This window comes from Pseudomonas sp. GQ91 (assembly GCF_059758795.1).
In genome coordinates this window covers 228,045-285,715 of record NZ_JCAXED010000008.1, presented here as the reverse complement: position 1 = coordinate 285,715, position 57,671 = coordinate 228,045, and the positions used below count along the sequence as shown (strand labels likewise).

General features: G+C 59.5%; 52 protein-coding genes (2 of these 52 cut by a window edge). 29 read left to right on the top strand and 23 right to left on the bottom strand.

Annotated elements, in window-relative coordinates:
* The 3 genes in view from AC6CIA_RS14710 to AC6CIA_RS14700 are tightly spaced (at most 39 nt apart) and all read right to left on the bottom strand, a layout consistent with a single transcriptional unit that may run on beyond the window.
* Window positions 1-1,005, bottom strand: partial view of a glycosyltransferase gene (locus AC6CIA_RS14710; protein WP_498312959.1) — the 5' portion only. Its footprint begins 78 nt before the window's first position; 1,005 of the gene's 1,083 nt are visible here — the first part of the coding sequence; it begins with the start codon at window positions 1,003-1,005; the stop codon falls past the left edge of the window.
* Between the two features lie 39 nt (window positions 1,006-1,044).
* Window positions 1,045-3,255, bottom strand: a complete 2,211-nt coding sequence (locus AC6CIA_RS14705) for a polysaccharide biosynthesis tyrosine autokinase (RefSeq protein WP_498312957.1) — start codon at window positions 3,253-3,255, stop codon at window positions 1,045-1,047.
* Window positions 3,256-3,294: 39 nt separating this feature from the next.
* Window positions 3,295-3,735 (bottom strand): low molecular weight protein-tyrosine-phosphatase, encoded by a 441-nt coding sequence (locus AC6CIA_RS14700; RefSeq protein WP_339530457.1) that lies wholly within the window; start codon window positions 3,733-3,735, stop codon window positions 3,295-3,297.
* 299 nt (window positions 3,736-4,034) lie between these two features.
* Between AC6CIA_RS14700 and AC6CIA_RS14695 the strand changes: the two genes are divergently transcribed.
* A complete protein-coding gene (locus AC6CIA_RS14695; protein WP_498312955.1) occupies window positions 4,035-5,000 on the top strand; it encodes a glycosyl hydrolase family 5 in 966 nt (321 codons plus the stop codon).
* 211 nt (window positions 5,001-5,211) lie between these two features.
* Window positions 5,212-6,138, top strand: a complete 927-nt coding sequence (gene tal, locus AC6CIA_RS14690) for a transaldolase (protein WP_498312953.1) — start codon at window positions 5,212-5,214, stop codon at window positions 6,136-6,138.
* Between the two features lie 117 nt (window positions 6,139-6,255).
* Here tal and rssC read toward each other — a convergent pair whose 3' ends face one another.
* Both rssC and rssB read right to left on the bottom strand, forming a co-directional pair.
* Entirely contained in the window at window positions 6,256-6,738 is a 483-nt protein-coding gene (rssC, locus tag AC6CIA_RS14685; RefSeq protein ID WP_339530461.1) for an anti-sigma factor antagonist RssC, read from the bottom strand.
* Window positions 6,738-7,919 (bottom strand): two-component system response regulator RssB, encoded by a 1,182-nt coding sequence (gene rssB / locus AC6CIA_RS14680; protein ID WP_498312951.1) that lies wholly within the window; start codon window positions 7,917-7,919, stop codon window positions 6,738-6,740. The genes rssC and rssB overlap by 1 nt, the downstream gene beginning before the upstream one ends.
* A gap of 277 nt (window positions 7,920-8,196) precedes the next feature.
* Here rssB and AC6CIA_RS14675 point away from each other — a divergent pair, with 277 nt between their 5' ends.
* Window positions 8,197-8,493: a PilZ domain-containing protein gene (locus AC6CIA_RS14675; RefSeq protein WP_498312949.1), complete on the top strand. Its 297-nt coding sequence runs from the start codon at window positions 8,197-8,199 to the stop codon at window positions 8,491-8,493.
* 60 nt (window positions 8,494-8,553) lie between these two features.
* Here the strand turns inward: AC6CIA_RS14675 and AC6CIA_RS14670 are convergent, their stop codons facing one another.
* The gene (locus AC6CIA_RS14670; RefSeq protein ID WP_498312947.1) at window positions 8,554-9,240 is read right to left on the bottom strand and encodes an MlaA family lipoprotein; all 687 of its coding nucleotides are present in this window, start codon (window positions 9,238-9,240) and stop codon (window positions 8,554-8,556) included.
* Between the two features lie 197 nt (window positions 9,241-9,437).
* Here AC6CIA_RS14670 and pcrP point away from each other — a divergent pair, with 197 nt between their 5' ends.
* Complete coding sequence (gene pcrP, locus AC6CIA_RS14665; protein WP_498312945.1) at window positions 9,438-10,049, top strand: HAD superfamily inactivated hydrolase PcrP; 612 nt, start codon at window positions 9,438-9,440, stop codon at window positions 10,047-10,049.
* A gap of 110 nt (window positions 10,050-10,159) precedes the next feature.
* The gene (locus tag AC6CIA_RS14660) at window positions 10,160-10,426 is read left to right on the top strand and encodes a DUF4404 family protein (protein WP_084381497.1); all 267 of its coding nucleotides are present in this window, start codon (window positions 10,160-10,162) and stop codon (window positions 10,424-10,426) included.
* 136 nt (window positions 10,427-10,562) lie between these two features.
* On the opposite strand, the gene queF is transcribed toward AC6CIA_RS14660, so the two are convergent.
* Both queF and copI read right to left on the bottom strand, forming a co-directional pair.
* Complete coding sequence (gene queF / locus AC6CIA_RS14655; protein WP_498312943.1) at window positions 10,563-11,393, bottom strand: NADPH-dependent 7-cyano-7-deazaguanine reductase QueF; 831 nt, start codon at window positions 11,391-11,393, stop codon at window positions 10,563-10,565.
* A 69-nt stretch (window positions 11,394-11,462) separates the two neighbouring features.
* Window positions 11,463-11,987: a copper-resistant cuproprotein CopI gene (gene copI, locus AC6CIA_RS14650; RefSeq protein ID WP_498312941.1), complete on the bottom strand. Its 525-nt coding sequence runs from the start codon at window positions 11,985-11,987 to the stop codon at window positions 11,463-11,465.
* 155 nt (window positions 11,988-12,142) lie between these two features.
* On the opposite strand from copI, the gene AC6CIA_RS14645 reads away from it, so the two are divergent.
* Both AC6CIA_RS14645 and AC6CIA_RS14640 read left to right on the top strand, forming a co-directional pair.
* Window positions 12,143-12,823 carry a heavy metal response regulator transcription factor gene (locus AC6CIA_RS14645; protein WP_498312939.1) on the top strand — a complete coding sequence of 227 codons (681 nt, stop codon included), beginning with the start codon at window positions 12,143-12,145 and terminating at the stop codon, window positions 12,821-12,823.
* Complete coding sequence (locus AC6CIA_RS14640) at window positions 12,820-14,178, top strand: heavy metal sensor histidine kinase (protein WP_498312937.1); 1,359 nt, start codon at window positions 12,820-12,822, stop codon at window positions 14,176-14,178. The genes AC6CIA_RS14645 and AC6CIA_RS14640 overlap by 4 nt, the downstream gene beginning before the upstream one ends.
* 115 nt (window positions 14,179-14,293) lie before the next feature.
* Here the strand turns inward: AC6CIA_RS14640 and AC6CIA_RS14635 are convergent, their stop codons facing one another.
* Genes AC6CIA_RS14635 through AC6CIA_RS14625 form a run of 3 tightly spaced genes read right to left on the bottom strand, consistent with a single transcriptional unit; the run spans window position 14,294 to window position 17,538 of the window.
* Window positions 14,294-15,538 carry a lipoprotein-releasing ABC transporter permease subunit gene (locus AC6CIA_RS14635; protein ID WP_498312936.1) on the bottom strand — a complete coding sequence of 415 codons (1,245 nt, stop codon included), beginning with the start codon at window positions 15,536-15,538 and terminating at the stop codon, window positions 14,294-14,296.
* 58 nt (window positions 15,539-15,596) lie between these two features.
* The gene (gene lolD, locus AC6CIA_RS14630) at window positions 15,597-16,280 is read right to left on the bottom strand and encodes a lipoprotein-releasing ABC transporter ATP-binding protein LolD (RefSeq protein WP_165447422.1); all 684 of its coding nucleotides are present in this window, start codon (window positions 16,278-16,280) and stop codon (window positions 15,597-15,599) included.
* Between the two features lie 7 nt (window positions 16,281-16,287).
* Window positions 16,288-17,538, bottom strand: coding sequence for a lipoprotein-releasing ABC transporter permease subunit (locus AC6CIA_RS14625; protein WP_498312933.1), 1,251 nt, complete (start codon window positions 17,536-17,538; stop codon window positions 16,288-16,290).
* A 94-nt stretch (window positions 17,539-17,632) separates the two neighbouring features.
* Between AC6CIA_RS14625 and AC6CIA_RS14620 the strand changes: the two genes are divergently transcribed.
* Window positions 17,633-18,217: a PilZ domain-containing protein gene (locus AC6CIA_RS14620; protein ID WP_498312931.1), complete on the top strand. Its 585-nt coding sequence runs from the start codon at window positions 17,633-17,635 to the stop codon at window positions 18,215-18,217.
* A gap of 43 nt (window positions 18,218-18,260) precedes the next feature.
* A complete protein-coding gene (locus tag AC6CIA_RS14615) occupies window positions 18,261-18,983 on the top strand; it encodes a glycerophosphodiester phosphodiesterase (RefSeq protein ID WP_498312929.1) in 723 nt (240 codons plus the stop codon).
* Between the two features lie 42 nt (window positions 18,984-19,025).
* Here the strand turns inward: AC6CIA_RS14615 and sthA are convergent, their stop codons facing one another.
* The 3 genes from sthA to AC6CIA_RS14600 all read right to left on the bottom strand — a co-directional run bounded on the left by sthA (window position 19,026) and on the right by AC6CIA_RS14600 (window position 23,493).
* A complete protein-coding gene (gene sthA / locus AC6CIA_RS14610) occupies window positions 19,026-20,420 on the bottom strand; it encodes a Si-specific NAD(P)(+) transhydrogenase (RefSeq protein WP_339530484.1) in 1,395 nt (464 codons plus the stop codon).
* A 190-nt stretch (window positions 20,421-20,610) separates the two neighbouring features.
* The gene (locus AC6CIA_RS14605) at window positions 20,611-21,624 is read right to left on the bottom strand and encodes an FAD:protein FMN transferase (RefSeq protein WP_498312927.1); all 1,014 of its coding nucleotides are present in this window, start codon (window positions 21,622-21,624) and stop codon (window positions 20,611-20,613) included.
* A gap of 405 nt (window positions 21,625-22,029) precedes the next feature.
* Window positions 22,030-23,493, bottom strand: a complete 1,464-nt coding sequence (locus AC6CIA_RS14600) for a glyceraldehyde-3-phosphate dehydrogenase (protein WP_339530487.1) — start codon at window positions 23,491-23,493, stop codon at window positions 22,030-22,032.
* Window positions 23,494-23,831: 338 nt separating this feature from the next.
* Between AC6CIA_RS14600 and mfd the strand changes: the two genes are divergently transcribed.
* The 5 genes from mfd to AC6CIA_RS14575 all read left to right on the top strand — a co-directional run bounded on the left by mfd (window position 23,832) and on the right by AC6CIA_RS14575 (window position 33,119).
* Window positions 23,832-27,281, top strand: a complete 3,450-nt coding sequence (mfd, locus tag AC6CIA_RS14595; RefSeq protein WP_498312925.1) for a transcription-repair coupling factor — start codon at window positions 23,832-23,834, stop codon at window positions 27,279-27,281.
* 10 nt (window positions 27,282-27,291) lie between these two features.
* Window positions 27,292-27,861, top strand: a complete 570-nt coding sequence (locus AC6CIA_RS14590) for a CsiV family protein (RefSeq protein ID WP_339530491.1) — start codon at window positions 27,292-27,294, stop codon at window positions 27,859-27,861.
* A 9-nt stretch (window positions 27,862-27,870) separates the two neighbouring features.
* Window positions 27,871-30,564, top strand: coding sequence for a DEAD/DEAH box helicase (locus AC6CIA_RS14585; RefSeq protein WP_498312923.1), 2,694 nt, complete (start codon window positions 27,871-27,873; stop codon window positions 30,562-30,564).
* Window positions 30,565-30,691: 127 nt separating this feature from the next.
* The gene (locus AC6CIA_RS14580; protein WP_165447424.1) at window positions 30,692-30,868 is read left to right on the top strand and encodes a hypothetical protein; all 177 of its coding nucleotides are present in this window, start codon (window positions 30,692-30,694) and stop codon (window positions 30,866-30,868) included.
* Between the two features lie 73 nt (window positions 30,869-30,941).
* Entirely contained in the window at window positions 30,942-33,119 is a 2,178-nt protein-coding gene (locus AC6CIA_RS14575) for a mechanosensitive ion channel family protein (RefSeq protein WP_498312921.1), read from the top strand.
* Here the strand turns inward: AC6CIA_RS14575 and AC6CIA_RS14570 are convergent.
* Window positions 33,095-33,808, bottom strand: a complete 714-nt coding sequence (locus AC6CIA_RS14570; RefSeq protein WP_498312920.1) for a UTRA domain-containing protein — start codon at window positions 33,806-33,808, stop codon at window positions 33,095-33,097. The two genes, AC6CIA_RS14575 and AC6CIA_RS14570, sit on opposite strands and share 25 nt — an antisense overlap.
* A gap of 107 nt (window positions 33,809-33,915) precedes the next feature.
* On the opposite strand from AC6CIA_RS14570, the gene AC6CIA_RS14565 reads away from it, so the two are divergent.
* From AC6CIA_RS14565 to AC6CIA_RS14535, 7 genes are all read left to right on the top strand, one after another.
* Window positions 33,916-34,098, top strand: coding sequence for a hypothetical protein (locus AC6CIA_RS14565; protein ID WP_498312918.1), 183 nt, complete (start codon window positions 33,916-33,918; stop codon window positions 34,096-34,098).
* Between the two features lie 60 nt (window positions 34,099-34,158).
* Complete coding sequence (locus AC6CIA_RS14560) at window positions 34,159-35,226, top strand: ABC transporter substrate-binding protein (RefSeq protein ID WP_498312916.1); 1,068 nt, start codon at window positions 34,159-34,161, stop codon at window positions 35,224-35,226.
* A gap of 185 nt (window positions 35,227-35,411) precedes the next feature.
* Window positions 35,412-36,218: an alkaline phosphatase family protein gene (locus tag AC6CIA_RS14555; protein ID WP_498312914.1), complete on the top strand. Its 807-nt coding sequence runs from the start codon at window positions 35,412-35,414 to the stop codon at window positions 36,216-36,218.
* Between the two features lie 5 nt (window positions 36,219-36,223).
* On the top strand, window positions 36,224-37,060 hold the full coding sequence (locus AC6CIA_RS14550; RefSeq protein WP_339530503.1) for an ABC transporter permease: 837 nt from the start codon (window positions 36,224-36,226) through the stop codon (window positions 37,058-37,060).
* Window positions 37,047-37,847 (top strand): ABC transporter permease, encoded by an 801-nt coding sequence (locus AC6CIA_RS14545; RefSeq protein ID WP_339530504.1) that lies wholly within the window; start codon window positions 37,047-37,049, stop codon window positions 37,845-37,847. The genes AC6CIA_RS14550 and AC6CIA_RS14545 overlap by 14 nt, the downstream gene beginning before the upstream one ends.
* On the top strand, window positions 37,844-38,833 hold the full coding sequence (locus AC6CIA_RS14540) for an ABC transporter ATP-binding protein (protein WP_339530506.1): 990 nt from the start codon (window positions 37,844-37,846) through the stop codon (window positions 38,831-38,833). Before AC6CIA_RS14545 ends, AC6CIA_RS14540 begins: the two co-directional genes overlap by 4 nt.
* 31 nt (window positions 38,834-38,864) lie before the next feature.
* Window positions 38,865-39,518 (top strand): HAD family hydrolase, encoded by a 654-nt coding sequence (locus AC6CIA_RS14535; protein WP_498312912.1) that lies wholly within the window; start codon window positions 38,865-38,867, stop codon window positions 39,516-39,518.
* 148 nt (window positions 39,519-39,666) lie between these two features.
* Here the strand turns inward: AC6CIA_RS14535 and AC6CIA_RS14530 are convergent, their stop codons facing one another.
* Window positions 39,667-40,629, bottom strand: coding sequence for a zinc-binding dehydrogenase (locus AC6CIA_RS14530; RefSeq protein WP_498312910.1), 963 nt, complete (start codon window positions 40,627-40,629; stop codon window positions 39,667-39,669).
* Between the two features lie 138 nt (window positions 40,630-40,767).
* Here AC6CIA_RS14530 and AC6CIA_RS14525 point away from each other — a divergent pair, with 138 nt between their 5' ends.
* Both AC6CIA_RS14525 and AC6CIA_RS14520 read left to right on the top strand, forming a co-directional pair.
* Window positions 40,768-42,849 (top strand): carboxy terminal-processing peptidase, encoded by a 2,082-nt coding sequence (locus AC6CIA_RS14525; RefSeq protein WP_498312908.1) that lies wholly within the window; start codon window positions 40,768-40,770, stop codon window positions 42,847-42,849.
* Between the two features lie 117 nt (window positions 42,850-42,966).
* Window positions 42,967-44,742 (top strand): bifunctional diguanylate cyclase/phosphodiesterase, encoded by a 1,776-nt coding sequence (locus AC6CIA_RS14520; protein ID WP_498312906.1) that lies wholly within the window; start codon window positions 42,967-42,969, stop codon window positions 44,740-44,742.
* Between the two features lie 3 nt (window positions 44,743-44,745).
* Here AC6CIA_RS14520 and AC6CIA_RS14515 read toward each other — a convergent pair whose 3' ends face one another.
* The 5 genes from AC6CIA_RS14515 to bamJ form a co-directional block, all read right to left on the bottom strand.
* Window positions 44,746-45,132 carry a tetratricopeptide repeat protein gene (locus AC6CIA_RS14515; RefSeq protein WP_498312999.1) on the bottom strand — a complete coding sequence of 129 codons (387 nt, stop codon included), beginning with the start codon at window positions 45,130-45,132 and terminating at the stop codon, window positions 44,746-44,748.
* 1 nt (window position 45,133) lies between these two features.
* Window positions 45,134-45,505: a hypothetical protein gene (locus AC6CIA_RS14510; protein WP_339530516.1), complete on the bottom strand. Its 372-nt coding sequence runs from the start codon at window positions 45,503-45,505 to the stop codon at window positions 45,134-45,136.
* Complete coding sequence (locus tag AC6CIA_RS14505; RefSeq protein ID WP_498312904.1) at window positions 45,502-45,834, bottom strand: helix-turn-helix domain-containing protein; 333 nt, start codon at window positions 45,832-45,834, stop codon at window positions 45,502-45,504. The genes AC6CIA_RS14510 and AC6CIA_RS14505 overlap by 4 nt, the downstream gene beginning before the upstream one ends.
* Before the next feature lie 97 nt (window positions 45,835-45,931).
* Window positions 45,932-46,387 carry a YkvA family protein gene (locus AC6CIA_RS14500; protein ID WP_339530596.1) on the bottom strand — a complete coding sequence of 152 codons (456 nt, stop codon included), beginning with the start codon at window positions 46,385-46,387 and terminating at the stop codon, window positions 45,932-45,934.
* Window positions 46,388-46,757: 370 nt separating this feature from the next.
* Window positions 46,758-47,495: a BamJ family beta-barrel-assembly machinery protein gene (gene bamJ, locus AC6CIA_RS14495; protein WP_498312902.1), complete on the bottom strand. Its 738-nt coding sequence runs from the start codon at window positions 47,493-47,495 to the stop codon at window positions 46,758-46,760.
* A 258-nt stretch (window positions 47,496-47,753) separates the two neighbouring features.
* Between bamJ and AC6CIA_RS14490 the strand changes: the two genes are divergently transcribed.
* A complete protein-coding gene (locus AC6CIA_RS14490; protein ID WP_498312900.1) occupies window positions 47,754-49,562 on the top strand; it encodes a di-heme-cytochrome C peroxidase in 1,809 nt (602 codons plus the stop codon).
* Between the two features lie 29 nt (window positions 49,563-49,591).
* Window positions 49,592-50,752, top strand: coding sequence for a catalase family protein (locus tag AC6CIA_RS14485; RefSeq protein ID WP_498312997.1), 1,161 nt, complete (start codon window positions 49,592-49,594; stop codon window positions 50,750-50,752).
* A 126-nt stretch (window positions 50,753-50,878) separates the two neighbouring features.
* On the opposite strand, the gene AC6CIA_RS14480 is transcribed toward AC6CIA_RS14485, so the two are convergent.
* Entirely contained in the window at window positions 50,879-51,769 is an 891-nt protein-coding gene (locus AC6CIA_RS14480; protein ID WP_339530600.1) for a LysR family transcriptional regulator, read from the bottom strand.
* A gap of 164 nt (window positions 51,770-51,933) precedes the next feature.
* On the opposite strand from AC6CIA_RS14480, the gene AC6CIA_RS14475 reads away from it, so the two are divergent.
* From AC6CIA_RS14475 to AC6CIA_RS14460, 4 genes are all read left to right on the top strand, one after another.
* Window positions 51,934-53,016, top strand: a complete 1,083-nt coding sequence (locus AC6CIA_RS14475; RefSeq protein WP_498312898.1) for a 4-oxalomesaconate tautomerase — start codon at window positions 51,934-51,936, stop codon at window positions 53,014-53,016.
* A 43-nt stretch (window positions 53,017-53,059) separates the two neighbouring features.
* Window positions 53,060-54,376, top strand: coding sequence for a C4-dicarboxylate transporter DctA (gene dctA, locus AC6CIA_RS14470; protein ID WP_498312896.1), 1,317 nt, complete (start codon window positions 53,060-53,062; stop codon window positions 54,374-54,376).
* A gap of 146 nt (window positions 54,377-54,522) precedes the next feature.
* Window positions 54,523-55,827: a CitMHS family transporter gene (locus AC6CIA_RS14465; RefSeq protein WP_339530526.1), complete on the top strand. Its 1,305-nt coding sequence runs from the start codon at window positions 54,523-54,525 to the stop codon at window positions 55,825-55,827.
* Window positions 55,828-55,918: 91 nt separating this feature from the next.
* Entirely contained in the window at window positions 55,919-57,172 is a 1,254-nt protein-coding gene (locus AC6CIA_RS14460) for an OprD family porin (protein WP_498312894.1), read from the top strand.
* 173 nt (window positions 57,173-57,345) lie between these two features.
* Here AC6CIA_RS14460 and AC6CIA_RS14455 read toward each other — a convergent pair whose 3' ends face one another.
* Window positions 57,346-57,671, bottom strand: the 3' end of a protein-coding gene (locus AC6CIA_RS14455; RefSeq protein ID WP_498312892.1) for a glutamine synthetase family protein. 1,042 nt of this gene lie beyond the right edge of the window; the window shows 326 of its 1,368 coding nt (coding positions 1,043-1,368); its start codon lies off the right edge, out of view; the stop codon is at window positions 57,346-57,348.

Sequence of the window (57,671 nt, the reverse complement as noted above, 5' to 3'; positions counted from 1 at the left end):
GCGACCTTCAGTTCCGAGTTCCAGCAACCCAGGCTTCTCGATCTCGCCTAGCAAGTCGGTCAGGGCCTGGTGATTACCGGTGGGGAAGATGTAGCCGGTCACCCCGTGGGTGACCAACTCGGGCAAGGACGTGCAGTCGCTGGCAATCACCGGAAGCCCCATGGCCATACCCTCCAGGGGCACCATGGCAAAGCCTTCCCAGCGGCTTGGAACAATCAGCGCATCCGCCGCCTGATACAGCGCATTCACTTCAGCCGGGGTCACCCACGGCACATACTCGACCGCGTCCATCGCCGGGCGGTCGACGCAATCCTCATTGACCGCGCTGCCTACCACCGTCAGTTTCAGATCAGTGCGCCGGACCCCGGCAAACGCCTTGAGCAACACATCAAAGCCTTTCTGATAGTCCAGGCGCCCCACAAAGAGCAGATGGACAGGCCCGTGGTCATCGCGCTTCGGCTGCTCATCCCGGTAATGAATACCGTTGTAGATCAACGTCATACGATGGCGGTCGATGCCAAACGTCGCGGCGGTGTCCAGCTCGTACTGGCTGACGCAAATGATCACGTCCGTGACTTTCTGCAATAGCCGCTCAATCAGCGAATAGACTTTCTGTTTGGCCGGCGAACTCTCCATCAGAAACGAAAAGGCATGGGGACAGTAAATAATCCTCGGCGCGCGCCACGGCCGCAGGAGCAGGCACACACAACGGCCTATCACCCCGGAAAAGGTGCTGTGCAAGTGCACCACCTGCGGTTTTTCCTTGAGGATCACACGGGTCAGGCTCCAGGCGAAGCGCAACAGCGACAGCACATCCCGCTTGGTCCTGACGAAGGTCCTGATCTGTTGCTCATCCACCCCGTGCAACTCTTTTTTCTGATCGAGCGGGATCAAATACACCAATTCATAGGCCGATGCCTCGCCCTCGGGTGGAACCGATATCGTCCGAATAACGGTAGCGACACCCCCTTTAATCGTTTCGGCCACGTGCAGTACTTTTTTCACAATCCACCCATTTCCATGCAGGTAATGACCCTCTTCGAATCAAGATTTGTCGGAGGCATACTCGTAGTTGTAACCGCCATTGCCGTAGTAGCTCGCTGCACGTTTCTCGACACCATTGAACACCGCACCCTTCAACTGAATACCGTTCTGGGCGAATCGACGAATCGTCAACTCGATCTCTTTGGCGGGGTTCACGCCGAAGCGCGTAACGATCAGGCTGATCGCCGCCTCACGGCCGACGATAGCCGCGTCGGTCACGGCCAGGAGCGGTGGTGTATCGATGATCACCACGTCATACAGGTCGCTGAGTTGCGCGAGCAACTCACGGAAGTTCGCATGCATCAACAGCTCTGACGGGTTAGGCGGGACCTGTCCGCGACTGATGAAATGCAGGTTATCAATCTCGGTTTCATGGATGCCCTGCTCGAGGCTGCAGCGCTTGACCAGCAGGTCCGACAAGCCATTGGTGATGGGCGTATTGAGCGTCTTGTGCAAATGTCCCTTGCGCATATCGGCATCGATCAGTACCACCCGCTGCCCACTTTGCGCCATGACTGCGGCGAGGTTGGACGAGACGAAGGTTTTACCTACCTGGGGGCTAGGGCCGGAAATCATGATCCGGTTGTTGGTCGAATCCAGCCCCGCGAAGTGCAGGCAGGTACGCAAACTACGGATGGATTCGATAGACAGGTCTGTCGGGTTCCGTAGAGCCAACAGAAAAGCCTGCCTGCCCGACTCGTCACTCAAGCGCAGTTTTTTACTGTCCTCTTCCTGTTGCAGCGCGCTGTAGGGAATCGACGCATACACCGGCAACCCGAGTTGCTCGATGGCCTCCGGTCCCTCCAGGCCTCGACTCAAGGATTTACGCAGGAGTACCAGGGCGACGCCGACAAACGCGCCGAGGAAAGTCGCAATCAGCACGATCAGGGCTTTGCGCGGTTTGACCGGCGTGGTCTTGTCGACATCCGCCGTGTCGATCAGACGCACATTGCCCACCGCCCCGGCCCTGACGATGTCCAGCTCCTGGGACTTGTTCAGCAGTTGCGTGTAGATCTGCGACGCCACTTCCACGTCGCGGGTCAAGTTGAGCAACTCCTGCTGCGTGGCGGGCAGATCTTGAACCTTGTTCTCCAGGCTCTGCTGCTGGCGAGTCAATTCCCCGATCTGCGTCATCAGGGCGCGATAGGCCGGATGCTGTTTGGTGAACTTGCGATCAAGCTCCGCTTGTTGCAGCTTCAAGTCGGAAATACGCGTGTCCAGGCCGACAATCTGCTCCAGCACCGATTGGGTTTCGAGGGAAATATTGACGGTCTTGCCGCGGGTCTGATAACCGTTGAGCGCATCGCTGGCCTTGATCAGATCGTTCTTGACTTGCGGCAGTTGGGCTTGCAGGAAGTCCAGGCTTTGCGCCGCTTCGGCCGACGTGCGCTCCACGTTTTGCTGTACATATAACGTGGAAACCTTATTCAGAATCTTCACCGCCTGGACGTAGTCAGGGCTGGCCAGCGCCAGACGGATGATGCCCGACTCCTTGCCTTGCTCGGAAACATCCAGCGCTTCTTGATAATCAAGGATGGTGACAATGCGCGGATTGCGCACCACTTCAAAACGCGTACCGGGATTGGCCGCCAGCGTGGCGATCAGTCCTTCGATGCCATTTTGCTGAAACCTTTCACCGACGACGCCGTCCACCAACAGGTTGTCGTTGTCATCAAAAAGCTGGAATCGATGCTGTTCGGCGGCCACCAGCGTGAGTTTCCTGCCCAGCAACTCTTCAGGCAGATTGAGCTGTGCGATGTCCACGTGCTCACCGCCCCAGGCGTAGCTGTTCAGGCCAAAAAGCGCGGTGGCGACAGAATTGCCCTTATAGCGTCGGGCGAGAAAACCGCCAATCAGCGGGAAGGTGTTGGGCGTGACGTCGATATCAAGGTGCAGATCATCGACGGTTTTGCCAATCACTGCGCGAGACTTGATGATGCCGATCTCGGTGACCGACGGAGATTGCCCATTGAGCATGCTGTTGAGGTCGGAGAAACCGAGCATATCGTTCTTTTTCGGTTCGACCTGGACCAATGCGTTCGCCAGGTACACCGGCGTCGACAAAACCGCATAGGCCACGCCGCTCACCATAAATACGCCGGTGCATGCGCCTATCAACCATTTTCGATCAATTAAACTGCCTAATATACCGAGAAGATCAATATCATCTCGATCGTTATCCCGAGTGCCGACTAGTGACGGTAACTGCATAAGTGGGTTCTTACCCTTTACTGATCTGAAAAGTATTCATCAATGCCCGAGGCGCTGCGCCCATGAGCAAACAGCCGCTTCAATCAATGCATGAGCATGAATAAAAGCTGCTTTTCCTTGACGATAGGGATCCTGTATTTCTCGATCACTTTGCCACTTGCCGAGAAGAAACACTTTACCCCTGGCGTGCGATGCAATCTTCAGCACTTGGTTTACATGCTCTTTTTCCATGACCAGAATCAGGTCCGACTGATTGACAATATCCGGGGTGATTTGCCGCGCTGTAAAGGCTTGCGCGCTGTGCCCATGTTCTTCCAGGACCTGGCGCGCCGCCGGTTCCATGGACTCGCCAACGCGAGCGCCGAGACCTGCGGAGGTGACGGCAATGGTTGAGGATGCCAGCGCATTACGCAGCAGTATTTCTGCTGTCGGACTTCGGCAAATGTTGCCTACGCAGACGACAAGGATATTTCTGAACAAGGCAACGCTTCCCGTGTCATGTCGAATCGACCAATACGTAGCGGGGATTTGAGTGAACCCGCGGGTTCATTTCGCACTCAGAAACGAATCAGCCTTGTAAATATAAGCGTATTTAGTACCACGACACCTAAAAACCACCCAACTAGAATAACCGGACCAAAAATAACGCCGGGTTTATAACATTGACGACCTGACAAAAAATAACATTCGCGCACTTCTAAACTTAACAACGCATCGAACTAATAACATCACGCCCGCCTGTTCATCGTTATAGATAGATCGATTTGAGGAAGCCCGACATGCACTCATCACCGTTCAAACATCTTGCCGTTTCAACCCTGCTCATGCTCGGTGCAGGCAGTCAGGCTCATGCCAGCGAGCTGTTCCCCGCGCTGACCAGCAACAAGACCGTTGGTGTCCAGGTCAAGATCCAGAACTTCAGCTCTAGCGACGCCAGACAGATCAAAGCGACAGGGTTTGGATTCGTGCGTTTTGGCGTATGGACCAACAACCTGGCGGGCCCGGCGTATCAGAAGCAGATCAGTGATGCATTTGCCGCCGCCAAGTCCGCCGAATTGCCGGTACTGATGACCGTTCGCTCAACCAAGGCGCTGACGACTACACCCAACGCCGCCGGCGAACTGGCGACCGCGGGCGAACAGTTCGCCGACGCTGTGTTCGCCCTGGAACAGTCCTACGCTACGCAACTGGTTGCCATTGAAATATGGAACGAACCGGACCTGGAAAAATACTGGCCAACCCGCGACTTCGAAACCACCTTCGTTCCGTTCATGAGCGCCGTGTGCCATGCGCTGGAGCAAAAAGCGCCCTCCACGCCGCTGATCGGCTTCGGCTTCGCCAGGGCGCCAAGCGCGGGGAGCGCATCCACGGTAGCGCTGAACAAGCTGGTCAGCGATTACCCCAACTGCCTGAGCGCGATCTCCTATCACCCTTATGGCATGTCCGCCGCCAAGATCGAGAATGCCCAAGCATTCATTCAGCGAAACTTCCATCTGCCGGGAGTTATCAGCGAATGGGGTGTGCCATCGCTCGAGTCCAACGGCGGGATCCACGGACAAGCCGGTAAAATCGGCACGTTCATCTCCGATGTAAAAAAACTCAAGATCCCGCTGACGTCCCTGTATGAATGGAAGAACAGTGATTCGGGCGGGAATGATCGAGAGCGCAATTTTGGCCTGTTGACCTCCGACGGTCAGCCGAAGCCGGCGGAAACGGCCGCCAGGACACTGCTCACCCAACCGTAGGAGCGACGCGATACCGAGGCACCGAAGCATCTACGCTCAGTTGCTTTGAACCTGTGCCTCGATTTGGCATCGTATTTAGCGATACCGGGGCCCGCCATTCAAACATCCGTTTTGCAGATGTTGCCGTTGGGCCCGTTGATACGCGCATGCACCCTTGAGCGTCTATCAGCCCTCGGGTAATGTCATCAGACCCATAGGACAGAGCACGCCCATGACTTCCAAGCTGGAACAACTCAAGCAATTCACCACTGTGGTTGCCGATACCGGTGACTTTTCAACCCTCGCCAAGCTCAAACCGCAGGACGCCACCACTAACCCTTCCCTGCTGCTCAAGGCCGCATCGATTCCGGGTTATGCAAAGCTACTGGATGAGTGCGTCACCGACTGCAACGGCGATGTAGGCCTGGCCAGCGACCGTTTTTCGGTGGCTGTCGGCCAAGAGATCCTCAAAGTGGTTCCCGGGCGCATCTCCACCGAAGTGGATGCGCGCTTGTCGTTCGATACCGAGGCCATGCTCAAGCGTGCTCATCGACTGATTGACCTGTACGAAAAAGCGGGTATCGGCCGCGACCGCGTACTGATCAAGATTGCTTCCACCTGGGAAGGCATCCGTGCCGCCGAACAGCTGGAAAAAGAAGGTATCCAGACCAATCTGACACTGCTGTTCTCCTTCGCCCAGGCGGTGGCGTGCGCTGAAGCAGGTGTGTTCCTGATTTCGCCGTTCGTAGGCCGTATCTATGACTGGTACAAGAAATCCAGCGGCAACGACTACACCGGCACCGATGATCCGGGCGTACAGTCGGTAACGCGCATCTACAACTACTACAAGGCCAACGGCTACAAAACCGTGGTAATGGGCGCGAGCTTCCGCAACCTGAGCCAGATCGAAGAACTGGCTGGCTGTGATCGCCTGACCATCAGCCCGGACTTGCTGGAGAAACTCGCCGCGGATGAAGGCAAGCTGGAACGCAAGCTGTCGCCAGGCCACACCGGTGAAGCGCGTGTGCATATGACTGAAGCGCAGTTCCGTTGGGCATCCAACGAGGACGCGATGGCGACCGAGAAGCTGGCTGAAGGCATCCGTCAGTTCGCTCGCGACCAGGAAAAGCTTGAGGCGCTGTTGACCGCCAAGCTGTAACGCAGGCGACGACAAATAAGGGCGGTACCTGTGAGGGTACCGCCCTTATTTGTGCTGGTGTGGTGAATGGCCTGGCGCTATCGCGAGCAAGCCCGCGCCCAGATTAACCGCGTGGTATCAGTGGCGTTCGAGGGCGTTGACCAGATCGTGGAAGGCTTCGCGATTGGACTCGTTCAAGCTCATCAGGATCTTGTGCGCTTCGAGCACCTTGATCCGCACCACTTCCTCGGATTGATCCTGGGATGGCAGGTCGGTCAGGCATTCCGGGCAGGGGATCGGGCGATCCACGATGTTGAACACCTGATCAAAGCCCATCGACTGCAGCAGACGCGTGATGTCGTCATGGGTAGTCACAACGGTTGGCAGCAGCCCGACCTTCTGTCGAGACAGAATAGACAACTTGGCCAGGAGCCCAAGGGTGGTGCTGTCGATGCTGCGGGTTTCGGTCAGATCGATCACGATCGCCGAGAAGTTCAGGGCCGTGAAAATCCGCTCAATCGTTGCATCCAGCGCCGAACACAAGGTCAGGCGCACTTCACCGACAAACTTCAGGACAAAAGTCCCGTCTTGCTCGGCGAACTGGATTCTTCCGGTACTCATCAAAGATTCCTGCTCAACACCAATAGGGCGATATCATCCGGCATCTCCCCTAGCGTGGCCAATCCAAAAACCTGGCGCAAGCCATCCAGGCTGCCGCCCGCCGACCTGACCCGTTGGGGCAAGGCGGCTTCTTTCTCTTTGAGTGTAGGCTCTGTTAAAAGGTCCAGGATGCCATCGGACATCAGCGTCAAGCTGAAGGTCGGTGGCAGTTTCAGGATGTGGTCTTCGTAGGTGGCCTCATTGAACAGGCCCACCGGCAAACCACGCCCTTCCAGATAACGCACACTGTCGGGAGTGTATAAAACCGGCAATGGCAGGTGACCGCCAATACTGTAGGTCAAGAGCCCGGTTTCTTCATCGATCACGCCCCCCACCATCGTCACATGCTTGCCCAGCTTGCAACTGATCAGGCCACGGTTGATGTGACCCAGCACTTGCGAGGGCGTGAACTCCGGCAAGGTACCGTTGCGCTTGGATTCGAACAGCAGTCGCGTGGTCATGAACTTCAATAACACCGTCACAAATGCCGAAGAGGCACCGTGACCGGAGACGTCAGCCAGGTAGAACGCAACCCGCCGTTCGTCCACGCGAAAATAGTCGACAAAATCCCCGGACAAGTACAGCGACGGAATGATTTGGTGGGCGAACTGGAACTCGTCGGTGGTCCAGGGACTGACCGGCAGCATGTTCATCTGCACCTGGCGACCGGCGTTCTGGTCTTCCTGGAGCAGGTTCAGGCTGGCTTCGAGTTCACGGTTGGCGGTTTCCAGCTTCTCGCGGTAACGCTGGTTTTCCACCAGCAGGCGCGCCCGGTCCAGGGCCCGGCGCACCGAATGTTCCAGCACGGCCAGGTCTTCCAGCGGTTTGATCAGATAATCCGCAGCGCCCAGGCGCAGGGCTTCCACGGCGTCGTTCATCACGCCCGCGCCGGACACGACAATCACCGGGGTCTGCGGGGCGAGATCCGTCACATGGCGGATCAGCTCGAGGCCGCCCATCTGAGGCATGCGCAGATCGCAGATCACCAGGTCGGGCTGGTCGTGCTCGAACACCTGAAGACCCTGAAGGCCATTGCTGGCCTGCAGGACGCTGAAGCCACTGTCTTCCAAATAGGCCGCGAGGCTCGCGCGCACTACTTCGTCGTCATCGATTAACAGCAGCGTGGCACTGGTTTTTTGCATGTGGGCAAACGGCGCCAGAATTAGGTTGGCGTAGGCAGCTCGACAAAGGCCGGACTCACACTACTGGATTCGCTTTCTAGCCTCTCTGTCCTACAAAACATGAGCTTTTAACCCACGCACAACGGTAAAACAGAGGTGCCCTTCTAAGGCGCAGACGGTACTCCCATCCGTCAGGGGTTTCAAGCTCATGCCGATGGTCGCCGGGCGTCTTTACATCGCAAATCACCGGGAGTTATAAGAACGGACAGAACCACAACTCAATGGAAGGATGAAACCTATGAGCGGAAATGAGCGTGACTATGCGGAAAAGCGCGATTTCATCCGCATGCGCGTGGATGCTGACGTCTCATTGATCCATGCCGGGCAGGAAGTCGCAGGCGTGTGCCTGGACCTTTCCAGCTCCGGCATGCAGGTTCAGGCTCACCATCCGTTCAAGGTAGGCGACACCTTGAAGGTGCGCATCGAGTCGGAGCATCCCGCCCTCAAGGGCCTGGAAGCCGACACTCAGGTGGTATGGGTCCGGGATGAGGACGACGGCAAACACCTGGGACTGAAAATCCTCAAGATGCACTGAAATCAATGCATACAAAAAAGGCGACCCCGAAGGTCGCCTTTTTCGTTCAAGGCATGCGCCTTAAAAGTCATCCACAACCTGGCCGTCTTTTACCTTGAACTCGCGGTTCTGCAGGTAGGCATTGCGGATAAACGTGTATTTGTCGCCGCTGATCATCTTCTCCGCCGACAGCAAGCTGGCGCGGGTATCGACGATGTCCAGCCCCATGGCGCTGTTGCGCGATGGGATATCGCTCATGTAGCGATACGGTTCGGTGAAGCTGTCGACGTACCTGGACGGCGCGTCACGCAGGGTGCTTGGCCCCAGCAACGGCAGCATCACGTAAGGACCACTGCCCACGCCCCAGTAGCCGAGGGTCTGGCCGAAGTCTTCGTCACTGCGCTGCAGTCCCATTTTGGTGCCGACATCAACCAAGCCCAACACCCCGAACGTGGTGTTGACCAGCAAACGAGCGGTATCAACGCCCGCCGCATGGGGCTTGAGTTGCAGCACATTGTTCGCCAGGTTGCCGACGTCACCGATATTGCGGAAGAAGTTGTGGATACCGTCTTCGACAAATTGCGGGGTCACGAATTGGTAGCCCTGCGCCAATGGCTTGAGCGCATACGTATCAATGGTGTCGTTGAAGGTAAAGATCGGACGGTTGATGCTTTCCCATGGATCATCTTCCGCCGCCTGAGCTGCGAAAGGCACCAGCAGGAAGCTGGCACACACCGATAGCTGAGCAAGACACTGGCTCCAGCGCATAGCTTGAACTCCTTGAATAGTTTGTCACGGGCGCTATGCCCTGAATTAGGCCATCAGTATATGACGGAAGTGTCGGATTAGGCAGCCCGAAGGAAACTTCCCTCGGAAAATGTACAAATTCCCTACAACTACAATAGCGTGTCATCTACTTGTCATCGGGCTTCGATAGCGTCACAGCTATTTTCAGGGACGTCGAAATGCCCCACGCCGAAACCCTTGCCGACATTCCCCCGCCGCTGACTGCCGTACTGTTTGGCCTGAGTGGCTGCCTGGTGGATTTCGGTTCCCTGGCTCGCTCCGACACCGTTCCCGACAGCGAGGCACAGGCGACTCCCGGCGCGCTGAAGATCTTGCAATACCTGGAAGCACAAGGCATTCCCTGTGCCTGGCTCGACGAACTGCCTCCCAACGTGACCCGCGCGCTGGCTGGCGAACTGCCGAGTTGGATCAAGGCCGCTACCCCCGCCAGCATTCGCTGGCCAGCCCCCCACGCCTGCTGGCAAGCCCTGATGGAGCTCAATATCGAGCAGTTGGAAGGCTGTGTGCTGGTCAGCGGTGAACCGCGATTGTTGCAATCAGGATTGAATGCCGGGCTCTGGACGATCGGCCTGGCGTCATGCGGTTCTTTATGCGGACTCTCGCCTAACCAATGGCAGGCGCTGAGCGAACAGCAGCGCGAATACAAAAGAGGCAAGGCAACCGTCGCGCTGTACGGACTGGGTGTGCATTCGGTGATCGATCATCTGGGCGAACTGGGCACCTGCCTGGACGATATCAACCTGCGTCGGCTCAAGGGCGAAAAACCCTGATCAAGATCATGCACAGTGCGGGCGACTGGATTAATCTACAGGTCAGTCCATAGACCTTTATCGTCACGCTGCGGTCTATGCCAATGCCTATCGATAAAAGGAACAACGCCATGCCTGCCCGCGAAAAACTGCAAGAACAGGTCAATATTCTGCGCGAGCAACTGGAACAGGACCCACCGCTGCCGCTTGAAAAACGTCAAGCACTTGAAGCTTTGCTCGCCAAGTTTGAATTGCAGCTCGAGCTGGAACCTGCCACTCAGCCACCGAGCATCAGCGACGATGTGAACCGGGCGGTGGAAGGCTTCGAACTGGACCACCCGGGCATTGCCGCCACCTTGCGCAATATTGTCGTGACCCTGGGCAATATCGGGATCTAACGCAAACCCAAGCCCAACACAAAGTCAAAATGTGGGAGCGGGCTTGCTCGCGAATGCGCAGTGTCAGTCAAAGATATTGTGACTGATCCACCGCATTCGCGAGCAAGCCCGCTCCCACTTTTGATTTGGATGAAGGCTACTGACGAACCAGACGCTGGTTCTGGAAGACCCTATCCTCAGTGCTACGATACGGATTGATATCCAACCCGCCCCGGCGCACATACCGCGCATACACCGTCAGCCTCGAAGGTTTCAGCAAGCGCTGCAAATCGAGAAAGATCCGCTCCACACACTGTTCATGAAAGTCCGAGTGCTGGCGAAAGCTCACCAGGTACTCCAGCAAACTCGCATGATCCAGGGCTGCCCCCCGATACTCCACCACCACGCTGCCCCAGTCCGGCTGGCTGGTTACCGGGCAGTTGGATTTGAGCAGATGGCTGTGCACGCTCTCCTCCACCACACGTGAATCATCGCAACGCAGCAGCTCCGGACGCGGCTGCTCATAGTTGCTGACGCTGATATCCAAGTCGTCGATGCACACGCCCGGCAGGGCAACCACGCCCTCGCCTTCCACATCGCCCAGACTGCGGATGCGCACGCCCACCGGCTTGCCGGCCGCCGCGCTCAGGTCGGTACGCAAGGTCGTCTCAAGGCTTTGCACATCGGCAAAGGGCGTCTGGTTCAGCGAGTTGAGGTACAGCTTGAAGGACTTCGACTCAATGATGTTCGGCGAATCAGCCGCAATGCTGAACTCGCCGATAGCCACCACCGGTTTGCCAGACGGCAGCAGCCAGGACAATTCGAAGCAATTCCAGAAGTCCACGCCTTTATACGGCAGTGTCTCGGCAGTCAGGCCAAGTTCGGCCCATTTGGCCGCGCGCGGTATCGGGAACAGCAAGGATGGGGTGTAAGTAGAGATGTATTCACTGGACTTGCCCAGCGGCGAATGTTCGGCTGCGGGATGCATGGCGGAAACCTGACTAGATAAACCCCGCCAGTCTACCAGCCTTTGCCCCCGCCTTTGCGTGCCAACTGCTCACTGGCTGACGTTCAGCTTGCCAACCATGCCGGCTTGATAGTGCCCCGGGATATTGCAGGCAAACTCCAAAGCGCCGGCCTTACTGAATGTCCAGGTCAATTCCGCGGTTTTGCCCGGTTCCACCAGCACACTGTTGGGATCGTCATGCTGCATGCCCGGCATGTCGGTGTGCCCCATCGCACTGTGGTCCATCTGGCCCATGCCGGTCGCGGTCAACATGCCACTGGCCTGCATCTTGAGCATTTCTTTCTGGTGATCCGCATGCATCGTTGCGTCGCCCAGATTGAATTCATGGAGTAACCGGCCTTTATTGACCAACACAAAGCGCACGGTTTCACCGGCCTTGACGTCAAGGGACTTGGGAGAAAAGGCAATATCCTCAAGCAGCACTTGCACCGTACGCGTGGCCTGGGCCGCCGGCGCCGCCTCACCAAAAGCGAAAGCATGCCCGCCCGCAGCCAGCGCCGGGGCGCTCAACACCAGCAGACAACCCGCCAACCACCAAGACTTGCGCAAAAACATGTTGATCCTCCAAAGGTATGGGACTCGCCTGTGGGAAACTCTAATGATGCGCCGCTGCCAGTCAGCTGACTGCTAGATTACAACTTTGTCAGGTTGCGCCTGCGCCACGGCGCGCAAGGTATAAAGCCGCAGTTACCCGTTACCACGAGCCACCCATGAAACTATTGATCGTCGAAGACCAACCGAAAACCGGCCAATACCTGCGCCAGGGACTGGCCGAAGCCGGGTTCAACACCGAACTGGTGGCCGATGGCACGACCGGTCAACATAGGGCGCTGACCGGTGACTATGACCTGTTGATCCTTGATGTGATGCTGCCGGGCCGCGACGGCTGGCAAATCCTCCAGGCGGTGCGGAATGCAGGCCTGGAGATCCCGGTACTGTTCCTCACCGCGCGGGACGCGGTGGAAGATCGCGTTCATGGCCTGGAGCTGGGAGCCGACGATTATCTGGTCAAGCCGTTTGCGTTTTCCGAACTGCTGGCCCGCGTCCGCAGCCTGTTGCGTCGTGGCAGCAGCGGGCCACAAGACACCAGCCTGCAACTGGCTGACCTGCGCCTGGACTTGATCCGTCGCCGGGTCGAGCGCGGCAACCAGCGCATCGATCTCACGGCCAAGGAGTTTGCCCTGCTGGAACTGCTCCTGCGCCGCCAGGGTGAAGTACTGCCCAAGTCGTTGATCGCCTCCCAAGTCTGGGACATGAACTTCGACAGCGACACCAACATCATCGAAGTCGCGATCCGCCGCCTGCGTCTGAAAGTCGATGATGGCTACCCCAACAAATTGATCCACACCGTACGCGGCATGGGCTACGTACTGGAGGAGCGGTTCAGTTGATCACGCGATTGTCTTTGGCCAGCCGCCTGGCCTTGTTGTTTGCCGCCTGCACCGCCGTGGTCTCGCTACTCGCGGGCGTGTTGTTCAACCAAGCCAGTGAGAAGCACTTCATCGAGCTGGACCAGCAACTGCTCGACAGCAAACTGATGGCCCTGCGCAGTGCCTTGCAAGGTGCCGATACGCCGGCGTTATTTGCCCAACGCGAACCGCAACTGCGCGAAGAGCTGCAGCGCCAGCCCGACCTGACCCTGCGGGTCACCGCCAGGGATGGCCTGCGCTGGCTCGACGGCGCGCCGGACCTTACATTGCCCCAGGCGCCCGGCCTGCACAGCCTGCAAAACGCCGGGACCGATTACCGACTGTATAACGTGCCGCTCACGGCCGGTGACGTTAACTCGCCACACCTGACGCTGATGCTCGACATCACCCACCACCAACACTTCCTGCAGCGTATGCAGCACCTGATCTGGCTGACCGTCGGCCTCTCGGCCCTGGCCACCGCGCTGCTGGGTGCCTGGGCCGCGCGCAGTGGCCTGCGCCCTTTGCGCCGGATGAGCGAAGTGGCCGCCGGCGTGTCCGCACACTCCCTGACCCAACGCCTGCCCCAAGAGCAAATGCCCGCGGAACTCGCGGAATTGGCCCACGCCTTCAACGCCATGTTTGGCCGCCTGGATGACGCCTTCCAGCGCCTCTCGGCGTTTTCCGCCGACATCGCCCATGAACTGCGCACACCGTTGTCGAACCTGTTGACCCACACCCAGGTCATCCTCACCCAGCCGCGGCCGCTGGAGGATTACCGCGAGGCGTTGCACAGTAATCTGGAAGAACTGCAATGGATGGCGCAGTTGGTGAATGACATGCTGTACCTGGCCAAGGCCGATCATGGGTTGTTGACCCCCAAGCGTGACCCACTGGCGCTGGCGGATGAAGCCGACGCACTGCTTGAATTTTTTGCGCCCTTGGCGGAAGACAGCCAGGTCAGCCTGCTGCGCGAAGGCACGGGACACGCTACGGGTGACCGCAGCATGTTGCGCCGCGCCCTGTCCAACCTGCTGGATAACGCACTGCGGTTCACGCCACAGGGTGGCAAGGTCAGTATGCGGATCGCCGAGGGAGCCCAGGGTGTGCAACTGACGGTGGAAAACACCGGGGACGGTATTCCCGAAGCGTCGCTGCCGAGGTTGTTTGATCGCTTTTACCGCGCGGACCCGGCGCGCCGTGAAGGCAGCAGTGAACATGCCGGGCTGGGGTTGGCAATCACTCAGTCGATTGTGCGGGCGCACGGTGGACGGATCTGGTGCGAGTCGGGGATGGGCTGGACCCGGTTTGTGATTGAGTTGCCGCTGGCGGAGTGAGGCTGGCGGTGCGGGCCCCTTCGCGAGCAAGCCCGCTCCCACATTCGACCGTATTCCAAAGGGTGTACGCGGACAACTGTGGGAGCGGGCTTGCTCGCGATAGCGGTCTTAAAGACTACGAATACCTGAGCGCATGCGCCGGTTCAATCTTCGCCGCCCGGTACGCCGGATAAATCGTCGCCAAGAAGCTCAACACAAACCCGGCACTGCAAATCAGCAGCACATCCCCGCCCTGCAACTCGGAAGGCAGGTTGCTGACGAAATACACGTCCGAGCTGAAGATATGCTGCCCGGTGACACGCTCCATCCAGCCCACCAGCTCACTGACATTCAGCGCGGCGATCACCCCCAGAACGCCACCAATCAAAGTGCCGACAATCCCGATCACCGTGCCCTGGACCATGAAGATCGCCATGATCTGGCGCGGCGTGGCACCGATCGTGCGCAGGATCGCGATGTCCGCGCCCTTGTCGTTCACCACCATGATCAGTGTGGCGATGATATTGAACGCGGCAACGGCGACGATCATCAGCAGCAGCAAGCCGATCATGGTCTTTTCCATTTTCATCGCACTGAACAGGCTGCCCTGGGTGTGCGTCCAGTCGTCCGCCTTGTAGGCGGCGCCCAGGCTGCTGGCGATGTCCGTCGAGACCTTGGGGGCCGCGTACAGATCCTTCACCGCCAGGCGCACGCTTTGCACCTGATTCGGCTGCCAGTGCTGCATCTGCGCGGCGTCGGCCACGTGGATCAGCGCCATCGAACCATCCAGCTCGGCACCGACCTTGAACACACCCACTACATTCAAGCGCTGCATGCGCGGCGTGATGCCGCCCGGCGCGCTGCTGATTTCCGGAACGATCAACGTCAGTTTGTCCCCGACATCCAAGCGGAAGCGACGGGCCGTGATCTCCCCGATCACCACGCCGAACTCGCCGGGTTTCAAATCGTCCAGTTTGCCCTGGACGATATGCTGCGCCACGATCGACACCTTGCCTTCCTGGGCCGGGTCGACGCCACTGATCTCGATCGGCTGCATCGCGCCCTTGTAGGAGAACATGCCGTCCATTTGAGTGAACGGTACGGCGGCGGTCACTTCGGGATTTTTCAGCGCGGCGGCGGCGACTGGCTGCCAATCATCGATCGGCTTGACGCCGACGATGGTGGCGTGAGGCACCATGCCGAGAATGCGTGAACTCATTTCACGCTGGAAGCCGTTCATCACCGACAACACCACGATCATCGCCAGCACGCCCAGGGCGAGGCCGATCATCGAGGTCATCGAGATAAACGAGACAAAACGGTTACGGCGCTTGGCGCGGGTATAGCGCGTGCCGATGAAAATCGATAACGGTCTGAACATTCGCGGGCACCGTTGGAAAAATGGAAAACCCGGCGTCAGGCGCCGGGCTTGAAACAGCTCAGATGGCGACCAGATGACCTTCCTGCAGGTGCAGCACGCGGTCCATCTGCCGGGCCATGCTCATATCATGGGTCACCACCAGGAACGCGGTGCGCATCTGGGTGCTCAGTTCCAGCATCAAGTCCTTGATGCCCTGGGCGGTATGGGAGTCGAGGTTGCCGGTGGGCTCGTCGAGCATCACCAGGCCTGGATTGTTGACCAGGGCGCGGGCAATCGCGACACGCTGGCGTTCGCCGCCGGACAGCTCGGCCGGCTTGTGCTCCAGACGATGGCCGAGACCGACCCGCTCCAGCAACGCCGTGGCACGTTGACGAGCCTCGGGAATCGCGGTCTTGCCGATCAACAGCGGCATGCAGACGTTTTCCAGCGCCGTGAACTCCGGCAACAGGTGGTGGAACTGGTAGACGAAGCCCAGGGAACGATTGCGCAACTGGCCGCGCGCGCGCTCGTTCAAGGCCGACAGCTCTTCACCGGCCAGCCAGACACTGCCCTGGGACGGCGTATCGAGGCCACCCAACAGGTTCAGCAAGGTGCTTTTGCCGGAACCGGAGCTGCCGACGATGGCGACGCGCTCGCCCGGATGCAGTTCCAGTTGCAGGTTGGAAAGCACCACCACGGATTCCGGGCCTTCCTCGTAGGATTTGCCCAGGTTGCGGCAGCTCAGGATTGCTTTTTCACTCATGCCCGATTCACTCATAACGTAAAGCCTGCGCTGGCTGGGTACGTGCCGCGCGCCAGGCTGGATACAGGGTGGCAAGGAAACTCAGGAGCAACGCGGCGCCGCCGACCATCAACACATCCTGGCTCTGGACCTGGGACGGCAAGTAGTCGATGAAATAGACATCTGCGTTGAGAAACTTGTGGCCGATCAGGGTTTCGAGGCCGGCGATCGCCGCACTGACGTTCAGCGCCGCCAAAATCCCCACGGCGGTGCCGATCAGGGTACCGACCACACCAATCACCGTGCCCTGCACCATGAAGATCGCCATGATCTGTCCCGGAGTGGCACCCAGGGTCCGCAGGATCGCGATATCGCCCTTCTTGTCATTCACCACCATCACCAGCGTGGAGATGATGTTGAACGCGGCAACAGCCACGATCAGCAGCAATAACAGGCCGATCATGGCTTTTTCCATGCGGATCGCCTGGTACAGGTTGCCGTGGGTGCGGGTCCAGTCGCGGGCGTAATACTCGTTTTCACCCAGATGCCGGGCGATTTCCCACGAAGTACGCGGTGCATCGAACAGGTCATTGAATTTAAGGCGCAGGCCTTGCACCTGATCCGGCTTCCAGCGGTGCAGACGGGCCAGGTCGGTGAGGTTGGTCAGGCCGAGGAAGCCGTCAATCTCGCCCGCCCCGACATGAAAAATACCCACCACCGTGAAGCGCTTCATGCGCGGAAACATGCCGGCCGGGGTCACGGTGACTTCCGGGGCGACAAAGGTCAGCTTGTCGCCGATGCCCACGCCCAGCTTGGCCGCGGCCCGGTCGCCAATGACGATGCCGAAGCTGCCGGGCGACAACTCGTCCAGCTTGCCCTGCTGCATGAACTGGTCAATGATCGAAACCTTGCGCTCCTGCACCGGATCGATGGCGTTGAGCAGGACTTTCTGCACCTTGCCGTCGTGGGTCAACAGTCCCTGCATCTGGGTGAACGGCGCGACCGCCAGGACCTTGGGGTTCTGCTTGACCTTGTCGGCCAGGCCTTGCCAGTCGCTGAGCGGTTCGCCGGACTCGATGGTCGCGTGGGGCACCATGCCCAGCACGCGGGTGCGCATCTCATGATCGAAGCCGTTCATCACCGAAAGCACCACGATCATCACGACTACGCCCAGGGCGAGTCCGATCATCGAAGTCAAGGAAATGAACGACACAAAATGATTGCGACGCTTTGCACGGGTATAACGCGTGCCGATAAATACGAAGAGAGGTCTGAACATGTCGGGGCTTGTTCGGAGGAAAAGAAGACGTCCCTGTGGCGGGGTCTGGTAAGCAGCTTTACACTCAGACCATTACCGCTACCCGGGGTTCGCCATGACGACATTAGATGAAGAAGATCGCCGCGAATACTACCGTATCGAGGACATGATCGCACTCCAAATCAGCAGCCTGTCTGCGGCGCAAGCCAGGGGCAAGGAAGTGTTGCTGGATGAGTCTCCACTATTCAACCTGCTCAGTGAATTGCACCTGAGTGAATTTGAGTCCCAGCACCTGTTGCGCCAGCTCGGCGAGCGCGACCGTACCCTCGCCGCCCTCCTCAAAGTGCAGAACAAGCGCATGGACCTGCTCGGCCAGGTCATGGCGCACAGCCTCGTGGGCGAGATCGGCGCGCCGCAGCCGGTGATCATTTCCGAAGGCGGTATCGACTTCCAGTACCCCACGAGGCTGCTGCCCGACAGTCACCTGGCGGTCAAACTGGTGCTGATGCCCCAGGCGCTGGGCCTGTTGTTGCGGGCCCGGGTCACGCATTGCGAGCCGAAGGGCGACGGTTTTGACGTCGGCACTGAATTTGAATCCATGACTGATGCCCAACGCCAACTGCTGGCGCGCTACATTTTGCAGAAACAGGCCCAGGAACGACGCCTGGCCCTGGAACAAAGCGACGGCCAGGACACCTGAATCCGTATTTATCCAGCCAGAACACCTGGCGCAAGGAGCAACTGTGACACTGATTTATGGCCACCGCGGCGCCAAAGGCGAAGCACCGGAAAACACCCTGACCAGCTTCCAGCAGTGTCTCAAGCATGGCGTACGCCGCTGCGAGCTGGACTTGCACCTGTCGATGGACGGCGAACTGATGGTCATCCACGACCCGACCCTCAAGCGCACCGCCGATCGGCGCGGCAAGGTGGTGGAATATTCCGCCGCCGACCTGGTGAAGATGGACGCCCGCGCCGGCGGCCCTGGCTGGGTCACGCGCTGCCCGATCCCGCGCCTGGAAGAACTGTTCGAACAGTGCGACTTCGATCACTGGCAGCTGGAAGTCAAAAGCGCTTCACGCACCCGCGCGGCGACCACCGTGTTGGCGATTCGCGAAATGGCCGTGCGGTTCGGCATCATGGACAAGGTGACAGTCACCTCCAGCTCGCGGGAAGTACTGAAAGCCGCGCTGGAATTGACGCCGGACCTGTCACGGGGATTGGTGGCGGAATACGCCTGGCTCGACCCGCTGAAGGTCGCGCAAAACTATGGCTGTGAGATTCTGGCGCTGAACTGGACGCTATGCACCCCTGAGCGCTTGGCCAAGGCCCAGCGCCAGGGTCTGCACGTGTCCGTGTGGACAGTCAACGAACCTGCGCTGATGCGCAGGCTCGCCGACTTCGGCGTAGATAGCCTGATTACAGACTTTCCCGGTTTGGCCACTGCCACCCTCGGGAATTACTGAAATCGGTCTCCCCGGCCGGCTCAGGCCACCGGCCGGAGCCGCTCAAAAAAGCCGGTTGAGGCCGTCGTAGGCCGCTACCCGATAGGCTTCAGCCATGGTCGGGTAGTTGAACGTGGTGTTGACGAAATACTTGAGGGTATTTTGTTCACCCGGCTGGTTCATGATGGCCTGGCCGATGTGTACGATCTCCGACGCCTGGTAGCCGAAGCAATGCACGCCGAGGACTTCCAGGGTCTCGCGGTGAAACAGGATCTTCAGCATGCCTTGCGGCTCGCCGGCGATCTGTGCACGCGCCATGCTCTTGAAGAACGCCTTGCCCACCTCGTAAGGCACCTTGGCCTTGGTCAGCTCGTTCTCGTTCTTGCCGATGGAGCTGATCTCGGGAATCGTGTAGATCCCGGTCGGCACATCATTCACATAACGCCAGCTGCCATTGTCGACGATGCTGCCAGCGGCCGAACGCCCTTGGTCATGCGCGGCACTGGCCAGGCTCGGCCAGCCGATCACGTCACCGGCGCCATAGATATTGGTGACACAGGTGCGGTAGTTCTCATCGACTTCGATCTGGCCACGGCTATTGACCTTGACCCCGATGTTTTCCATGCCCAGCTTGTCGGTGTTGCCGGTACGCCCGTTACACCAGAGCAAGGCATCGGCCTTGATTTTCTTGCCGGACTTGAGGTGCAGGATCACGCCGTTGTCCAGGCCTTCAACGCGGTCGTATTCCTCGTTGTGGCGCACGGTGATGTTGTTGTTGCTGAAGTGGTAGCTCAACGCCTGGGAGATTTCCGAGTCGAGGAAGCTCAACAGTTGATCGCGGTTGTCCACCAACTCAACCAATACCCCCAGGCCGCTGAAGATCGAGGCGTATTCACAGCCAATCACGCCGGCGCCGTAGATGATCAGTTTGCGCGGGGTGTGGCCCAGGCTGAGGATGGTGTCGCTATCGTAGATACGCGGGTGGTGGAAATCGATATCCGCCGGGCGATACGGGCGCGAGCCGGTGGCGATGATGATGTGCTTGGCTACCAGCTTCTCGACCACGCCATTGGCGCAGACCACTTCGACGGTTTGCTCGTCGGCAAAGCTGCCGGTACCGAAAAACAGGTCGACACGGTTACGGGCGTAATAGCCGGTACGCGAAGCGACTTGCTTGGAAATGACTTTCTCGGCGCTTTTCAACACATCCGGAAAGGAAAACCAGCGCGGCTCACCGATCGCCCGGAACATCGGGTTGGTGTTGAACTGCATGATCTGGCGCACCGAGTGACGCAAGGCCTTGGACGGGATGGTGCCCAGGTGGGTGCAGTTACCGCCGACCTGACGACGGCTATCGACCATCGCCACCTTGCGCCCAGCTTTGGCGGCGTTCATCGCCGCACCTTCTCCAGCCGGGCCGGAACCCAGTACCACTACGTCGTAGTTGTAGACAGCCATGCGTACTCCTCAGAACAGGCCAGTGCGCACGGTTGGGCGCCTGGCTAAATCATGCCGCGGCCAGCGGTCATGAAGGATCAAATAGGCTCATGTGTGTGAGCCGGGGCACAGTCTATAGAACGCTTAACGCCGCGCACATTAACCCTTGGTCGCGTCGTAGGCCAGTTTTGCCTTTACTACATGGCAATTGTTACGGGCTGGACATTGTCAGTTGCTCGAATGCCTTGTTACTGCGTGTGACGAAACCAGTCCCCTCGCGCATCACAAAAAATGCCGCGATCCGCTGTTTTTCCGCGTATTCCCAGCCTTGCCGTGGCCCGAGGATCAGCAGCAACGAGGACAAGCCATCGGCCATCAGCGCCGACGGCGCCAGCACGGTAACCGACGCCAGCGCGTGGGTAATCGGCGCCCCGGTCCGCGCATCCAGCGTGTGGGAGTAGCGACGACCATCCTGCTGGAAATAGTTGCGATAGTCACCCGAGGTAGATACAGCGAAGCCGTCCACCGCAATGATGCGCTCGGCGACTTGCTGGTCGTCACGGGGCTCCTCCAGCGCCACGCGCCACGGCGAGCCGTCAAGCTTGCGGCCAGCCGCCTTCAACTCGCCGGTGGCTTCCACCAGGTAACGTCTTATGCCCAACTGATGGAACCGTTCAGCAATCCGATCCACCGCATACCCGGCAGCGATGCTGTTGAAGTCGACTTGAACCGCCGCCTCCTTGCACAGCCGGTCACCTTCGATACGCACATGCTGGTGACCAACGCGCTGGCGTGCCGCAGCCAGCATCGCCGGATCCGGGACGTTTACTGCGCGCGCCTGGGGACCGAAGCCCCACAGGTTGAGCAAGGGCTCGACCGTCAGATCAAAAGCGCCGCCACTGGCCTGGGATAACTGCTCGCCAGCGCGTACCAGTCGCAGGACCGCCTCGGGCATCGGCTGGCAGCTATTGGCTGGCAGGTCGTTGAAACGTTCGATGTCGGAGTCGCTGCGATAGGTCGACAACTGCCTGTCGACCTCATCGAGAATCGCCTCTACCTGCGGCTGGACATCGCCAGGCGCGGGCCCTCCAGGTGTGCGAATGTACTTGATCGAGTATGTGCTCCCCATCGTCGGACCGGCAAAGCTCTCCAGACTCTCGCCACTCCCGCACCCCGCCAGCATCACCAGCGCCCAGCAAAGCGCTACATATCGCAGGTCAACCATAGGAAACGCAACCTTATCGCCGTGGGAAATTGACTGAAGCCGTACTCAAACACGTTTCCAGGCCCCACCATTATGTGGCATGTCGTCGCGATTGCTCAGGGCAAGCGAACCGATCAACCCGCAGACACGAAAAAGCCCCGAACCAGTCGGTAATACTGTTCAATCAAGAAAGTCGCGTGCCGAACACCATCCTGTGGCGAGGGGGCTAGTCCCCCGCTGGGCTGCGCAGCAGCCCCAAAAAGGCCTCCCCGTTCGTTCATTCAAATCGGGATGGCAGCTTTGAGGGCTGCTGCGCAGCCCAACGGGGGACTAGCCCCCTCGCCACAAAGGCGGTATCAGGCGCATCACATGCTTAACTGAACAGCATTGCCGAACTGTCAGGGCTTTTTCTTTGACGGCTGACGCTTAGCGCGGGAATGCTGGCGGGTTGACCCCAGCCATATCTTCCATCACGCGCACAACCTGGCAGCTGTAGCCGAACTCGTTGTCGTACCAGACGTACAGGACAACGCGGTTGTCCTGGCAGATGGTCGCTTCCGCGTCCACCACACCGGCGTGGCGCGAGCCAACGAAGTCGGTGGACACCACTTCCTGCGAGTTGACGTAGTCGATTTGCTTGTGCAGATCGGAGTGCAGCGCCATGTAGCGCAGGTACTCGTTCATCTCTTCACGGGTGGCGGCTTTCTCAAGGTTGAGGTTGAGAATCGCCATCGACACGTTAGGCGTCGGCACGCGGATCGCGTTACCGGTCAGTTTGCCGGCCAGTTCCGGCAAGGCCTTGGCGGCAGCGGTGGCCGCACCGGTCTCGGTGATGACCATGTTCAACGCGGCGCTACGACCACGACGATCGCCCTTGTGGAAGTTGTCGATCAGGTTCTGGTCGTTGGTGTACGAGTGAACGGTTTCGACGTGACCGTTGACGATGCCGAACTTGTCATTCACAGCCTTGAGCACCGGCACGATGGCGTTGGTGGTGCAGGAAGCGGCAGACACGATCTTGTCGTCAGCGGTGATTTCAGCGTGGTTGATGCCGTGAACGATGTTCTTCAGCTTGCCCTTGCCGGGCGCGGTCAACACGACGCGATCGACACCCGGGCAGGCCAGGTGCTGGCCCAGGCCGTCGGCGTCACGCCATACGCCGGTGTTGTCCACCAACAGCGCGTTCTGGATGCCGTACTGGGTGTAGTCCACCTCGGTCGGGTTCTTCGCGTAGATCACCTGGATCAGGTTACCGTTGGCGGTGATGGTGCTGTTTGCTTCGTCGATGGTGATGGTGCCATTGAACGAACCGTGCACCGAGTCACGACGCAGCAGGCTGGCGCGCTTGGTCAGGTCATTCTCGGCGCCTTTGCGCACGACAATGGCACGCAGGCGCAGGCCATCGCCGCCACCGGTTTTCTCGATCAGGATGCGCGCCAGCAAACGGCCGATACGCCCGAAGCCGTACAACACGACGTCGGTGCCTTTGCGAGCGACCGCACTTTGCTGACCGACGATATCGGCCATTTCCTCACGGACGAACTGCTCGGCGGTACGGCCGTTGCCCTGAGCCTTGAATTTGACGGCCAACTTGCCCAGATCCACCGACGCCGCGCCGAGCTTGAGCTCGCTCATGGCTTTCAGCAGAGGGAATGTTTCGTGGACGGAGAGTTCGACATCGTCGGACTGACGGTGGCGAGCAAAGCGATGAGCCTTGAGAATCGCGATGACTGACTGGTTGATCAGGCTGCGGCCATAGATCGAGCTAACCACATTGTTATTGCGGTATAGCTGACCGATAAGCGGAATCATCGCTTCTGCGAGTGCTTCACGGTCGATCCATTCACCAAGACACTGGTCGGGCTTCTGAGTCACGGGAACCTTCCACATGTAGGGGCTGAAAAAAGGGGCTACATTATGCCGTCCGAGTCTGCGCGGGGCAATGCGCGCCCAGCAACAAAACCACTTGCAAAAAATTTTCACCGCGCCAGAGCCCAGTAAATACGCGGCTTGCAGAACAGCCTTCAGGAAAAGCCCGGGGCGCGTTGTCCGTAACCCTCCGAAATATACGTGCATTTCGGCACTACATATTGAGTCAAAACCCGGCATTGTTTGTCATAGCCACTACATTTCCCACAAACCGCATTAGACACAGTCAGCAACTGACAGGCGGCACTCCGGGCCGTTACAATTACCGACTTTGTCGCAACGCTGGAGCTCAACCGTCCGTGCCCGTCCTGCGTCTACCGCTACTCCCTGCCGAGGCAGGTAAACAGCATTGGGGCAACTTGCCCGGTGCCGCCTTGAGCCTGGCTATTGCCGAGGCTGCCAGCGCAGCCAAGCGCTTTACCCTGCTGCTGACCGCCGACAGCCAAAGCGCTGAACGGCTGGAGCAGGAGCTGAGCTTCTTCGCCCCCGATTTGCCGGTGCTGCATTTCCCGGACTGGGAAACCCTGCCCTACGATCTGTTCTCGCCGCATCAGGACATCATTTCCCAGCGTATCGCCAGCCTGTACCGCTTGCCGGAACTGGCCCACGGCGTGCTGGTGGTGCCAATCACCACCGCCCTGCACCGCCTGGCGCCGACCAAGTTCCTGCTGGGCAGCAGCCTGGTGCTGGACATCGGCCAGAAGCTCGACGTCGAACAGATGCGCACGCGCCTCGAGGCCAGCGGCTACCGCTGTGTCGACACGGTGTACGAACACGGTGAGTTTGCGGTGCGCGGGGCGCTGATCGACCTGTTTCCGATGGGCAGCAAACTGCCCTACCGGATCGACCTGTTCGATGACGAAATCGAGACCCTGCGTACGTTCGACCCGGAAAACCAACGCTCCATCGACAAGGTCGAATCGGTCAAGCTGCTGCCAGCCCGGGAATTCCCGCTGCAAAAAGACGCGGTCACCCGCTTCAAGGCACGCTTTCGCGAGCGCTTCGACGTGGATTTCCGGCGCTGCCCGATCTTTCAAGACCTGAGCAGCGGGATTACTCCGGCGGGTATCGAGTATTACCTGCCGTTGTTCTTCGATGAAACCTCGACCCTGTTCGATTACCTGCCACAGGACACACAAGTGTTCTCCCTGCCGGGTATCGAACAGGCAGCGGAGAACTTCTGGAACGATGTACGTAATCGCTATGAAGAGCGGCGCGTCGATCCATCCCGTCCTTTATTGCCACCGGCCGAGTTGTTCCTGCCGGTGGAAGACTGTTTCGCCCGCCTGAAAAGCTGGCCGCGTGTAGTCGCCAGCCAGCAGGACGTGGAAACCGGCGTCGGCCGCGAGCGCTTCCCCGCGCAAGCGCTGCCAGACCTGGCAATCCAGGCCAAGGCCAACCAGCCCCTGGAAGCGCTCTCCAACTTCCTCGGCGACTTTCCCGGCCGTGTGCTGTTCACTGCCGAATCCGCCGGTCGCCGCGAAGTGCTGCTGGAGCTGTTGGAGCGCCTGAAACTGCGGCCGAAAACCGTCGACAGCTGGCCGGACTTTGTCGCCGGCAAGGACCGCCTGGCGATCACCATCGCACCGCTCGACGAAGGCCTGCAACTGGATGACCCAGCCCTGGCGCTGATTGCCGAAAGCCCGCTGTTCGGGCAACGCGTGATGCAGCGCAGGCGTCGGGAAAAACGCGCCGACGTCAATAACGACGCCGTGATCAAGAACCTCACCGAGCTGCGCGAAGGCGCGCCGGTGGTGCATATCGACCACGGTGTCGGGCGCTACCTGGGCCTGGCGACGCTGGAAATCGATAACCAGGCCGCCGAATTCCTCACCATGGAATACGCCGAGGGGGCCAAGCTCTACGTGCCGGTGGCCAACCTGCACCTGATCGCCCGCTACACCGGCAGCGATGACGCCCTGGCGCCGCTGCACCGCCTCGGTTCCGAAACCTGGCAGAAAGCCAAGCGCAAGGCCGCCGAGCAAGTGCGCGACGTCGCCGCCGAACTGCTGGACATCTATGCTCGCCGCGCGGCACGCGAGGGTTACGCCTTCGCCGACCCCAAGGCCGACTACGCGACCTTCAGTGCCGGCTTCGCTTTCGAAGAAACGCCGGATCAGCAAACCACCATCGACGCCGTGCGCGCCGACATGCTGGCGCCCAAGCCGATGGACCGCCTGGTCTGCGGCGACGTCGGCTTCGGCAAAACCGAAGTGGCGATGCGCGCCGCCTTTATCGCGGTACACGGCGGTCGCCAGGTGGCGATTCTGGTCCCCACCACCCTGCTCGCCCAGCAGCACTACAACAGTTTCCGTGATCGCTTCGCCGACTGGCCGGTAACCGTCGAAGTGATGAGCCGCTTCAAGTCGACCAAGGAAGTCAACGCCGCCGTGGCCGACCTGGCGGAGGGCAAGATCGACATCGTCATCGGCACGCACAAGCTGTTGCAGGACGATGTGAAGATCAAAAACCTCGGCCTGGTGATCATCGACGAAGAACACCGCTTTGGCGTGCGCCAGAAAGAACAGCTCAAGGCCCTGCGCAGTGAGGTCGACATCCTGACCCTCACGGCCACGCCGATCCCGCGTACGCTGAACATGGCGGTGTCGGGCATGCGTGATCTGTCGATCATCGCCACGCCGCCGGCGCGGCGCCTGTCGGTGCGCACCTTCGTCATGGAGCAGAACAAAAGCACGGTCAAGGAAGCGCTGCTGCGCGAGCTGCTGCGCGGTGGCCAGGTCTATTACCTGCACAACGACGTGAAAACCATCGAGAAATGCGCCGCCGAACTGGCCGAACTGGTGCCGGAAGCGCGAATCGGCATCGGTCACGGACAGATGCGCGAGCGCGAACTCGAACAGGTGATGAGCGACTTCTACCACAAGCGCTTCAACGTACTGATTGCCTCGACCATCATCGAGACCGGTATCGACGTGCCGAGCGCCAACACCATCATCATCGAACGGGCCGACAAGTTCGGCCTGGCACAGTTGCACCAGCTACGCGGCCGGGTCGGGCGCAGCCACCACCAGGCGTATGCGTATTTGCTCACGCCGCCACGCCAGCAGATCACCTCCGACGCCGAAAAGCGCCTGGAGGCCATCGCCAACACCCAGGACCTGGGCGCGGGTTTTGTGCTGGCCACCAACGATCTGGAAATCCGTGGCGCCGGCGAACTGCTGGGAGATGGCCAGAGCGGGCAGATTCAGGCGGTCGGTTTCACGCTGTACATGGAAATGCTCGAGCGCGCGGTGAAAGCCATCCGCAAGGGTGAGCAACCCAACCTTGATCAGCCGCTGGGCGGCGGTCCGGAAATCAACCTGCGCTTGCCGGCGTTGATTCCCGAAGACTACTTGCCGGACGTTCACGCGCGACTGATCTTGTATAAACGCATCGCCTCGGCCACCGACGAAGAAGGCCTCAAGGACCTGCAGGTCGAGATGATCGACCGCTTCGGCCTGTTACCTGAGCCGACCAAGAACCTGGTGCGCCTGACGCTGCTCAAATTGCAGGCCGAACAACTGGGCATCAAGAAGGTCGACGCCGGCCCTCAAGGGGGGCGCCTCGAGTTCGAAGCACAGACGCCGGTGGACCCGCTGGTGCTGATCAAGCTGATTCAAGGCCAGCCCAATCGCTACAAGTTCGAGGGCGCTACGCTATTCAAATTCATGGTGCCGATGGAACGTGCCGAAGAACGCTTTAATACGCTGGAGGCGCTGTTTGAACGCCTCCTCCCGAAATCTGCTTGAAGGACGCCTCATGCGCCTGCTTCGTATCCTGAGTCTGTTGTTGGTGGTCATTGCACCTTCGGCGTTTGCCGACAGCCTCTATCAGGTGGAAATGATCCTGATCCGCCAGAATGCGGAACCGCTGATCAAGAGCCGCGCGGCCCCGGAAGACTGGGATGCCGGTGCACCCCGCCAGGGCAGCGAAAAGCTCAGCCCGCCACGCCTGGGCACCATCGTCGAGAAGCTTCAGGCCAGCGGCGACTACAGCGTGCTGCTGCACAAAGCCTGGGAACAGAACCTGGGGGAGCAGCCGGTCAAGGTCAGGATCACCGACGGCCAGGAGCAGTTCAGCCAGTTTCCTATCGAAGGCATACTGAGCCTGCAACTGGGGCGTTTCACCCATATTGACGCCGATTTCTGGATCAACCGGTTCGACGCCAACGGCAGCGTCATTGCCAGTGAACACCTGAGCCAGAAAGACGTACTGACCAAGAACAATCAACTCAATTACCTGGACGGCGGCCATCTGGCGCTGCTGATCAAGATCACCTCATTGACCGCAAAACCGCCCAGCGCGCCACCGCCCGACCTTCAGGACTGACACAGCGCCATGCCCGTGACATCGTCGCTGACCAAGCCCCTGGCCCCTTCGTGGGCCAATCGCTTCAAAGAGCAAAGCCTTGAGCGTGGCCGACGCTACGCCCTGGAAAACCGCGTGCGGATTGTCGAGGCCGGCGACAGCACCATCATTGCCAGTTGCGAAGGCTCGGGCGCCAATGTCTACCGCCAGACGATCGCCCTGCGCGAGTCGGCCAAAGGCACGCTGATCCTGGTAGACAGCCGCTGCACCTGCCCCGTGCATACCAATTGCAAACACATCGCGGCGGTCCTGCTCAAAGTCCAGGAAACCCTGGCCTATCCCGCCGCCGTCAAGGATGCGCAACTGCTGGAAAAGCTGCAGGCGGTACTGGATAACCGCGTGGTGCTGCCGCAAGTGCTGCTCGACGATATTCAACCAGTCCCGCGCTTATGGCTGGCGAGCATCGAGTTCAGCGCCTTCGAGCCACGCAACGGCAAAATGCAGCGTTATATCCAGCACCGGGCGGCGCTGTCTTTCAACTATCAAGGCAACTACGTCAGCGGGCATAAAAACGCCGACATCATTGTCCGCGAGGAAACCCAGAGCCTGCGGATCAAGCGTCATCCAGAAGCGGAGCAACAGTTTCGCGAGCAACTGCGACGGCTCGGCTTCAAGATCGCCACCCGCCAGAGCAAAGCCCTGCCGGAAAGTGCCGGCGAACTGTTTGAGATGGTCAACGACAGCGCCTGGCTGAACTTCACCCTCAACGCGTCACCGACGCTGCGGACCGAAGGCTGGGAGTTACAGATCGAAGAGGATTTCGGCTTCGACTTGAGCCCCGTCGAGGACTGGTACGCCAGCGTCGAAGAGGCGCCGGAGCGCGACTGGTTCGACCTTGAGCTTGGCATCATCGTCAACGGCGAACGGTTGAGCCTGCTGCCGATCCTGTTGAACCTGATGCGCTCGCACACCGAAATCCTCAACCCGGAAAAACTCGCCCGCCGCCGCGATGACGAACTGATCCTGGTGCACATTCCCGGCCTGCCCACTGGCGGCCACGGTCCGCTGCAAGTCGCATTGCCCTACGGACGCCTGAAACCGGTGCTGGCCACGCTCGGCGAGTTCTACTTGCAGGAGCCCGGCAGCACCGCCCTGCGCCTGGCCAAGGCCGACGCGATTCGCCTCAACCCGCTGGAAGACCTGCCGCTGCAATGGCAAGGTGGCGAACAGATCCGCAACTTTGCCCTGCGCCTGCGCGACATCAAGGATTTCAGCGCCGTCGCCCCCGAAGGCTTGAATGCGACCTTGCGTCCCTATCAACTGGAAGGCCTGAGCTGGATGCAGTCCTTGCGCCAGCTGGAAGTCGGCGGAATTCTTGCGGACGACATGGGCCTGGGCAAAACCCTGCAGACCCTGGCGCATATTCTCAGTGAGAAAATCGCCGGGCGCCTGGACCGACCTTGCATGGTGGTAATGCCCACCAGCCTGATCCCCAACTGGCTCGACGAAGCAGCGCACTTCACCCCACAGCTCAAGGTATTGGCGCTGTATGGCGCCGGGCGCAAGAAGCACTTCGCCGAACTGCAGAATTACGACCTGCTGCTGACCACCTACGCCTTGCTGCCCAAAGATATCGAGCCACTGGCCGCATTGCCCTTGCACGTGCTGATCCTCGACGAAGCCCAGTACATCAAGAACCCCACCAGCAAGGCCGCGCAGGCTGCCCGCGAGCTGAATGCCCGCCAGCGCCTGTGCCTGAGTGGCACGCCGCTGGAAAATCACCTGGGCGAACTCTGGTCGCTGTTCCACTTTCTGCTGCCGGGCTGGCTGGGCGACGTCAAAAGCTTCAACCGCGACTATCGCGTGCCCATCGAAAAACGCGCCAGCGAAGTGCGACTGCAACACCTTAATGGTCGGATCAAGCCATTCCTGTTGCGTCGCACCAAGGAAGAGGTGGCAACCGAACTGCCGCCCAAAACCGAAATCATCCACTGGGTCGACCTCAACGAGGCCCAGCGCGACGTGTACGAAACCATGCGTTTGGCGATGGACAAAAAAGTCCGCGACGAAATCACGCGCAAGGGCGTGGCCCGCAGCCAGATCATCATCCTGGAAGCGCTGCTCAAACTGCGACAGGTCTGTTGCGATCTGCGACTGGTCAACGACGCCACCCTGCCCCCGCGTGGCAGCAGCTCCGGCAAGCTCGACAGCTTGATGGAGATGCTCGATGAATTGTTTGCCGAAGGGCGCAGGATTCTGCTGTTTTCCCAGTTCACGTCCATGCTCGGCCTGATCGAAATCGAGCTGCAAAAACGCGCCGTGGCCTACGCGCTATTGACCGGCCAGACCCGGGATCGGCGCACGCCAGTGAAGGACTTCCAGAGCGGCAAGCTGCAGATTTTCCTGATCAGCCTGAAGGCCGGCGGCGTCGGCCTGAACCTGACGGAAGCGGACACCGTGATCCACTACGATCCCTGGTGGAACCCGGCCACGGAAAACCAGGCCACCGACCGCGCGTACCGCATTGGCCAGGAAAAGCCGGTATTCGTCTACAAGATGATTGCCCGGGGCACCGTGGAAGAAAAAATCCAGGCCCTTCAACAAGAAAAGTCAGACCTTGCGGCGGGCGTACTGGATGGTCGGACCACCGGGGATTGGAAATTGGGGAATGAGGACATCGAGGCGTTGTTTGCCCCGTTGCCGAACAAACAAGAAAAACGCTGAGGGGTCGAGCTGTATCCCGGCAATCATCCCGCAGCGCGCTCACTGGCGAGTGACTGATACACATCAACTCCACTTTGCGCAAAACGGCCTAAACTGATACTTGTCCCTCCTGACAAGGCCGTCACCCATGATCCCGATGTCCGCGTTCCACTCCATGCTCATCCCCATCCTCACGGGCATGATCCTGCTGGCCGTGGGTTTCAATTTCCGCGACAAGAACCTCGGTGTGTTCGGCATGTGGGTCGGTATGCTGCTGATCCTCGGCACAGTGATCTACAAAATCCTTGCCAAACTGGCCGATTAGACAAATGCACTCGCATTGGGCATAACGGCCTCGTACACTCGGTCAATTCGTCGTTTACAAGGTTGACCGCCGCGTGTTTTCCCGCCTGCTTGTCCTGCCGTACTACCTGTTCGCCTGCCTGCTGATGTTATTGCCGGTCGCGCCTGCGCAAGCAGTCGGCCTCCCCGGCATGCTGGGCAGTTCCAGCAAGGCCCAGCCACAAGCCGACGTTCCGTTGGGCCAATCACTGGATGAAGTGATCAAAACCCTGGAGAACGACCAGCAGCGCACGCAACTGCTGAGCGACCTGAAAAAACTCCGCGAAGCCACTCAAAAAGCCCAGCCCGCCGTTGAGCAAGGCGTACTGGGCCTTATCGGCGGCACCCTGACCAGCCTGGAACAGCAGTTCTCCGGCGCCGACAGCCCATTGGGCCGCTGGTCCGAGGAGTTCGAGCAGGCCCAGGATGAATTCGCCGCGCTGATGCTTCCCGCGGCCGAATGGCTGCCGATCATTTTTGGCTTTGCGGTGATCCTGGCCCTCTGGAGCCTGCTGGCCGCCGCGCTGATCTGGCTCAGCCATCGCGTGCGCGAGCGCTTCGGACTTCCCGAGGAGCTGCCGCAACACCCCCGGACCTGGGACATGGTGCGTTTCGCCCTGCGCAAACTGGGGCCGTGGTTGATCGCCCTGGTGATCACCGTCTACTTAAGCTATGCGCTGCCCTCGTCTTTGGGCAAATCCCTGGCCATGGTGCTGGCCTACGCGCTGGTGGTCGGCACCTGCTTCTCGGCCATCTGCGTGATCGCATTCTCGCTGCTCGACGGTCCACACCGGCATCGAGCGTTGTATATTCTGCGCCGCCAGGCCTTTCGCCCACTCTGGCTGATCGGCAGCTTCGCCGCCTTCGGCGAGGCCCTGAGCGACCCGCGCCTGGTGCAGGGCCTTGGGCCACACCTGGCGCACACAGCCGCTACCGTCGCCAACATCATGGCGGCCTTGTCCACCGGCGTTTTCATCCTGCGTTTCCGGCGGCCCATTGCGCACCTGATTCGTAACCAACCGCTGTCCCGTCGCCTGACGCGCCGGGCGTTGAGCGACACCCTCTCCGTCGTGGGTACTTTCTGGTACTTGCCGGCCCTGCTGCTGGTGGGTATTTCGCTGTTCGCCACTTTTCTTTCCGCCGGCGATACCAGCACCGCCCTGCGCCAGTCGTTGCTCTGCACGGTATTGCTGGTGTTGTGCATGGTGATCAACGGCCTGGTGCGTCGCCACTCGCTCAAGCCACAGCGAGGACTCAGACGCCATACGCTGTATTCCGAGCGCCTGAAGAGCTTTTTCTACACCCTCGCCCATTTGCTGGTCTGGACCGTCTTTATCGAGCTGGGCCTGCGTGTCTGGGGCTTGTCGCTGATTCGTTTTATCGAGGGCGACGGCCATGAAGTCGGGGTCAAGCTGCTCGGCCTCGGCGGTACGCTGCTGTTTTCCTGGCTGATCTGGATCCTTGCCGACACGGCGATCCACCACGCCCTCACCCGTTCCCGCAAGGGCGTGGCCAACGCTCGCGCGCAGACCATGATGCCGTTGATTCGCAACGTGCTGTTTGTGACGATCTTCATCATTGCGGCGATCGTCGCCCTGGCAAACATGGGCATGAACGTCACGCCACTGCTGGCCGGTGCCGGTGTGATCGGCCTGGCCATCGGTTTCGGTGCGCAATCGCTGGTGGCGGATTTGATCACGGGGCTGTTCATCATTATCGAGGATTCCCTGGCCATCGATGACTATGTCGACGTCGGCGGCCACCTCGGCACCGTGGAAGGACTGACGATCCGCACCGTGCGCCTGCGGGACATCGACGGGATCGTGCACACGATTCCGTTCAGCGAGATCAAGAGCATCAAGAACTACTCCCGAGAGTTCGGCTACGCGATTTTCCGCGTCGCGGTGCCCACCAACATGGACATCGACGACGCGATCAAGCTAATGCGCGAAGTCGGGCAGAAAATGCGCGCCGACCCGTTGCTGCGTCGCAATATCTGGTCGCCGCTGGAATTTCAGGGCGTGGAAAGCTTCGAGTCCGGCAACGCTATCCTGCGCGCCCGCTTCAAGACCGCACCGATCAAGCAGTGGGAAGTGTCGCGGGAGTTCAATCTATCCCTCAAACGGCATCTGGACGAAGCCGGGATGGATTTGGCGACGCCGCGCCTGAGCGTGCAGGTGGTGACGGCGGCGAGCGGTCCGCAGGCCGTTCAGAGCACATCCACGCCCACGTGAATGGCGTCATGCCGCCAGAACTCCAGATCACAATCGATCAGCCGTTCGTGTTGATCGTAATTGACCCGGGCAATCCGCAGCCCGGGACTGCCCACTGAGACTTTCAACGCCGCGGCCGCTTCCACTTGCAGTGAGGTCGGCACAATTTCGAAACGCACCCGCCCGTAATGCAGGTCGTACTTGCGGGCATACAGTTCGGTCATTGACTGGTTCAGATCACAGCCCAGAATCCCCGGAAAATACTGCGGGTTGAGGTAGTGCTCGACGTACAACACCAAGCGCCCGTCAATCCGCCGGCTCCTGCAAATCTGGATCACGCTGGACAGCGCCGGCAGTTGCAGCCAGGCACACACCGCTGCCGAGGCCGGTTGCAAGCGTGCCGAAATCACTTCAGTCGAGGGCACCCGGCCCTGGGCGCTGACCATCGCGTGAAAGTGACTGCGCTGCATCAAGTTGTAGGCCAGCCGGGGTGGCGAGACAAACCAGCCACGGCGCTCCTCACGGTAGATCTGGCCCTGGGCCTCCAGTTGCAACAAGGCTTCGCGCACGGTAATCCGGGTGGTACCGAACAACTCGCTGAGCTTGCGCTCGGCGGGCAGTTTGCTGGCGGCGGTCAATAAACCGTGATTGATCTGCTCTTGCAACGCCAGGCCAATGGTTGTCACCGCTTTGGTTGCCTCATCACGCATCAACGTTACCTATCTGGACTAGACCAGCACTGTTTGGGTGCGCAAGGCGCCCCTGAAATGAGCGATTGCTGGCGCATGCAAGCCTAGGCATTGCACATGACCGACAGATGACAACGCCTCCCGGCGCGCCGCCACACAACTTGCAAGACATCGGCCAAGACCATGGATTCCGGGGACGCGGCCATGGTCTACGCTTATTCGGCAATCGCCTGCCGCAAGGTGCAAAAAACGCCATCGACATGAAACTGTCATCCAGCGCGCCTAAATTGGCTCGTGTATTGCTGACCTAGACCAATACCCACCGCGCCATCAAAAAAACGCAGCGTTGAAAACGCCCAAAGGAGCTTCGGATGAAACAGCTTTTCCTGGCATCACTGTTAGGCTCGACCATTGCCATGTGCACCGCCGCCATGGCTGCTGATACCGATCTAAAAACCCTCGAAGCGGCCGCCAAGGCGGAAGGCACCGTCAACAGCGTCGGCATGCCCGATGACTGGGCCAACTGGCGGGGCACCTGGGCAGACCTGGCGTCCAAGTACGGCCTCAAGCACATCGACACCGACATGAGTTCGGCCCAGGAAATCGCCAAGTTCGCCGCGGAGAAAGACGACGCCAGCGCCGATATCGGTGACGTGGGCGCGGCCTTCGGTCCGATTGCGGTGAAACAGGGCGTGGTCCAGCCTTACAAGCCGAGCACCTGGGAGCAGATTCCGGACTGGGCGAAGGATAAAGACGGCAACTGGGCGCTGGCCTACACCGGCACCATCGCCTTCATCGTCAACAAAAAGCTGCTGCACGGCTCCGAGGTTCCAAAAACCTGGAAAGACCTGCAGACCGGTAAATACAAGGTTTCCATCGGCGACGTCAGCACCGCGGCCCAGGCCGCCAACGGTGTACTGGCCGCGGCCCTGGCCAACGGAGGCAACGAGAACAACATTCAGCCGGCACTGCTGATGTTCGCCGACATCGCCCAGCAAGGTCGCCTGTCGCTGGCCAACCCCACCATCGCCACCATGGAAAAAGGCGAAGTGGAAGTCGGCGTGGTCTGGGACTTCAATGGCCTGAGCTACAAGGCCAAGATGGCCAACCCGGATGACTACGTAGTGCTGATCCCCGCGGACGGTTCGGTGATCTCCGGCTACACCACCATCATCAACAAATACGCCAAGCACCCGAATGCGGCCAAGCTGACCCGTGAATACATCTTCAGCGACGCCGGACAGATCAACCTGGCCAAGGGCAACGCACGGCCGATTCGCGCCGAGCACCTGACCTTGCCGGCCGAGGTACAAGCCAAGCTGCTGCCGAACGAGCAGTACAAGAAGGTGACGCCGATCAAGGATGCCGACGCGTGGGAGAAGACCTCCAAGGCGCTGCCGCAGATGTGGCAGGAAACCGTCATCGTCGAAATGCCGTAAGGCATTGACCTACATTGGAATTCCGCTGGAGTTCCACTGTGGGAGCGGCTTGCTCGCGAGAGCGGACGGTCAGTTGAAGCATCTGTAACTGATCCACCGCTATCGCGAGCAAGCCCGCACACACTTTTGACCCCGTTCCTCCAAAGACATTGAATCAAGCCTATTGTTGCGGAGCCTCAGCCCCCATGAAGCACAACGTCATCCTTGTGGTGCTCGACGGTCTCAACTACGACGTTGCCCGACACGCCATGGGGCATCTCCAGGCGTATGTCGGTACCGGACGCGCAGCGCTCTACAAACTGGAATGTGAACTGCCGGCCCTGTCACGCCCGCTGTACGAATGCATCCTCACCGGCGTCCCCCCGATTGAAAGCGGCATCGTCCACAACCAGGTGACGCGCCTGTCCAACCAGCGCAGTATTTTCCATTACGCCACCGAGGCAGGCCTGGCCACTGCGGCGGCGGCCTACCATTGGGTCAGCGAGTTGTATAACCGCTCGCCATTCATCGCTGCCCGTGATCGACATACCGACGACAGGGCGCTGGCGATCCAGCAGGGTCACTTCTACTGGAGCGACCACTACCCGGACGCGCACTTGTTTGCCGACGCGGAAAGCCTGCGGCTCAAACACGCACCCGACTTTCTGCTGGTCCACCCGATGAACATCGACGACGCCGGCCACAAGCACGGTCTCGACACCCCGCAATACCGCAACAGCGCACGCTCGGCCGACATTATCCTCGCCGACTATCTGCAAGGCTGGCTCGACGCCGGTTATCAGGTACTGGTGACGGCCGACCACGGCATGAACAACGATCGCTCCCATAACGGCCTGCTGCCGGAGGAGCGTGAAGTCCCGCTGTTTGTCCTGGGCGAGGCCTTCAGCCTTGACCCCGGGGCCCGCCCCAAACAAACCGAAATCTGCGGCACCGTCTGCGCCCTGCTTGGCGTTGCCCACGACAAACCTGTCTGCCGGGAGCTGTTGAAGTGAACTCCATGACCCGTGGCAAATGGCTGGCCGCCTTGTGCCTGGTGCCCTTCGCCCTGTTCTTTATCGTGTTCCAAATCGCGCCGCTGTGCTGGGTGATGCTCAACAGCCTGCAATCGGAAGAGTTCGGCTGGGGCCTGGAGAACTTCACCCGGATCTTCAGTTCGCGGTTCTATCTGCAGGCGATCCAACACAGCCTTGAGATCAGCTTCTACTCCAGCGTGTTCGGCATCATCATTTCCATATTGGGCAGCTACTCGCTGCGCAAGGTGGATTCGCCACTGCGCAATTTCGTCAGCGCTTTCGCCAACATGACCAGCAACTTCTCCGGCGTGCCCCTGGCCTTTGCGTTCATCATCCTGCTCGGGTTCAACGGCAGCATCACCTTGATGCTCAAGCAGGCCGGGATCATTCAGGACTTCAACCTGTACTCCAAGACCGGCCTGATCATTCTGTACACCTACTTCCAGATTCCCCTCGGGGTCTTGCTGCTCTACCCGGCATTCGATGCCCTGCGCGAAGACTGGCGCGAGTCCGCCGCGCTGCTGGGTGCCAACGGCTGGCATTTCTGGCGGCATATCGGCCTGCCGGTGCTGACCCCGGCGCTGCTCGGTACCTTCGTGATTCTGCTAGCCAACGCCTTGGGCGCCTACGCCACGGTCTACGCGCTGACCACCGGCAACTTCAACGTGCTGCCGATCCGCATCGCCGCCATGGTCTCCGGCGATATTTCCCTGGACCCGAACATGGCCAGCGCCTTGGCGGTGATCCTGGTGGCGCTGATGACCGTGGTCACGGTCGTCCATCAACTGCTGCTCAAGAGGAGCTACCATGTCTCGCGCTGAAACCCGCCAGGCCGCCCTCTACCATCGGGTAGTGGTGTACCTGTTGTTTGCCATCCTGGTGCTGCCGTTGATTGGCACCCTGGTGTATTCCATCGCCAGCAGTTGGTCAGCGACGATCCTGCCGTCGGGCTTTACCTTCAAATGGTATGTGCAACTGTGGAGCGACCCGCGCTTCCTGCATGCCTTTGGCCAATCGTTGCTGGTGTGCGTCGGTGCGTTGCTCCTCTCGGTGGTGTTGATCCTGCCGCTGTTGTTTGTGGTGCACTACCACTTTCCCAGGCTCGATGCGCTGATGAATATTCTGATCCTGCTGCCCTTCGCGGTACCGCCCGTGGTGTCGTCGGTGGGGTTGCTGCAGCTGTATGGCTCGGGGCCGCTGGCGATGGTCGGTACGCCGTGGATTCTGATCGGCTGTTATTTCACCGTAGCGTTGCCGTTCATGTACCGCGCCATCACCAATAACCTGCAGGCCATCAACCTGCGTGACCTGATGGACGCCGCCCAACTGCTCGGCGCCAGTACCTGGCAGGCGGCGTTCCTGGTGGTGCTGCCGAACCTGCGCAAGGGCTTGATGGTCGCGTTGCTGCTGTCGTTCTCGTTCCTGTTCGGCGAGTTCGTGTTCGCCAATATCCTCGTCGGCACGCGCTACGAGACCTTGCAGGTCTACCTCAACAACATGCGCAACAGCAGCGGGCATTTCACCAGCGCCGTGGTCATTTCCTACTTCCTCTTTGTGCTGCTGCTCACCTGGGCCGCCAATACCTTGAACAAGGACAAAAGCCAATGAGCTTCGTCAGCGTCCAGCACCTGCAAAAAAGCTACACCGGGACTCCGGTGTTCAGTGACATCAACTGCGAGGTCGCCAAAGGCGAATTCGTCACCCTGCTGGGCCCGTCCGGCTGCGGCAAGTCCACACTGCTGCGCTGCATTGCCGGCCTGACCTCGGTAGACAGCGGCCAGATTCTGCTGGATGGCCAGGACATCGTGCCGCTGAGCCCGCAGAAACGCCATATCGGCATGGTGTTCCAGAGCTATGCGCTGTTTCCCAACATGACCGTGGAGCAGAACGTCGCCTTCGGCCTGCGCATGCAGAAAGTCAACGCCGATGACAGCCACGCGCGCGTACAGGAAGTGCTGCAACTGGTGGAACTCAAGGACCTGGCGAGCCGTTACCCGCACCAGATGTCCGGCGGCCAGTGCCAGCGCGTTGCCCTCGCCCGCTCCCTGGTGACGCGTCCGCGCCTGCTGTTGCTGGATGAGCCGCTGTCGGCGCTGGATGCGCGGATTCGCAAACACCTGCGCGAACAGATCCGCCAGATCCAGCGCGAACTGGGGTTGACGACCATTTTTGTGACCCATGACCAGGAAGAAGCCCTGACCATGTCCGACCGCATCTTCCTGATGAACCAGGGTCGGATCGTCCAGAGCGGCGACGCCGAAACCCTCTACACCGCTCCGGTGGATGCGTTTGCCGCGGGTTTTATCGGCAACTACAATCTGCTGGACGCCGAAACGGCCAGCAAGCTGCTGCAGCGCCCGGTCAGCGGACGTATCGCCATTCGCCCGGAAGCCATCGAACTCAGCCGCAGCGGCGAACTGGACGCCCTGGTGCGCAGTCACAGCCTGCTGGGCAACGTGATTCGCTACCGCGTGGAAACCCGGGGCGTCGAGCTGGTGGTGGACGTGCTCAATCGCTCGGCAGACGATTTGCACCCGGATGGCCAGCGCCTGGCACTTTCTATCGATCCTGGTGCGCTGTGTGAGGTAGCCTGAAGATGCAGCGTTTACTAAGGAAGCATGACTGATGGCATTGGTAATTTTTGATCTGGACGACACCTTGATTCACGGCGATTGCGCGAGCCTGTGGTGCGAACAGATGGGGCGTCTGGGCTGGGTCGACGCCGAATCGTTCATGCGTCGCAACGATGAGCTGATGGAGGCCTACAGTCAGGGCAAATTGGCCATGCAGGACTACATGGACTTCAGCCTCGAGCCGATGATCGGCCGCACGCCGGAAGAAATCGAACATCTGGTGGAACCGTGGGTGGAGGACATCATCGAACCGCTGATCTACAGCGACGCCACCAGGACCATCGCCCGGCACCGCGCCGAAGGCGACCGAATACTGGTGATCTCGGCATCGGGCACTCACCTGGTCAAGCCGATTGCGGCGCGGATCGGCATTGATGAAGTGCTGGCGATTGAGCTGGATGTCGCTCACGCGGTGTACAGCGGCCAGACCGTCGGGGTGCTGACGTACCGCGAAGGCAAGATCACCCGCCTGATGGAATGGCTGGCCCAGGAAGATCAGAGTCTGGAAGGCGCGTATTTCTACTCCGACTCACGCAACGACTTGCCGTTGTTGCTCAAGGTCGACCATCCGCAGGTGGTGAATCCTGATCCAGTGCTGCGCGAACATGCGCAAAAGGCCGGCTGGCCGATCCACCAGTGGACCTGACAGCCCTTTTCTGAATTGACCCCCACTCAAATGTGGGAGCGGGCTTGCTCGCGATCGCGGTGGACCAGTGCCAGGTTTGTTGGCTGACACACCGCAATCGCGAGCAAGCCCGCTCCCACACTTGATCCGGTTCAACGTGGGATCGTGGTCAGGCCAGCGTCTCGTCGATGACCAGCACCAGCTTGCCGGAAATCTGGTTAGTCGCCAATTCGGCAAAGGCCGCCTCGGCCTCCAGGATCGGGAACGTCTTGGCCAATTGCGGGCTCAAGCGCCCCTCGCTGAACAATGGCCATACCTGCTGCCCCAGATCACTCAACAGATCGGCCTTGAACTGATCGTCGCGGCTGCGCAGGGTCGAGCCCAACAACTGCACTCGCTTGGCCAGCACCTGCGCCAGGTCGAGCTGCGCCTGGCGCCCGCCCATCAAGCCGATCAACACCCAACGGCCATCCTGCGCGATCAGCTTGAGGTTCTGCGTCGCGTAATTGCCGCCTACCGGGTCGAGAATCACGTCGAACGGGCCAAAATCCCCCAGCGCTTCGATGCCCTCAGTCCGCACCACGCCGCCCTGGGCGCCGAGCCCTTCGCAATACGCCAGACGTTCCGCCGAGCCGACACTGACCCAGCACGGGCTGCCGAACGCCTTGCACAACTGGATGGCCGCAGAACCCACGCCACTCGCGCCAGCATGCAACAGCACCTTTTCTCCCGGCTTGAGCGCCGCCAGCTGGAACACGTTCAACCAGGCCGTGCTGTACACCTCGGGCAATGCCGCCGCCTCGGCCAACGATAAACCTTCCGGCACCGGCAGCACGTGACGCGCATCGACCACCACTTCTTCGGCCATGCCGCCGCCCGCCAGCAGCGCGCAAACCCGATCCCCGACCTGCCAGGAAGAACCGGCCCCGACTTCACTGATCACCCCGGAACACTCCAGGCCAAGGACGTGGCTCGCCCCGGCCGGTGGCGGATAGAGCCCCGCACGCTGTAATAAATCGGCCCGATTCAGTCCCGCTGCCGCCACGCGAATGCGAACTTGCCCTACATCACATGTAAGACTTGGCTCTTCAAGCCACTCCACATGACCTTCAACGCCTTGCAATGCTTTCACAGTGCCTCCATAGTGAGTCTGGACTGAGCCCGTTGCTGTTGCGTCGGGCTTTTTGCATTATGCGACCGGCCCTCATGGAACCGGCGACTTCAAAGACGGCCTAATATGCGTTATCAATTGCCCCCGCGTCGAATCAGCATGAAGCATTTGTTCCCCAGCACCGCCCTCGCTCTTTTCATTGGTCTCGGCTTGACGTCGATGTCGACCAATACGTTCGCAGCCAACAGCTGGGACAAACTTCAGCCTGATCGCGATGAGGTGATTGCCAGCCTTAACGTCGTCGAGCTGCTCAAGCGTCACCATTACAGCAAGCCGCCACTGGACGATGCACGTTCGGTGATCATCTATGAAAGCTACCTCAAGTTGCTGGATCCTTCGCGCAGCTACTTCCTGGCAAGCGATGTGGCCGAGTTCGACAAGTGGAAGACGCAGTTCGACGACTTCCTCAAGAGCGGCGACCTGCAGCCTGGCTTCACCATCTACAAGCGCTACCTGGACCGCGTCAAGGCGCGTCTGGACTTCGCTCTGGGTGAGCTGGACAAGGGCGTCGACAAGCTCGATTTCAACCAGAAGGAAACCTTGCTGGTGGATCGCAAGGACGCGCCGTGGCTGACCAGCACCGCCGCGCTGGATGACCTGTGGCGCAAGCGCGTCAAGGATGAAGTCCTGCGCCTGAAGATTGCCGGCAAAGAGCCCAAGGCGATCCAGGAGCTGTTGACCAAGCGCTACAAGAATCAACTCGCGCGTCTGAACCAGACCCGTGCCGAAGATATCTTTCAGGCCTACATCAACACCTTCGCAATGTCTTACGACCCGCACACCAATTATCTGTCACCGGATAACGCGGAAAATTTCGATATCAATATGAGTCTGTCGCTGGAAGGCATCGGTGCCGTCCTGCAAAGTGACAACGATCAGGTCAAGATCGTGCGCCTGGTGCCGGCAGGCCCGGCGGACAAGACCAAGCAGGTTGCACCGGCCGACAAGATCATCGGCGTGGCCCAGGGCGATAAGGAAATGGTCGACGTGGTCGGCTGGCGCCTGGACGAAGTGGTCAAGCTGATCCGCGGGCCGAAAGGCAGTGTCGTGCGCCTGGAAGTGATTCCGCACACCAACGCACCCAACGATCAGACCAGCAAAGTCGTGTCCATCACCCGTGAAGCGGTGAAGCTGGAAGACCAGGCGGTGAAGAAGTCGGTGCTCAACCTCAAGCAGGATGGCAAGGACTACAAGCTTGGAGTGATTGAAATCCCGGCGTTCTACCTGGACTTCAAGGCGTTCCGTGCCGGTGATCCGGACTACAAGAGCACCACTCGCGACGTCAAGAAATTGCTGACCGAGTTGCAGAAAGAGAAAGTCGACGGCGTGGTCATCGACCTGCGCAACAATGGCGGGGGCTCGTTGCAGGAAGCCACCGAACTGACCAGCCTGTTTATCGACAAGGGTCCGACCGTGTTGGTACGCAACGCTGACGGTCGCGTGGATGTGCTGGAAGACGAGAACCGCGGCGCCTTCTACAAAGGGCCGATGGCATTGCTGGTCAACCGTCTCTCGGCCTCGGCCTCGGAAATCTTCGCCGGTGCGATGCAGGACTATCACCGCGCGCTGATCGTCGGCGGGCAGACCTTCGGCAAAGGCACGGTGCAGACCATTCAACCGCTCAACCATGGCGAATTGAAGCTGACCCTGGCCAAGTTCTACCGGGTTTCCGGCCAGAGCACCCAGCATCAGGGCGTATTGCCGGATATCGACTTCCCGTCGCTCATCGACACCAAGGAAATCGGCGAAAGCGCGTTGCCCGAAGCCATGCCGTGGGACACCATCCGCCCGGCTATCAAGCCCGCGTCGGACCCGTTCAAACCGTATCTGGCGCAGCTCAAAAGCGACCACGATATTCGCTCAGCCAAAGATGCCGAGTTCGTGTTTATCCGCGACAAACTGGCGTTGGCCAAGAAGTTGATGGCCGAAAAAACCGTCAGTCTCAATGAAGTGGATCGTCGCGCGCAGCATACCGACATCGAAAACCAACAGCTCGCACTGGAAAACATCCGCCGCAAGGCCAAAGGTGAAGACCCGCTCAAAGAGCTGAAGAAGGAAGACGAAGATGCGTTGCCGACCGAGCCTGAAAAGACCAAGCCGGAGGATGACGCCTACCTGGCCGAGACCGGTCGGATTCTGTTGGACTACCTGAAAATCAGCAAGACGGTAGCCAAGCAGTAAATGATGGCAATTTGACGTGATCGCTGATTGGATCGTCATCAAATAGACATCATTCTGTCGTGAAATAAAGGACCGCGCGCCCCAGGCTCGCGGTCCTTTTTTTTGGCAGAGACCACCATGACTATGACCGAACAGCTGTATGCCCTGGGCTCCATCCTGGCCCAAGGCAGTTTGCACAGTCTGTTCCAACCGATTATTTCCATCTCCGAGCGGCGTATCGTCGGCTACGAAGCGCTCAGTCGCGGTCCGTCCAACAGCGCCCTGCACTCGCCTCTCGTACTGTTTTCAGTGGCCCGGCACGCCGGACGTCTCAATGAGCTGGAAATGGCTTGCCGTCACAGCGCGTGTCGACGGTTCAGCGAGCAAAAGCTGCCGGGCAAACTGTTTATCAATGTCTCGCCGGAATCGTTACTGGAGACCGCCCATCAACCCGGACGAACCCTGCAAATGCTGCATGACGTCGGGATCGCCCCCAATCAGGTAGTGATCGAACTCACCGAGCAGAGTCCGACCGACGACTTTCAACTGCTGCAAACCGCGCTCCATCACTACCGTGCCATGGGTTTTTCGATTGCCCTGGATGACTTGGGCGCGGGCTATTCCAGCCTGCGACTGTGGTCCGAGCTGCGCCCGGATTACGTGAAAATCGACCGACACTTTATCGACGGCATTCATCAGGACGCGCTGAAACGCGAGTTCGTCGGTTCAATCCTGCAAATCGCCCGGGCATCCCGCGCCCAGGTGATTGCCGAAGGCATCGAGTTGCAGGAGGAACTGGCGGTGCTGACGGAAATGGGTGTCGACCTGATCCAGGGTTATTTGCTCTGCCGGCCTCAAGAGCAGCCACCCCAGGAGGCACGGTTACTGCTGTCCAGACCGGACAACAGCAACGCCACGCTCAACGATGAAGCCAGCGACCTCAGCGCCCTGCTCAACGAGCAGCCAGCCGTGGCTCAGAACACTGCCACCGCCCAGGTATTGGAAGCGTTCCGGCGCCAAGCCAATCTCAACTCGCTGGCGGTGCTGGATGAGCGCGGCCAGCCCGTGGGCATCGTGCACCGGCATTCGCTGTCCGATGCCTTGCTCAAACCCTTTGCCACTGACCTGTTTGCGCGCAAACCCATCAGTCGCTTGATGAGTGATGACTTCCTGGCGGTCGAGTTGAGCCAATCGTTGCAACAAGTCAGCCGCCTGCTCACCAGCCGTGCCCGGCAGCGTATCGAAGAAGACTTCATCATCACCCTCAACGGCAATTATCTGGGATTGGGTCGGGTGATCGACGTGCTCAAGTTGATTACCGAGCTGAAAATCCAGCAGGCTCGCTACGCCAACCCGCTGACCCTGCTGCCGGGGAACGTGCCGATTCAGCAGTGCCTGACACGGCTGTTGCAGCAGCAGCGCGAATCGGTGATTTGTTATGTGGATATCGACAGTTTCAAACCCTTCAACGATATCTACGGTTACGGCCGTGGCGATGAAGTGTTGCTCTGCCTGGCGCAATGCCTGACCGACCGGATAGACCCCAGCCGTGATTTTGTCGGGCACATTGGCGGCGATGATTTTCTGCTGGTGCTGGGCGCCCAGGATTGGCGCAAGCGCCTCAACCAGTTGCTGGATGATTTCCAGACCCAGTGTCGACGCTTCTACCGCAGCGAACACCTGGAGGCGGGCTGCTTTGTCGCGCTGAATCGCCAAGGCGTGCGGCAGGAGTTTGCGTTGCTGTCACTGTCCATTGGCGTGGTGCATTTACACCCGCACAGCTGTGGACAACTGAATGCCAGCCAACTGGCCGAACTGGCGTCGCAGGCCAAGCATCACGCGAAGAATGTGGCGGGATACAGCATTCATGTGATTGACAGCCGGCAGCGGCAAGCGGATCCCATCGACCTGTAGCGATCAGAGTTGTTCCAGGCGAATTTGCGCGAGCGGGTGTCCTGCCTTGGCCGCGATTTTCCACCAACGTGCGGCCTCTATCGGATCCGGAGCCTTGCCCAGGCTACCCGCCAGGCTCAACACGCCGACCTGATAGGCCGCCTTGCCGTCACCGGCCTGGGCAGCCAGGCGCAGCAGGCGCACACCTTCCTCACGCGCCCCGAGGCCTTGACCACGAAAGGTCAGGATGTGCCCGTAAAAGCTCTGCGCTTGCACATTGCCCAGGTTGGCCATGCGTGCGAACTGACCTTCCATCCAGTGCCAGGCACGGGGTTGGCGCATGACCCAGGACCAGTGAAACAATTTGCGCGCCAACCAGTAACTGGCATACGCCCTGAGTTTCCAGAGCATCTCAGGCCTGCGCCGTTTCAGGGTAATCATACTCAAACACTCGGACCACCTCCGAGGCGTGCCATGATGCGGCAGCCACGCCATCGGACGGACCGCAAAAACGCCCCAGGCGCTCCACACACTCGAAAAACCCGGTACGTGGCAAACGGCTTGCCCCCTGGCTGATCACCAGGGAACTGCGCAATGGCTGATCGGCCTTGGCATCCAGGGCCGCCAGGTGCTCCAGCGCCGCTGTCAGGGTTTGCATGGCCGGCGTTGGAAATTGCAGACGTTCCAGCAACGCGCGATAAGTCAAAAGGTGTCGCTGGCGCCGGGCCTGATCGAGTTCGTTGAGCAATCCATCCCAATGTTGACGGCTGATGCGCAGACTCACATTTCTTCCCTCCAACCGGCGATTCCCAGTTCCCAGGCCAGGCTGCGGCGAATGGCAGCGTCCGGCTGGCGCTCGCCACTTTCAATCAACCCCAGGTAAGACGGGCTGATGCCCACGGTGCGGGCCAGGGCTTCAATGGCCAGGCCCTTCGCTTCGCGCAAGCTGCGCAGTTGCGCCAATGGGTGCAACGCCCGCTCGGCAGCGGGACTTGAAGATGGCGTCGACGCCTGTTGATGCAGGCCGGCGGCGTTTAACAGCGCCTCGTACTGATCCCATGGCAGTACCGCGTATTCGGGCTTGCCATCCCGTGAAATTATTTGAATATCCATGACCGCCCCGTAGGATTACAACACTTACTAAGTAAGTACTTTCCGTATGAGTGTAATCCTAACAGTCCTGAAGGGCGCGGGGGGATAGTTGGCGTCTTCAGTTTTTTTTCGGGTTTTCCGCCTGCAAGAGCTGAGGCGTGGCAGGTAGGCGCTCCACCACCACCAGCTTTTCCGGGCGCTGGCGCTCACGCCAGGCACGGAAAGCACTCAGTTCGCCGTCCAGGGTCTTCATGACCCAGGCCAATACCGCGATGTCGTCCAGCATGCCGAACATGGGCAGAAAGTCCGGAATCGCGTCAATCGGGCTGAGGAAGTACATCAGCCCCGCTACCACTGACACCAGCGCCTTGGGACTGATCGCCCGATACTCGCCGCGCCAGTACGCCAGGCACAGCGCCTGGAGCAATTTGAGATCATCCTTGAGCTTGCCCAACCGGTTACCCTGGCTGGAGCCTTTGGCGGCGACCGCGAACAATAACGTCGGCAGGCGTCCACGACCGATGAGACGGGCGGCCAAGGGCAGGAAACGGGCGAAATTCCAGGGTGCTTTCATCATCACTCCAGTCCCAGTCGAGAGAAAAGGTTATCCACACAACTTGTGGATAACCTTGTGAACAGAGCGCATTTTCACGACTGAAAGCCCCGATTTACAAGGGCCACAGTCAGATCGGGCGTTTTTTGCGCACATAAAAAAAACCCAAGATTTCATTGACTTGGAGCGCATCTGCGGCTAACCGTGCCCGACTCCTTATCTGACTGCTCTAACACGCGGGCGTTCGTTTGATTTTAGACAGGCGCCTTCTGGATATCACATCCCGTAGCCTCTGCCCTGCAAGACTCCAGGGCGGCATCCACAGAAAACACCGTCCTCCAGAAACCACAACGCCCCGTCGAGACGGGGCGTTGTGGGTTCAACCGCCGAGTTACTTGGCAGCCGGTGCCTCGGGTGCTTCAGGTGCCTCAGCCTTGGCCGGGTCCTTGATAGCCAGCAGCTCCAGGTCGAACACCAGCACCGAATTGGCTGGAATCGCCGGGCTCGGGCTCTGGGCGCCGTAGGCCAGGTCAGCCGGGATGTACAGTTTGTACTTCTCGCCGACGTGCATCAGTTGCAGGCCTTCGACCCAACCCGGGATCACGCCGCTGACCGGCAGGTCAATCGGGCTACCGCGATCCACGGAGCTGTCAAAGGTGGTGCCGTCAGTCAGCTTGCCGGTGTAGTGGACAGTCACTACGTCAGTCGGCTTTGGCTGAGCGCCATCGGCTTTCTTCACGACTTCGTACTGCAGGCCGGAAGCGGTGGTGACAACACCCGCTTTCTTGCCGTTTTCCTCGAGGAATTTCTTGCCGGCAGCTGCCGACTCTTCGCTCAACTTGGTCATACGTTCTTCGGCACGCTTTTGCAGTGCGGCGAACGCTTCTACCAGCTCATCATCTTTCAGCTTCTGTTCTTTCTTGCCGACGGCATCTTCAATGCCTTGGGCAACCGCTTTGGAGTCCAGGTCATCCATACCTTCCTGAGCCAGGCTTTTGCCCATGTTCAGGCCGATACCGTAGGAAGCTTTCTGCGCCGGGGTTTTCAGCTCTACGCTGGTTTGCGAATCACAACCCGCAAGTACCAGGCTAACCAGGGCCACCGCCGCCGCCAACCGATGCTGTTTCATGCTATTTCCTTGTTCATGCGCCAAAAGGGCAATCGAATAAAGTCGCGAGCTTATCAGGCGGCCACGACCAATGGCTACCGGCATCTGAGCAGGAAACTTCTGATAAGTTCACGTGTTTAAAAGCATTTTCATCTATTCCAGGGCCCTGCGACGGCCTGCGGGACGATTGAAAAGCGACTCGGCACGCCGATCATGGCCACTTGCCGCATACTGCGCCGAATGGCATAAGAACCTGACAACTCGACAAGGATAGTTATCTTGCGCATTTTTTCCCGTGTATTACTGCTGATCGCGGCGTTGCTGGTACTGATACTGGCGGTGGTGCTCTATTACGTGGTCAATCCGAAACTGCCGGACTATGTGCCCGTGAAGCACGTGCATTTCCAGGATCAGTGGAGCGCCGCCGACCGCCAGACGTACTATTTCACGCCCCAGGGCACCCAGGTCAAGGGCTTGCGTTATGAGTGGTTCACCGCCCTGGAACTGCCGTTCTCCGAACAGCGTTTTGCGGCGCCCGAGTACCTGGCGCGCTTCGGCTTTCTGGTAGAGCCCGGGCAGCGGGCCACACCCTCGAACCCCGGCAACCTGCCAGTGGGGTTTACCCGGCATCAAAACCCGGGCAGCAACGACGAATTTCTCGACATCACCTGCGCTGCCTGCCACACCGGCGAATTACGTTTCAACGGCCAGGCCTTGCGCGTCGACGGTGGCGCGGCCCAACACGTGCTGCCTTCCAGTGTGCCGACCTTGCGTGGCGGCAGCTTCGGCCAGGCCCTGGTGGCCAGCCTCGCCTCCACCTATTACAACCCGTGGAAGTTCAAGCGTTTCGCCCACAACGTGCTGGGTAATCAGTACGACGCCCAATACGATCAACTGCGCGAGGACTTCAAGACGTCCTTGGATACCTTCCTCAAAGTCGCCTGGAATGACACGCATCGTGGCCTCTACCCCACCGAAGAAGGACCGGGCCGCACTGACGCGTTCGGCCGTATCGCCAATGCGAGTTTTGGCGATGCCATTTCCCCCGATAACTACCGCATTGCCAACGCGCCGGTGGATTACCCGCAATTGTGGGACATGTGGAGGTTCGACTGGGTGCAATGGAACGGCTCGGCCCAGCAGCCCATGGCGCGGAATATCGGTGAGGCGCTAGGCGTTGGCGCGACCCTGGCCTTTTTCGACAGCGCCGGCCAACCGCTCAAGGGCGACGCGCGCTACCCATCCAGCGTGCGCGTGCGCGACTTGAACCTGATCGAGGAAACCCTGCAACGGCTCAAGCCGCCGACCTGGCCGGAGCAATTGTTCGGTGCCGTTGACAAACCATTGGCCGCCCAAGGTCGTGCCCTGTTCAGCGAAAACTGCGCCGGCTGTCACGTGCCCAGTGTCACGCAGGAAAACGGCCGCCCGGTGCAACACCTGAAAATGCTCCCGGTGGACGCCATCGGCACCGACCCCGGCACCGCCAACAACATTGCCGATCACCGCTACGACCTCAGCGCCTTGCAGTGGGATACGAGCGAGCTGGCACCGTTGAACGTCGAACTGCATCCGACGCCCACGGAACCCTTGGACCTGAGCACGCTGTCGGTGGCCAAGGGCCTGGCGTATGTCACAGCGTTTGTCGGAGAACAGGCCTACCGCGCAGCAGGTGTGACGCCGGAAGAACGTCCGCGCCTGGACGGCTACGGTTTGCCGATTGGCGTGCGTGAACTGCGGGCCTACAAGGCTCGTCCGCTGGCCGGGGTCTGGGCCACCCCGCCGTTCCTGCACAACGGCTCGGTGCCAACGATCTACCAATTGCTCTCCCCTCAGGACGAGCGCAGCCGCACCTTCTATAAAGGCACCTTCGATTACGACCCGCGCCATTTGGGCTATCGTACCGAAGCCTTTAAAAACGCATTCCTGTTCGATACCGCAATCACCGGCAACCACAACAGCGGCCACGAATTCCGTGCCGGCAAGCGTGGCAACGGGGTCATCGGTCGAGCGCTTGCGCCGCAGGAGCGCTGGGCGTTGCTGGAATACCTGAAAGTACTCGGCGGCCCGCTGGAGCAACAACTGCCATGACCTCCTCTCTTCGCCACAAGGATCGTCCAATGCTCGCTCGACTGTGGTTGCGTCTCGGCGCATTTCTTGGCAAAACCCTGTTGTGGCTGGTCGGCCTGGGTTTGCTCGGCTGGTTGCTCTCCACACTGTGGTTTGCCTGGCAGCACAGCGGCCCGGTGTCGCCGAACGAACAGATTCCCCCCGGGGAAGCCGCGATGACCCAAGGCATCATTCAGACCGCGGTGCGCATCGTCGACCAGCACCGCGAAGGCACCCGCTACCTGCGCGATGCCCATGCCAAGGCCCACGGCTGCGTCAAGGCGCACGTCAGTGTGTTGCCGGACCTCGACCCGGCACTGCGCCAGGGCGTCTTCGCCGAACCGGGCAAGACCTGGCAGGCCATGATGCGCCTGTCGAATGGCAACGCGTATCCGCAGTTCGACAGCATCCGTGATGCGCGTGGCATGGCAATCAAGTTATTCGACGTGCCGGGCCAACAATTGCTGGCCGATCAACAAGCGCGCACGGAACAGGATTTCGTGATGTTCAGTCATCCGAATTTCTTTGTCAGTGATGTGGCGGAATATGCGCAGAACGTCGGCGCCCAGGCCGATGGCAAAAAAGTCATGGCGTTCTTCCCGAGCCTCGATCCGCGCAGTTGGCAGGTGCGCCATCTGTTTATCGCTCTCGCGACCCTGGCACCCGCGCCGGCCAGCCCGACGCAGACAACCTACTTTTCGGTATCGCCCTACAAATTCGGCACCGCCAACGCCAAGTTCCGCGTCGCCCCGGACCCGCAAAGCTGCCCGCGCTATGAGCTGCCGAAACAGAATCAGGCGCTGCCGAATTTCTTGCGCAGCGCCTTGAGCCAGCAGCTCTCCACCGACCGCATGGACGCGTGCTTCGTGTTGCAGATCCAGCGCCAGAATCCGCAAAAATACATGCCCATCGAAGACACCAGCATCGAGTGGAAGGAAAGCGATGCGCCCTACGAGACGGTCGCCAAGGTTCGCATCCCGGCTCAGGATTTTGATACACCCGCGCAGAACCTGGCCTGCGACAACCAGTCATTCAATCCCTGGTTCGGCCTGGAGGAACACCGGCCGATCGGCGGGATCAATCGCTTGCGCAAAGCGGTGTACGAAGCCGTCAGCGATTACCGGCATAGCCGCAACTCGTCGCCTCCATCCGGCTCCGCCGTGACGCAATGACAGGCATAAAAATCCCGGAATCAAACGGGCTGGTTTCCAGCCCGTTACGCAGCCAAGACAGGTATGTGCGCCCAGGACGCCGACTGGCGCATCGTCGGCACGCAGAACACCTTTACCGCGAATGGCTCATTGCGGCCATTGCTCAAGCAGTATCGAGACGAATTTTTCCGCCGCTGGCGACAGCGATGCCCCGCGCCGGTAGACCAGCCCCAACGACCTGTTCACCACAGGTTCGATGAGCGGGACGCTGACCAAGGTAGGGTGATCGTGCGATGGCATGGCCAGGCTTGGCATCGCCGATACGCCCAATCCGGCTTCCACCAGGCCCAGCGAGGTCGAAAGGTGCTGGACTTCATAGAACCACTGCGGACGCCAACTCAAGCCTGACAGCGCGTGATCCAGCAACATGCGATTCCCGCTCAGCCGCCCCACTCCGATAAGCCGGTAATCGCTGAGTTCCGACCAAGTGACTGAACTGCGTCCGGCCAATTCATGGTCGCGTCGGCAGGCCAACACAAAAGGCTCTATGACCAGCGGCACGAACTCGATGTCCGGATGCTGGCCACTCATCATGTTGATACCAAAATCGGCCTCCCCACGCAGAACAGCCTCAAGCCCTTCATTCGCACTCAGGTCCAGCAAGCGAATGCGGATTTTAGGGTAGCGCTCGTTATACAGGCGGATAACGGAAGGCAAGAAATAAAAAGCCGCAGTGGGGATGCAGGCCAGGGTCACCCTGCCAATCTGGCGCTCGGCGAGTTCGCGAATATTAAGAATCGACTCATCGAACTCATCCAGTAAGCGACGCGCTTTTGGCAAAAAGTCCCTGCCGACACTCGTGAGGCTGACCTTACGGGTGGTGCGATCCAGCAATTGCGTGCCCAGCCCATCCTCCAGCTTTTTAATCCGACGGCTCATCGCTGGCTGAGACAGATGCAGCGCATCGGCTGCTTCGTGGAAGCTTCCAAGTTCGGCGATTTTCACAAAAGATCGTATGTCGTTCAGCTCATAATCCATTTGTCTTCTTCCCAGCAAAAGGGTCGGATCATAATTTAGCTCAAATAATACATTCGTCAAACGCAATAATTACGACGATTTTTGCATTGGAAACATTTTTAAAAGCTTGAGACTCTTGCTCCAAGAGCATCAATTAAGCCGATTGATTTACAAGAGTCTGTGTCATGCAAAGAATTCCCTGTGTGTTAATGCGCGGTGGTACCTCCAAAGGCCCGGTTTTCCTTGCCTGGGATTTGCCTACAGCCGTTGAGGCCCGTGACGAGCTACTGCTCAACTTGATGGGTTCCGGTCATGAACTGGAAATCGACGGCATTGGCGGTGGTAGCCCGCAAACCAGCAAAGTCGCGATCGTCAGCCCGTCGTTGCACCCCGAAGCGGATGTCGATTACCTGTTCGTGCAGGTGATGGTTTCGCAACGCCGCGTCGACAGCGCTCCCAACTGCGGCAACATGCTGTGTGCCGTCGGTCCATTCGCGATCGAACAAGGCCTGGTTAAAGCCTGCGCTGGACACACTCGTGTGCGCATTCGCAATTTGAACACGGGGACATTTGTCAATTCCGAGGTATACACACCGGAGGGTAACGTCAGTTATGAGGGCGACACCGCAATCGACGGCGTGCCCGGTACTGCCGCGCCAGTGCAACTGACGTTCCTTGATGCCGCCGGCAGCAAGACGGGCAAGCTCTTCCCTACCGGAAATACCCAGGACGTGTTCGATGGCATTCCCGTGACCTGCATCGACATGGCCATGCCAATGCTGCTCGTCCACGCCAGCCAACTGGGCAAACGTGGCGATGAAAGCCCCGCTGACCTCGACGCAGATAAGGAATTTCTGCAGCGCCTTGAGTCATTGCGGCTCCAGGCCGGCCTCGCGATGGGCCTGGGCGATGTCAGCGACAAGGTGATCCCCAAGCCTGTACTGATCTCACCTGCCAAAGCGGGCGGTACGATTCAGGTTCGCTATTTCATGCCGCATAACTGCCATCGGGCCCTTGCCATTACCGGCTCCATCGGCCTGGCCACCGCATGCGTGGTTGAGGGCAGCGTCGTCGCGCAGATGCTCGGGGGCACCAGCACCCCACGCCTGGAACATGTTCGTATCGAGCATCCAAGCGGCGGGATTGACATCGTATTGTCCTACACCGGGGTCAATGGCGAGACAATCCAGGCGTCGGTAATACGCACCGCACGCAGGCTGTTCTCCGGTTACGTTTACGCCACGGACTCTCAGCGACTCGCCGGATAACGCCAGCGGTCGTTGGCATTTTTGCATCCGTACAATTCTAAAAATGGGTGATGCCATGAAAGTTGTTAAATCGCTCTACTTCCAGATCCTTTGCGCTGTGCTGCTGGGTATCGTGGTCGGGCACTTCTGGGCCCAGCAAGCCATCGCACTCAAGCCGCTGGGTGACGCGTTCATCAAGCTCATCAAGATGATGATCGCGCCCGTGGTTTTCTGCACCATTGTCACCGGCATCGCGGGGATGAGCGACAAGCGCTCACTTGGGCGCCTGCTCAGCAAGACGATGCTGCTATTCCTCGGCCTCACCGTGATCAGTCTTGTCATTGGCCTTGTGGCGGTCTATCTGTTCAAGCCGGGCGCAGGCATGAACATTGATCCCAGCCAGTTGAGCACCAGCGGCCTGGACCAGTACACGGAGTCGGCCGCACAGCTTGGGGTGGTGGAATTTTTCATGCATATCATCCCGGAAACCTTTATCGGTGCGTTCAGTAAGGGTGAAGTACTGCCCGTGCTGTTTATTGCGGTGCTATCCGGCTTTGCCCTGTCCTCGCTAGGCGAGCGTGGCAGACCGGTGCTGGACATACTGGAATCCTCATCGCAAATGGTTTTCAAGATATTTGCCTACCTGATGCGTTTTGCACCGATTGGCGCCTTCGGAGCCTTGGCGTTCACCGTAGGCCAGTACGGCATTACCTCACTGGGTTCACTGGCGAAGTTGATCATGACCTTGTATGTCGCCTGCGGCTTCTTTGTCTTCGTGGTACTGGGCAGCATTTGTCGCGCTCACGGCTTCAGCCTCTGGAGCCTGTTGAAGTATTTGCGGGAAGAGTTCCTGGTGGTACTCGGAACGTCTTCCACGGAACCCGTGATGCCACGCATGCTGGAAAAGCTTGAAGCATTGGGCTGCAAGAAAGGCGTGGTGGGTCTGGTACTGCCAACCGGTTATTCGTTCAACCTGGACGGGACTGCCATCTATTTATCGTTGGCTGCCCTCTTCATTGCCCAGGCTTGCAACATTGAACTGGGCCTTACACAAATCCTCACCATGCTGGCGATCATGCTCTTGTCTTCCAAAGGCGCCGCTGGCGTTACCGGCAGCGGTTTTGTCGCCCTGGCCTCGACGCTGACCGTGATTCACGACATTCCGTTGGCGGGCCTGGCATTGCTGATCGGCGTAGATCGCTTCATGTCTGAAGCGCGCGCACTGACCAGCCTGGCCAGCAACGCCGTGGCCACCATTGTGATTTCGCTTTCGGAAAATGCCTGCAATCGCCAGACGCTGGCTCGGGTCCTGGACGGAAAGTCCTTTGCGGCTGAGCCATGCGCTCCCGAAAAACACTTGGGAAGCCTTGAACGTCACTGAATACCTGTCGTGAAGAGCAGATAACGCTTTTCCAGAATTTACTGTAAACCCTTCTCACAGGCACCACTGAGCGTGGCGCCTGGCGGGTAAGGGATCGTGCGCCTCGGCGCCAGACACTTTAACGATAACAACAAGAGAATACTCCTATGCTCGCTTTCCTTGGCCTGGCCATGGTGGTCGTATTCACCGTGCTCATCATGACTAAGCGCTTGTCGCCGATTGTCGCCCTTACGGTTGTCCCCATCGTTTTCGCCGTCATCGGCGGTTTTGGCGGAACGACCGGCAAGATGATGCTCGACGGCCTGAAAATGGTCGCACCGTCAGCAGCCCTGCTGTTATTTGCGATCCTGTTTTTTGGCTTGATGATCGACGCTGGCCTGTTCGACCCGCTGATCCGCAAGATTTTGAAGCGCGTCAACGGTGACCCGATGAAAATCGCGGTCGGTACCGCGCTTCTGTCGCTGCTGGTGGCACTCGACGGCGATGGCACCACGACCTACATGATTACTTGCGCGGCCATGCTGCCTCTGTATAAACGCATCGGCATGAACCCGATGATCCTGGCAACCATCTCCATGCTGTCATTGAGCATCATGAGCGGCATGACGCCCTGGGGTGGCCCTGCGACTCGGGCGATCGCAGCGCTGGGCCTGGATGCCGGCGAATATTTCGTGCCTTTGCTTCCGACCATGATAGGCGGTGCGATGTGGGTGGTGTTCACAGCGTTTCTACTGGGCCGGGCCGAGCGCAAGCGGATAGGTAATGTCCAACTGCAAAGCGGCGGCGGCAATTGCTACATCAACGCGATCCTTGAAGATACCCCGCACAAGCGTCCGAAGCTGGCATACGTCAACCTGGTGCTGGTGATGGCCGTGATGGTGGCCCTCGTCATGGGACTGATGCACTCGGCGATCCTGTTCCTGATCGGCTTTGTGCTGGCGCTGATGATCAACTACCCACAACTGGACATTCAAAAGGAACGCATCCTGGCCCACTCGGGCAATGCCATGACCGTGGTGTTGCTGGTGTTTGCAGCGGGGATCTTTGCCGGGATTTTCTCTGGAACCAAGATGGTCGACGCGCTGGCGCAAACCCTGGTCGACTGGATTCCGCCGTCGTGGGGGCATCTGTTCCCGCTAGTGGTGGCGATCACCAGCATGCCGCTGACCTTCGTGTTGTCCAACGACGCCTATTATTTTGGTGTAGTGCCGATCCTGGCCAATGCCGCCGCCGCTTACGGCATTGACCCCGTCGAAATCGCCAGGGCGTCCATTCTGGGCCAGCCCGTCCACCTGATGAGCCCTCTGGTCGCCTCGACCTTGTTGCTGGTGGGCATGGTCGATCGCGATATCGGCGATTTTCAGAAAGCCACCGTCAAATGGGCGGTGCTGACCTCCCTGGTCGTGACCGCCCTGGCCTTGCTGACCGGCGCCATAAGCCTGTTCGCCTGAGTCACCCAACGCTTCTGTCGCATTCCAACGCGCCTCATTCGCGAGGCGCGCAACGCCTTGCACTCCAAATAACAACAATGAGTCGTTTGCCATGAACATTCCGTATTCCCGTCAGGCCCTGTTTTGCGCTTTAGGTGTGTTGCCAGTCGCCGGTGTCAGCGCCGAAGGTTTTATCGACGACAGCAAACTCAAGCTGCAACTGCGCAACGTGTATTTCAACGAGAACTTTCGCGACGAGCACGGCTTGAGCCCACGAGCGGCGAGAACAGCAAAAAGTGAACGCACCGAGTGGGCCCAAGGATTCCTGCTGGATTATCAGTCCGGATTTACACCGGGCACCGTGGGGTTCGGCCTGGATGCCCTGGGGCTGTATGGCGTAAAACTCGACTCAGGTCGTGGCCGCAGCGGTACCGGGCTGCTGCCGGTGCATGATGATGGTCGATCGGCCGACGAGTTCGCCAGCGCCGGCGCTACAGCAAAAGCCAGGTTTGCCAAGACGACCGTCAAGTACGGCACATTGTTGCCCAAGACCCCGGTGCTGATTTACAACGACGCGAGAGTGCTACCGCAAACGTACCAAGGCACCCAAATCACCAGCAGCGACATCGAGAACCTCACCGTCACCGGGGGGCATCTGGACCGATTCAAACTGCGCGACTCCACAAACAGCGTGCCGATCATTCCTGACGGCTACAGCGGCGAAAAGTCCGGAGATTTCAATTACGCCGGGGCCGACTACAAGTGGGGCAAAAACATTCGCCTGAGCTATTTCTATGGAGAGCTCGATAATTTTTATCGACAGAACTTCGCAGGCATTCAGCACGATCTGCCGTTGGCCGGTGGCGTGCTGACCAGCGACCTTCGCTACTTCAACAGCGTCGATGCCGGCGCGGCCTACTCCGGCAAAATCGACAATGACATGCTCAGTGGCCAACTGTCCTACGCGATCGCGGGCCATACCGTCGGCGGCGGCTACCAGACCTTGAGCGGCGATGCCGGTTTACCCTACATCAGCGGCGCAAGCGTCTATTCATTCAGTAACGCCGGCATTGGTAAATTCATCGAGGAGGACGAGAAGACCTGGATGCTTAGCTACGGCTACAACTTCGCGAACGTAGGCGTGCCAGGCTTGACCTTCTTCACACGCTACCTGAGTGGGAATGACGGTAAGTCCACGACCACGGTCAAGGAATGGGAGCGTGACGCCGAGCTGGCCTACGTCGTGCAGACAGGCACGCTCAAGGGACTGGGAGTGCGCCTGCGCAACTATGTCTACCGTTCGGACTTCTCGCGGGGCCGTGACAGTAACCGGCTCTACCTCACCTATGACATAGCCCTTTGGTAAGCCTCCCATAGCAATCCTCGCGGCCACCTTCTCAAGCCACCAGCAGGGGGACCACATTAGGTAGGCCGCCCTGCTGGTGTCTTCAGCGATCGACTCAGGCACCGGTGTCGGACGCCTGGAGAGACACGCCGTCGGCATCAGTTAACGTATACAGCTTGCTGGTGGGCCAGCATTCATGCGTGAGTGAGGTACCAGCGCCAGTCCTGCTCGCCGACTTCAGCATTGAATTTACGGAACTCGCGCCACTTGATCGCCAGGAACACTTTCAGGAATTCAGCGCCCAGCACCTCGTGTGCCCAGGTTGAACGTTGCAATGCCTGCAACGCTGTAAGCCAGTCGGTGGGTAGAAAATCGGTCGCCTGTTCATAGCCATTGCCCTCAATCGCCGCGCCAGGATCGCTTTGATGAGTGATGCCGTAGTGAATGCCCGCGAGTACTGCGGCCGCGGCGAGATAGGGGTTGGCATCGGCACCGCAAATGCGATGTTCGATGTGCCGGC

Coding starts and splice junctions, on each gene's coding strand:
- AC6CIA_RS14705 (WP_498312957.1), bottom strand. CDS start 3,255: ATGCAGTTACCGTCACTAGTCGGCACTCGGGATAACGATCGAGATGAT.
- AC6CIA_RS14695 (WP_498312955.1), top strand. CDS start 4,035: ATGCACTCATCACCGTTCAAACATCTTGCCGTTTCAACCCTGCTCATG.
- tal (WP_498312953.1), top strand. CDS start 5,212: ATGACTTCCAAGCTGGAACAACTCAAGCAATTCACCACTGTGGTTGCC.
- rssC (WP_339530461.1), bottom strand. CDS start 6,738: ATGAGTACCGGAAGAATCCAGTTCGCCGAGCAAGACGGGACTTTTGTC.
- rssB (WP_498312951.1), bottom strand. CDS start 7,919: ATGCAAAAAACCAGTGCCACGCTGCTGTTAATCGATGACGACGAAGTA.
- AC6CIA_RS14675 (WP_498312949.1), top strand. CDS start 8,197: ATGAGCGGAAATGAGCGTGACTATGCGGAAAAGCGCGATTTCATCCGC.
- AC6CIA_RS14670 (WP_498312947.1), bottom strand. CDS start 9,240: ATGCGCTGGAGCCAGTGTCTTGCTCAGCTATCGGTGTGTGCCAGCTTC.
- pcrP (WP_498312945.1), top strand. CDS start 9,438: ATGCCCCACGCCGAAACCCTTGCCGACATTCCCCCGCCGCTGACTGCC.
- AC6CIA_RS14660 (WP_084381497.1), top strand. CDS start 10,160: ATGCCTGCCCGCGAAAAACTGCAAGAACAGGTCAATATTCTGCGCGAG.
- queF (WP_498312943.1), bottom strand. CDS start 11,393: ATGCATCCCGCAGCCGAACATTCGCCGCTGGGCAAGTCCAGTGAATAC.
- copI (WP_498312941.1), bottom strand. CDS start 11,987: ATGTTTTTGCGCAAGTCTTGGTGGTTGGCGGGTTGTCTGCTGGTGTTG.
- AC6CIA_RS14645 (WP_498312939.1), top strand. CDS start 12,143: ATGAAACTATTGATCGTCGAAGACCAACCGAAAACCGGCCAATACCTG.
- AC6CIA_RS14635 (WP_498312936.1), bottom strand. CDS start 15,538: ATGTTCAGACCGTTATCGATTTTCATCGGCACGCGCTATACCCGCGCC.
- lolD (WP_165447422.1), bottom strand. CDS start 16,280: ATGAGTGAAAAAGCAATCCTGAGCTGCCGCAACCTGGGCAAATCCTAC.
- AC6CIA_RS14625 (WP_498312933.1), bottom strand. CDS start 17,538: ATGTTCAGACCTCTCTTCGTATTTATCGGCACGCGTTATACCCGTGCA.
- AC6CIA_RS14620 (WP_498312931.1), top strand. CDS start 17,633: ATGACGACATTAGATGAAGAAGATCGCCGCGAATACTACCGTATCGAG.
- sthA (WP_339530484.1), bottom strand. CDS start 20,420: ATGGCTGTCTACAACTACGACGTAGTGGTACTGGGTTCCGGCCCGGCT.
- AC6CIA_RS14605 (WP_498312927.1), bottom strand. CDS start 21,624: ATGGTTGACCTGCGATATGTAGCGCTTTGCTGGGCGCTGGTGATGCTG.
- AC6CIA_RS14600 (WP_339530487.1), bottom strand. CDS start 23,493: ATGTGGAAGGTTCCCGTGACTCAGAAGCCCGACCAGTGTCTTGGTGAA.
- AC6CIA_RS14590 (WP_339530491.1), top strand. CDS start 27,292: ATGCGCCTGCTTCGTATCCTGAGTCTGTTGTTGGTGGTCATTGCACCT.
- AC6CIA_RS14585 (WP_498312923.1), top strand. CDS start 27,871: ATGCCCGTGACATCGTCGCTGACCAAGCCCCTGGCCCCTTCGTGGGCC.
- AC6CIA_RS14580 (WP_165447424.1), top strand. CDS start 30,692: ATGATCCCGATGTCCGCGTTCCACTCCATGCTCATCCCCATCCTCACG.
- AC6CIA_RS14570 (WP_498312920.1), bottom strand. CDS start 33,808: ATGCGTGATGAGGCAACCAAAGCGGTGACAACCATTGGCCTGGCGTTG.
- AC6CIA_RS14565 (WP_498312918.1), top strand. CDS start 33,916: ATGACAACGCCTCCCGGCGCGCCGCCACACAACTTGCAAGACATCGGC.
- AC6CIA_RS14560 (WP_498312916.1), top strand. CDS start 34,159: ATGAAACAGCTTTTCCTGGCATCACTGTTAGGCTCGACCATTGCCATG.
- AC6CIA_RS14555 (WP_498312914.1), top strand. CDS start 35,412: ATGAAGCACAACGTCATCCTTGTGGTGCTCGACGGTCTCAACTACGAC.
- AC6CIA_RS14550 (WP_339530503.1), top strand. CDS start 36,224: ATGACCCGTGGCAAATGGCTGGCCGCCTTGTGCCTGGTGCCCTTCGCC.
- AC6CIA_RS14545 (WP_339530504.1), top strand. CDS start 37,047: ATGTCTCGCGCTGAAACCCGCCAGGCCGCCCTCTACCATCGGGTAGTG.
- AC6CIA_RS14540 (WP_339530506.1), top strand. CDS start 37,844: ATGAGCTTCGTCAGCGTCCAGCACCTGCAAAAAAGCTACACCGGGACT.
- AC6CIA_RS14535 (WP_498312912.1), top strand. CDS start 38,865: ATGGCATTGGTAATTTTTGATCTGGACGACACCTTGATTCACGGCGAT.
- AC6CIA_RS14525 (WP_498312908.1), top strand. CDS start 40,768: ATGAAGCATTTGTTCCCCAGCACCGCCCTCGCTCTTTTCATTGGTCTC.
- AC6CIA_RS14520 (WP_498312906.1), top strand. CDS start 42,967: ATGACTATGACCGAACAGCTGTATGCCCTGGGCTCCATCCTGGCCCAA.
- AC6CIA_RS14515 (WP_498312999.1), bottom strand. CDS start 45,132: ATGCTCTGGAAACTCAGGGCGTATGCCAGTTACTGGTTGGCGCGCAAA.
- AC6CIA_RS14505 (WP_498312904.1), bottom strand. CDS start 45,834: ATGGATATTCAAATAATTTCACGGGATGGCAAGCCCGAATACGCGGTA.
- AC6CIA_RS14500 (WP_339530596.1), bottom strand. CDS start 46,387: ATGAAAGCACCCTGGAATTTCGCCCGTTTCCTGCCCTTGGCCGCCCGT.
- bamJ (WP_498312902.1), bottom strand. CDS start 47,495: ATGAAACAGCATCGGTTGGCGGCGGCGGTGGCCCTGGTTAGCCTGGTA.
- AC6CIA_RS14485 (WP_498312997.1), top strand. CDS start 49,592: ATGCTCGCTCGACTGTGGTTGCGTCTCGGCGCATTTCTTGGCAAAACC.
- AC6CIA_RS14480 (WP_339530600.1), bottom strand. CDS start 51,769: ATGGATTATGAGCTGAACGACATACGATCTTTTGTGAAAATCGCCGAA.
- AC6CIA_RS14475 (WP_498312898.1), top strand. CDS start 51,934: ATGCAAAGAATTCCCTGTGTGTTAATGCGCGGTGGTACCTCCAAAGGC.
- dctA (WP_498312896.1), top strand. CDS start 53,060: ATGGGTGATGCCATGAAAGTTGTTAAATCGCTCTACTTCCAGATCCTT.
- AC6CIA_RS14465 (WP_339530526.1), top strand. CDS start 54,523: ATGCTCGCTTTCCTTGGCCTGGCCATGGTGGTCGTATTCACCGTGCTC.
- AC6CIA_RS14460 (WP_498312894.1), top strand. CDS start 55,919: ATGAACATTCCGTATTCCCGTCAGGCCCTGTTTTGCGCTTTAGGTGTG.